The 57,671-nt window shown below is 53.8% G+C and carries 56 protein-coding genes, 2 tRNA genes, 3 pseudogenes and 1 riboswitch (2 of these 62 cut by a window edge); of the genes and pseudogenes, 33 read left to right on the forward strand and 28 right to left on the reverse strand.

From position 1 onward, the window contains the following. The 3 genes from P8T57_RS14830 to P8T57_RS14840 form a co-directional block, all read left to right on the forward strand. Positions 1-374 carry the 3' portion of a glycerophosphodiester phosphodiesterase family protein gene (locus P8T57_RS14830; protein WP_167332788.1) on the forward strand. 370 nt of this gene lie to the left of the window's left edge, so the window shows 374 of its 744 coding nt (coding positions 371-744); the start codon falls outside the window, past its left edge; the stop codon is at positions 372-374. Positions 375-505: 131 nt separating this feature from the next. Beyond that, positions 506-1,654, forward strand: coding sequence for an ABC transporter substrate-binding protein (locus tag P8T57_RS14835; protein ID WP_341363554.1), 1,149 nt, complete (start codon positions 506-508; stop codon positions 1,652-1,654). A 30-nt stretch (positions 1,655-1,684) separates the two neighbouring features. Next, the gene (locus P8T57_RS14840; RefSeq protein WP_341363555.1) at positions 1,685-3,133 is read left to right on the forward strand and encodes a diguanylate cyclase; all 1,449 of its coding nucleotides are present in this window, start codon (positions 1,685-1,687) and stop codon (positions 3,131-3,133) included. 8 nt (positions 3,134-3,141) lie between these two features. Here the strand turns inward: P8T57_RS14840 and rodA are convergent, their stop codons facing one another. The 7 genes from rodA to P8T57_RS14875 all read right to left on the reverse strand — a co-directional run bounded on the left by rodA (position 3,142) and on the right by P8T57_RS14875 (position 11,837). Then, positions 3,142-4,305, reverse strand: a complete 1,164-nt coding sequence (gene rodA, locus P8T57_RS14845; protein WP_007090775.1) for a rod shape-determining protein RodA — start codon at positions 4,303-4,305, stop codon at positions 3,142-3,144. Between the two features lie 4 nt (positions 4,306-4,309). Further along, entirely contained in the window at positions 4,310-6,196 is a 1,887-nt protein-coding gene (mrdA, locus tag P8T57_RS14850; protein WP_065701926.1) for a penicillin-binding protein 2, read from the reverse strand. A gap of 183 nt (positions 6,197-6,379) precedes the next feature. Then, complete coding sequence (mreD, locus tag P8T57_RS14855; RefSeq protein WP_007090777.1) at positions 6,380-6,895, reverse strand: rod shape-determining protein MreD; 516 nt, start codon at positions 6,893-6,895, stop codon at positions 6,380-6,382. Then, a complete protein-coding gene (mreC, locus tag P8T57_RS14860) occupies positions 6,892-7,872 on the reverse strand; it encodes a rod shape-determining protein MreC (RefSeq protein ID WP_071240345.1) in 981 nt (326 codons plus the stop codon). The genes mreD and mreC overlap by 4 nt, the downstream gene beginning before the upstream one ends. Positions 7,873-7,997: 125 nt before the next feature. After that, the gene (locus P8T57_RS14865; RefSeq protein WP_007090779.1) at positions 7,998-9,038 is read right to left on the reverse strand and encodes a rod shape-determining protein; all 1,041 of its coding nucleotides are present in this window, start codon (positions 9,036-9,038) and stop codon (positions 7,998-8,000) included. A 182-nt stretch (positions 9,039-9,220) separates the two neighbouring features. Continuing rightward, the gene (locus tag P8T57_RS14870) at positions 9,221-10,123 is read right to left on the reverse strand and encodes an alpha/beta hydrolase (RefSeq protein ID WP_341363556.1); all 903 of its coding nucleotides are present in this window, start codon (positions 10,121-10,123) and stop codon (positions 9,221-9,223) included. A gap of 163 nt (positions 10,124-10,286) precedes the next feature. After that, positions 10,287-11,837, reverse strand: a complete 1,551-nt coding sequence (locus tag P8T57_RS14875) for a 2-isopropylmalate synthase (protein WP_007090781.1) — start codon at positions 11,835-11,837, stop codon at positions 10,287-10,289. A 628-nt stretch (positions 11,838-12,465) separates the two neighbouring features. On the opposite strand from P8T57_RS14875, the gene P8T57_RS14880 reads away from it, so the two are divergent. Beyond that, entirely contained in the window at positions 12,466-13,089 is a 624-nt protein-coding gene (locus P8T57_RS14880) for a LysE family translocator (RefSeq protein ID WP_007090782.1), read from the forward strand. 84 nt (positions 13,090-13,173) lie between these two features. Continuing rightward, positions 13,174-13,491: a hypothetical protein gene (locus tag P8T57_RS14885; protein WP_007090783.1), complete on the forward strand. Its 318-nt coding sequence runs from the start codon at positions 13,174-13,176 to the stop codon at positions 13,489-13,491. An 85-nt stretch (positions 13,492-13,576) separates the two neighbouring features. On the opposite strand, the gene P8T57_RS14890 is transcribed toward P8T57_RS14885, so the two are convergent. Together P8T57_RS14890 and P8T57_RS14895 are read right to left on the reverse strand one after the other, a co-directional pair. Beyond that, positions 13,577-14,611: a hypothetical protein gene (locus P8T57_RS14890; protein ID WP_341363557.1), complete on the reverse strand. Its 1,035-nt coding sequence runs from the start codon at positions 14,609-14,611 to the stop codon at positions 13,577-13,579. Positions 14,612-14,782: 171 nt separating this feature from the next. After that, entirely contained in the window at positions 14,783-15,811 is a 1,029-nt protein-coding gene (locus P8T57_RS14895) for a GGDEF domain-containing protein (RefSeq protein ID WP_063093496.1), read from the reverse strand. A 1,058-nt stretch (positions 15,812-16,869) separates the two neighbouring features. On the opposite strand from P8T57_RS14895, the gene P8T57_RS14900 reads away from it, so the two are divergent. Together P8T57_RS14900 and P8T57_RS14905 are read left to right on the forward strand one after the other, a co-directional pair. Further along, positions 16,870-17,076, forward strand: coding sequence for a cold-shock protein (locus P8T57_RS14900; protein ID WP_007090786.1), 207 nt, complete (start codon positions 16,870-16,872; stop codon positions 17,074-17,076). 133 nt (positions 17,077-17,209) lie between these two features. Then, the gene (locus P8T57_RS14905; RefSeq protein WP_341363558.1) at positions 17,210-17,884 is read left to right on the forward strand and encodes a 5-formyltetrahydrofolate cyclo-ligase; all 675 of its coding nucleotides are present in this window, start codon (positions 17,210-17,212) and stop codon (positions 17,882-17,884) included. A 5-nt stretch (positions 17,885-17,889) separates the two neighbouring features. Here P8T57_RS14905 and thpD read toward each other — a convergent pair whose 3' ends face one another. From thpD to P8T57_RS14920, 3 genes are all read right to left on the reverse strand, one after another. After that, positions 17,890-18,801, reverse strand: a complete 912-nt coding sequence (gene thpD / locus P8T57_RS14910; RefSeq protein WP_341363559.1) for an ectoine hydroxylase — start codon at positions 18,799-18,801, stop codon at positions 17,890-17,892. Between the two features lie 230 nt (positions 18,802-19,031). Then, positions 19,032-19,105 (reverse strand) — tRNA-Gln (locus P8T57_RS14915). A gap of 82 nt (positions 19,106-19,187) precedes the next feature. Next, positions 19,188-19,261 (reverse strand) — tRNA-Gln (locus P8T57_RS14920). Positions 19,262-19,513: 252 nt separating this feature from the next. On the opposite strand from P8T57_RS14920, the gene P8T57_RS14925 reads away from it, so the two are divergent. The 6 genes from P8T57_RS14925 to P8T57_RS14950 all read left to right on the forward strand — a co-directional run bounded on the left by P8T57_RS14925 (position 19,514) and on the right by P8T57_RS14950 (position 26,911). Continuing rightward, entirely contained in the window at positions 19,514-20,692 is a 1,179-nt protein-coding gene (locus tag P8T57_RS14925; RefSeq protein WP_223305027.1) for a Ppx/GppA phosphatase family protein, read from the forward strand. 59 nt (positions 20,693-20,751) lie between these two features. After that, on the forward strand, positions 20,752-21,558 hold the full coding sequence (locus P8T57_RS14930) for an RlmE family RNA methyltransferase (protein WP_007090790.1): 807 nt from the start codon (positions 20,752-20,754) through the stop codon (positions 21,556-21,558). 278 nt (positions 21,559-21,836) lie between these two features. Continuing rightward, on the forward strand, positions 21,837-22,361 hold the full coding sequence (locus tag P8T57_RS14935) for a PAS domain-containing protein (RefSeq protein ID WP_007090791.1): 525 nt from the start codon (positions 21,837-21,839) through the stop codon (positions 22,359-22,361). Beyond that, entirely contained in the window at positions 22,336-23,664 is a 1,329-nt protein-coding gene (locus P8T57_RS14940) for a methyl-accepting chemotaxis protein (protein ID WP_082822540.1), read from the forward strand. Before P8T57_RS14935 ends, P8T57_RS14940 begins: the two co-directional genes overlap by 26 nt. Positions 23,665-23,906: 242 nt before the next feature. Then, a complete protein-coding gene (guaB, locus tag P8T57_RS14945) occupies positions 23,907-25,373 on the forward strand; it encodes an IMP dehydrogenase (protein ID WP_341363560.1) in 1,467 nt (488 codons plus the stop codon). A gap of 200 nt (positions 25,374-25,573) precedes the next feature. After that, positions 25,574-26,911: an RsmB/NOP family class I SAM-dependent RNA methyltransferase gene (locus P8T57_RS14950; protein ID WP_007090794.1), complete on the forward strand. Its 1,338-nt coding sequence runs from the start codon at positions 25,574-25,576 to the stop codon at positions 26,909-26,911. A gap of 194 nt (positions 26,912-27,105) precedes the next feature. On the opposite strand, the gene P8T57_RS14955 is transcribed toward P8T57_RS14950, so the two are convergent. Then, complete coding sequence (locus P8T57_RS14955; protein ID WP_341363561.1) at positions 27,106-27,456, reverse strand: hypothetical protein; 351 nt, start codon at positions 27,454-27,456, stop codon at positions 27,106-27,108. Between the two features lie 302 nt (positions 27,457-27,758). On the opposite strand from P8T57_RS14955, the gene guaA reads away from it, so the two are divergent. From guaA to P8T57_RS14980, 5 genes and pseudogenes are all read left to right on the forward strand, one after another. After that, positions 27,759-29,312, forward strand: a complete 1,554-nt coding sequence (guaA, locus tag P8T57_RS14960) for a glutamine-hydrolyzing GMP synthase (protein WP_114094949.1) — start codon at positions 27,759-27,761, stop codon at positions 29,310-29,312. Between the two features lie 199 nt (positions 29,313-29,511). Beyond that, entirely contained in the window at positions 29,512-30,138 is a 627-nt protein-coding gene (locus P8T57_RS14965; protein WP_341363562.1) for a formyltransferase family protein, read from the forward strand. Next, on the forward strand, positions 30,128-31,204 hold the full coding sequence (gene pseI, locus P8T57_RS14970; RefSeq protein WP_341363563.1) for a pseudaminic acid synthase: 1,077 nt from the start codon (positions 30,128-30,130) through the stop codon (positions 31,202-31,204). Before P8T57_RS14965 ends, pseI begins: the two co-directional genes overlap by 11 nt. Before the next feature lie 2 nt (positions 31,205-31,206). Further along, positions 31,207-31,791 (forward strand): YdcF family protein, encoded by a 585-nt coding sequence (locus P8T57_RS14975; protein ID WP_341363564.1) that lies wholly within the window; start codon positions 31,207-31,209, stop codon positions 31,789-31,791. A gap of 185 nt (positions 31,792-31,976) precedes the next feature. After that, positions 31,977-32,764, forward strand: a pseudogene (locus P8T57_RS14980) (IS5 family transposase). Here the strand turns inward: P8T57_RS14980 and P8T57_RS14985 are convergent. The 9 genes and pseudogenes from P8T57_RS14985 to P8T57_RS15025 all read right to left on the reverse strand — a co-directional run. Next, a pseudogene (locus tag P8T57_RS14985) lies at positions 32,662-33,194 on the reverse strand (IS3 family transposase); the annotation flags it as partial. The pseudogenes P8T57_RS14980 and P8T57_RS14985 sit on opposite strands and share 103 nt — an antisense overlap. A gap of 92 nt (positions 33,195-33,286) precedes the next feature. Next, positions 33,287-33,876 (reverse strand): annotated as a pseudogene (locus tag P8T57_RS14990) (transposase). Positions 33,877-34,209: 333 nt separating this feature from the next. Continuing rightward, entirely contained in the window at positions 34,210-34,545 is a 336-nt protein-coding gene (locus P8T57_RS14995; protein ID WP_341363565.1) for a zinc ribbon domain-containing protein YjdM, read from the reverse strand. A gap of 106 nt (positions 34,546-34,651) precedes the next feature. Next, positions 34,652-35,062 carry an MAPEG family protein gene (locus tag P8T57_RS15000; RefSeq protein WP_341363566.1) on the reverse strand — a complete coding sequence of 137 codons (411 nt, stop codon included), beginning with the start codon at positions 35,060-35,062 and terminating at the stop codon, positions 34,652-34,654. 114 nt (positions 35,063-35,176) lie between these two features. Further along, a complete protein-coding gene (locus P8T57_RS15005; RefSeq protein WP_341363567.1) occupies positions 35,177-35,941 on the reverse strand; it encodes an SDR family oxidoreductase in 765 nt (254 codons plus the stop codon). A 94-nt stretch (positions 35,942-36,035) separates the two neighbouring features. Next, the gene (locus P8T57_RS15010; protein ID WP_063093489.1) at positions 36,036-36,248 is read right to left on the reverse strand and encodes a helix-turn-helix transcriptional regulator; all 213 of its coding nucleotides are present in this window, start codon (positions 36,246-36,248) and stop codon (positions 36,036-36,038) included. Continuing rightward, entirely contained in the window at positions 36,248-36,787 is a 540-nt protein-coding gene (locus tag P8T57_RS15015; RefSeq protein WP_341363568.1) for a DUF2975 domain-containing protein, read from the reverse strand. The genes P8T57_RS15010 and P8T57_RS15015 overlap by 1 nt, the downstream gene beginning before the upstream one ends. Positions 36,788-37,070: 283 nt before the next feature. After that, positions 37,071-37,343: a hypothetical protein gene (locus P8T57_RS15020; protein WP_007090803.1), complete on the reverse strand. Its 273-nt coding sequence runs from the start codon at positions 37,341-37,343 to the stop codon at positions 37,071-37,073. A gap of 115 nt (positions 37,344-37,458) precedes the next feature. Then, positions 37,459-37,722, reverse strand: a complete 264-nt coding sequence (locus tag P8T57_RS15025) for a hypothetical protein (RefSeq protein ID WP_341363569.1) — start codon at positions 37,720-37,722, stop codon at positions 37,459-37,461. Between the two features lie 133 nt (positions 37,723-37,855). Between P8T57_RS15025 and P8T57_RS15030 the strand changes: the two genes are divergently transcribed. The 4 genes from P8T57_RS15030 to P8T57_RS15045 all read left to right on the forward strand — a co-directional run bounded on the left by P8T57_RS15030 (position 37,856) and on the right by P8T57_RS15045 (position 40,144). Further along, on the forward strand, positions 37,856-38,320 hold the full coding sequence (locus P8T57_RS15030) for a metalloregulator ArsR/SmtB family transcription factor (RefSeq protein ID WP_341363570.1): 465 nt from the start codon (positions 37,856-37,858) through the stop codon (positions 38,318-38,320). A 119-nt stretch (positions 38,321-38,439) separates the two neighbouring features. After that, a riboswitch (cobalamin riboswitch) is annotated at positions 38,440-38,654 on the forward strand. A 31-nt stretch (positions 38,655-38,685) separates the two neighbouring features. After that, on the forward strand, positions 38,686-38,859 hold the full coding sequence (locus P8T57_RS15035; RefSeq protein WP_007090806.1) for a CbtB domain-containing protein: 174 nt from the start codon (positions 38,686-38,688) through the stop codon (positions 38,857-38,859). A 3-nt stretch (positions 38,860-38,862) separates the two neighbouring features. Then, complete coding sequence (locus P8T57_RS15040) at positions 38,863-39,546, forward strand: CbtA family protein (RefSeq protein ID WP_114094945.1); 684 nt, start codon at positions 38,863-38,865, stop codon at positions 39,544-39,546. A 73-nt stretch (positions 39,547-39,619) separates the two neighbouring features. Next, positions 39,620-40,144, forward strand: coding sequence for a hypothetical protein (locus P8T57_RS15045; protein ID WP_341363571.1), 525 nt, complete (start codon positions 39,620-39,622; stop codon positions 40,142-40,144). Here the strand turns inward: P8T57_RS15045 and P8T57_RS15050 are convergent, their stop codons facing one another. After that, a complete protein-coding gene (locus P8T57_RS15050) occupies positions 40,145-40,516 on the reverse strand; it encodes a DUF1636 domain-containing protein (RefSeq protein WP_076519564.1) in 372 nt (123 codons plus the stop codon). It lies immediately after the preceding gene. 199 nt (positions 40,517-40,715) lie between these two features. Between P8T57_RS15050 and P8T57_RS15055 the strand changes: the two genes are divergently transcribed. The 7 genes from P8T57_RS15055 (at position 40,716) to P8T57_RS15085 (ending at position 47,720) form a co-directional block, all read left to right on the forward strand. Continuing rightward, a complete protein-coding gene (locus tag P8T57_RS15055) occupies positions 40,716-43,139 on the forward strand; it encodes a heavy metal translocating P-type ATPase (protein ID WP_341363572.1) in 2,424 nt (807 codons plus the stop codon). A 399-nt stretch (positions 43,140-43,538) separates the two neighbouring features. Continuing rightward, positions 43,539-44,375 carry a transporter substrate-binding domain-containing protein gene (locus P8T57_RS15060; RefSeq protein WP_071240363.1) on the forward strand — a complete coding sequence of 279 codons (837 nt, stop codon included), beginning with the start codon at positions 43,539-43,541 and terminating at the stop codon, positions 44,373-44,375. 26 nt (positions 44,376-44,401) lie between these two features. Then, entirely contained in the window at positions 44,402-45,064 is a 663-nt protein-coding gene (locus P8T57_RS15065) for an amino acid ABC transporter permease (RefSeq protein ID WP_007090812.1), read from the forward strand. Between the two features lie 11 nt (positions 45,065-45,075). Continuing rightward, positions 45,076-45,735 carry an amino acid ABC transporter permease gene (locus tag P8T57_RS15070; RefSeq protein WP_037992383.1) on the forward strand — a complete coding sequence of 220 codons (660 nt, stop codon included), beginning with the start codon at positions 45,076-45,078 and terminating at the stop codon, positions 45,733-45,735. Between the two features lie 10 nt (positions 45,736-45,745). Beyond that, entirely contained in the window at positions 45,746-46,510 is a 765-nt protein-coding gene (locus tag P8T57_RS15075) for an amino acid ABC transporter ATP-binding protein (protein WP_341363573.1), read from the forward strand. 21 nt (positions 46,511-46,531) lie between these two features. Beyond that, positions 46,532-46,918 (forward strand): RidA family protein, encoded by a 387-nt coding sequence (locus tag P8T57_RS15080; protein WP_341363574.1) that lies wholly within the window; start codon positions 46,532-46,534, stop codon positions 46,916-46,918. A gap of 43 nt (positions 46,919-46,961) precedes the next feature. Continuing rightward, positions 46,962-47,720: an IclR family transcriptional regulator gene (locus tag P8T57_RS15085; protein ID WP_341363575.1), complete on the forward strand. Its 759-nt coding sequence runs from the start codon at positions 46,962-46,964 to the stop codon at positions 47,718-47,720. A 407-nt stretch (positions 47,721-48,127) separates the two neighbouring features. Here P8T57_RS15085 and P8T57_RS15090 read toward each other — a convergent pair whose 3' ends face one another. The 4 genes from P8T57_RS15090 to P8T57_RS15105 all read right to left on the reverse strand — a co-directional run bounded on the left by P8T57_RS15090 (position 48,128) and on the right by P8T57_RS15105 (position 53,278). After that, entirely contained in the window at positions 48,128-49,267 is a 1,140-nt protein-coding gene (locus tag P8T57_RS15090; protein WP_341363576.1) for a DUF1513 domain-containing protein, read from the reverse strand. A gap of 19 nt (positions 49,268-49,286) precedes the next feature. After that, positions 49,287-50,417, reverse strand: coding sequence for an imelysin family protein (locus P8T57_RS15095; protein WP_071240367.1), 1,131 nt, complete (start codon positions 50,415-50,417; stop codon positions 49,287-49,289). Between the two features lie 38 nt (positions 50,418-50,455). Next, complete coding sequence (locus tag P8T57_RS15100) at positions 50,456-51,913, reverse strand: di-heme oxidoredictase family protein (protein ID WP_071240368.1); 1,458 nt, start codon at positions 51,911-51,913, stop codon at positions 50,456-50,458. Between the two features lie 96 nt (positions 51,914-52,009). Then, entirely contained in the window at positions 52,010-53,278 is a 1,269-nt protein-coding gene (locus P8T57_RS15105; protein ID WP_341363577.1) for an imelysin family protein, read from the reverse strand. 231 nt (positions 53,279-53,509) lie between these two features. Here P8T57_RS15105 and P8T57_RS15110 point away from each other — a divergent pair, with 231 nt between their 5' ends. After that, positions 53,510-54,211 (forward strand): cytochrome b/b6 domain-containing protein, encoded by a 702-nt coding sequence (locus P8T57_RS15110; RefSeq protein ID WP_341363578.1) that lies wholly within the window; start codon positions 53,510-53,512, stop codon positions 54,209-54,211. A gap of 112 nt (positions 54,212-54,323) precedes the next feature. Here P8T57_RS15110 and P8T57_RS15115 read toward each other — a convergent pair whose 3' ends face one another. Further along, a complete protein-coding gene (locus P8T57_RS15115) occupies positions 54,324-54,788 on the reverse strand; it encodes a cytochrome c (protein WP_037992404.1) in 465 nt (154 codons plus the stop codon). A 218-nt stretch (positions 54,789-55,006) separates the two neighbouring features. Here P8T57_RS15115 and P8T57_RS15120 point away from each other — a divergent pair, with 218 nt between their 5' ends. The 3 genes from P8T57_RS15120 to P8T57_RS15130 all read left to right on the forward strand — a co-directional run. Next, on the forward strand, positions 55,007-56,521 hold the full coding sequence (locus P8T57_RS15120; RefSeq protein ID WP_341363579.1) for an NAD-dependent succinate-semialdehyde dehydrogenase: 1,515 nt from the start codon (positions 55,007-55,009) through the stop codon (positions 56,519-56,521). A 524-nt stretch (positions 56,522-57,045) separates the two neighbouring features. Next, positions 57,046-57,204 (forward strand): hypothetical protein, encoded by a 159-nt coding sequence (locus P8T57_RS15125; protein WP_156484639.1) that lies wholly within the window; start codon positions 57,046-57,048, stop codon positions 57,202-57,204. A 165-nt stretch (positions 57,205-57,369) separates the two neighbouring features. After that, positions 57,370-57,671, forward strand: partial view of an alpha/beta fold hydrolase gene (locus P8T57_RS15130; RefSeq protein ID WP_341363580.1) — the beginning only. Its footprint extends 484 nt past the window's final position; only the first 302 of its 786 coding nucleotides appear in the window; its start codon is at positions 57,370-57,372; its stop codon lies beyond the right edge, outside the window.

The following is a 57,671-nucleotide window of genomic DNA, read 5'->3' on the forward strand; positions in this document are numbered from 1 at the left end:
ATGGTTTTGCCTTCGGAAACGACGTTTTTGTCAGTTCTTTTTCTGCCGACATTCGTGACGACCTGCGCCGGATTGCACCGGATATCCGGCGCAATGTGCAGCTTCATATTGCCGGTTCGCTAGAACAGGCGATCCATCATGAACAGGCACATATTTTCGAATTTCTTGAGGAAAATGTGACACGCGACGCAATACATGAAGCAAAGGCGCGTGGTCTTGAGACGATGATTTTCATCGATACGCCCAATGCGGAACTTTTCGCCAAACTTGTCGAATGGCAGATTGACTATGTCAATCTGGATTATGCGGCGCTTTTCCGTGCGGTTCAGCAGGAAGTCATGTTGCGTTTGGATGGTGCCGCCCAGACGATCTGATCCTTCCGTAGGCCAACTTGATTTGACCTTTCGGATATAATTGGTTAATGCGGCGACACTGAAAATAAACAGGCGATCATCGTCCTTTGCACGGTGGGAAAGGTCTGTGACCGGTGTCGAGGGAATAGTCTTTGAAACTTGTAAGCTGGATCGCTGCGCTGTGCGCGATTTTGGGGGGCGCGATGCATGTTGATGCGCGTGACCTGAACAATGTTTCCGAACCGCGCATCGCTTTTATCAATCCGGGTTATGGTGATCGCGGTTTCTGGAAAGACGTGCGCGACACCATGCAGGCCGCAGCCGATCAGTTCGGTTTTGATCTTGTTGTGTTTGACAGTGACCGTGACTGGAAACAGATGGCCGAAAGCGCCAATCGTGTTTTTGCCATGAATCCCCCGCCCGATTACATCATCGCGGTTAATGAACATCAGCAAGGTACCCGGATCGTTCTTGAGGCGCAGGAACGCAACATTCCGGTTCTGATGCTGCTCAATGATCTGACCGATGAACAAAAGCAGCGATTTGGCCGACCGGGCAGGGAACTCGGCTTCTGGATTGCGACGCTGGTTCCTGATAACGAGCGTGCCGGATTTGAAATTGCCCAGTCGTTGGCTATTGCCGCAAAGGACGCACATAATGGCGGTTTGCGCAAAGACCTTTGCCTTTTGTCTTTGGCCGGGGACAGCATGACACCGGCGTCGCTGCAGCGGCTCCGGGGGCTTGATATGGCATTGGAACAGTATCCCTTGCTTCGTGAACAGCGTCGCCTTGTGGTCAATTGGTCATTTGAGGAGGCCTATCGCAGGACTGCGGAATGGCTTGCCACAGGTGGCTGTCTGGATGCGGTGTGGGCTGCCAATGACAGTATCGCCCTTGGTGCAATCAAGGCGATCGAAGAATTCGGAAAAGTTCCCGGGAAGGATGTCTTTGTTGGCGGCTTGAACTGGTCCACCGAAGGATTGGAAAATGTTGCCAGTGGCAAAATGACGATGACGCATGGCGGACATTTTCTGGCGGGTGCGTGGATTATGGTATTGCTAAAAGATTACCTTGAAGGCATTGAAAAACTGACAACAAATCCCGAAGTATCTTTCGGAATGCAGGCAATAACACGGGATAATTTCGAGACCTACAAGCAGGTTCTTGGCGACCGTGACTGGAATAAGATTGATTTTTCACAGTTCAGCCTTGTCAGCAATCCGGAACAAAGGGACTATCGGTTCAGGATCGAGGAACTGAATTCGGCGCAGGAACGTGATTGGCCAATACCGTCGCGCTGATTGGACTGGCTTTAATGGAAAGGGTGCCGTGTGTCTAAGACAGGAAAGGATACCGTTCAGGACCTGTCTGGACTGAAGCTTGGCAGTTCTGTTGCGACAAGGCAGCTTAAATATTCCCTGTTGGCCGCAATGCTACTTGGTTTTGTTATCACGGCTTTTCAGATTTTCACCGACTATCAATGGCTTGAGGGTGTCTATCAGCAGGCCAACGAGCGTGTTGTTGATAGCAGCCTGCCTGTGGCGGCCGAAGCGGTGACAAAAAAGGATGCAGCATTGGCCGAGGTCATGGCGCGCGGCATGATGCTGCAAAGATCCATTTCCAGTGTCAAAATACAGCTTGGCGATGGCTCCGTTCTTTATCAAAGAAAACGTCCGGTAGGGGAAATTCAAACCTCGCGATGGGCGGAAAAGTTGTTTGGCGGTTTGCAGCAGCTTGAAATCCCGCTTCAAAATGAAAACAACCCGTCTGCCGATGCCTTGGGAACACTGGTCGTTGTCCTGAATCCCCAGGTTTATGTAACTGCGTTCATGTCGCGGTCTGCCTGGTCGTTTTTGGCCAACATGGTTTTTGCGGCCACCATGGCGGTGGTATTTGCCGCGCTCAGTTATTTTGTGTTTTCGCGCCCCTTGGTGAAGCTGGCGCATTACATCGTCAATTCCGATCCGTCGGATGTTAAACGGTCGCTGGATATGCCGCCAACGTACCGTCATGACGATGAAGTGCAATTGCTGAGTTCGGTTACGGTAGGGCTTTTTGGCATGATACGGGGGCAAATCGGGCAATTGCAGCGCGCGCGTGATGATTTGCAGGACGCAAATGTCAATCTGGAAACGCGGGTTGAAAGTCGGACGCGCGCATTGAATGAAGCCATGGGCAAGCTTGAAGCGCTGGCTTCGACAGATCCGTTGACCGGTCTTGCCAACCGTCGCATTTTTATGATGCGTCTTGAAGAAAACCTTTCGATCTGGAAGCGTCGCGATACGCCGATGAGTATCATTTTGCTCGATATTGATAGGTTCAAGCTTTTGAATGACACCTATGGTCATCAGGCCGGAGATGCGGTTTTGGTATCACTGGCAAAGCTTTTGAAATACAGCCTGCGTGATATCGATTTGCCAGCCCGACTGGGCGGGGAGGAGTTTGCGGTTCTTCTTCCGGGGGAGGGGGCGGAAGGTGCCATGATCCTTGCAGAGCGTCTTCGGAGCGCGTTTGAACAGGATGCTGTTGCCTTCGGCGGCAAGCATTTGAACTACACGTCAAGTTTCGGGGTGATATCCCTGCCTGCACAGGGGACGGCTGGAAAATTGGATGCGCAAGTTGCCAAAAACGTTGCATTGCTGAAATCCCGCGAAAACACAGATGTTGCCGATATTCTTTATTCGCTGGTCGATGCCGCACTTTATCAAGCCAAGGAAACAGGGCGAAATCGTTGTGTGCCTGTCGATCTTGCCAATCTGGCTGATCAGATCAGCGCTTGAGTTGGGGGCTATTGACGGCCGTCGTCATTTCCCTGTCTTGAAATCCGTATATCGCGGTGGATTGATACACTCATCAGAAGGCCAAAGCTGACAAGAATTGTCATCATCACCGTGCCGCCATACGAGACCAGCGGCAACGGAACACCGACCACAGGGATAAGTCCCATCACCATGGCGATGTTGATGAAGACATACAGGAAAAAGGTCGAGGTGATCCCGATTGCGACAAGGCGACCGAACTGGTTGCGGCACCGAAGCGCAATCACATAACCATACATGATTACCATGGTATAAAGCAGCAGCAACGCCAATCCGCCAACCAGCCCGAACTCTTCACCCAGCATGGTAAAGATAAAGTCGGTCTGTTTTTCCGGCAGGAAGTTCAGATGGCTTTGCGATCCCAGCATATAACCCTTGCCAAACAGGCCGCCCGACCCAAGGGCAATCTTTGACTGGGTAATGTGATAGCCCGCGCCAAGCGGATCATTTTCAGGGTTCAGGAACGTCAGAACGCGGTTTTTCTGATAATCGCGCAGAAACTGCCAGCCGATGGGAATGATTGCCAGAACCGCGCCAAGTATCAGGGCGAATTTCCACATCCGAACCCCGGCAAGCCAGAAGATGACGCCGCCACCGGCAATCAGCAATAGGGCAGTACCCAGATCAGGCTGGCGCAACACCAGTGCCGCAGGAGCCAGAACCATTAAAAGTGGCGGTATCAAAAGCGGAATGCGCCCCACTTCTTCGACAGTCAGGCCGTGGAAATAACGCGCAAGTGCCAGCACAAGCGAGATTTTCATCAGTTCGGATGGTTGCAACTGGAAGAAACCAAGATTGATCCAGCGTTGCGCCCCCATGCCAATATCCCCCTTGATTTCAACCCCAATCAGAAGGATCAGCGCGACGAAATAGGAAAAATAGGCAAGTTTCAACCAGACACGGACATCGGTAACCGCGATGCCAATCATCACGATGGCACCAACAGCAAAACGCATCATCTGACGTTCTGCCCATGGTTCAACCGAACCGTTGGCCGCCGAATACAGCATGGCAAAACCGATCCCCGCCAGTGTGGAAATCAGCAATACCAACGTCCAGTTAAGCATTAAAAGACGGCGACCGATTGGCACGTAATCCGGATCTTCGCCGATACGATATCTGCGGCTTGCCATCGTTCTAGCCTTCTTCTTCGCGGTCTGTCTGTGACGGGTGCGATAATTGCGCGGTGGATTGAATGTTGGCCGCCGATATGCCCGGGCGTGCAGATTTCAGTTCCTGCGCCTTGATCAGAATGTCACGTGCAATCGGTGCAGCGATGCCCGAACCGGATCCACCGTGATCCACAACAACCGCGCAGGCATAGCGGGGATTGTCGACCGGTGCAAAGGCAACAAACAGCGCATGGTCGCGGTATTTCCACGGCAGATCATTGTTATCAAGAACCCCGGTGGTTTGGCGTTCGCGCATGGTAATGCGGCGGACCTGACTGGTGCCTGTCTTACCGGCCATCTCCATGCCCTTGATATCAATCCGCGACCGATGTGCCGTGCCGCGCAATTCGTTGGTGACACCATTCATGCCGTCGCGAATACGCGCCAGATGGGCACGGTTGACCTGAAGTTCGGGGAATTCCTCATTCGCCCGGCTGGTGATGCCTTCTGCGGTGACATGATCGCGTGTCAGATGCGGCTTAACAGCCTTGCCCGATGCAATGCGTGCAACCATGGTCGCCAGTTGCAACGGCGTTGCCAGGACGTATCCCTGACCGATTGACGAAATCAGGGTTTCACCACCCTGCCAGCGTTTGCCGAGCTGGATTTCCTTCCAGTCCTTGGTCGGGATCAGGCCGGAACGTTCATTGGGAAGGTCGATACCGGTCAATTCGCCAAGGCCCAGTTTATTGGCCATGGCGGCGATACGGTCGATGCCGATCTTTTGCGATATTTCATAGTAATAAACATCGCAGGAATGTTTCATCGAGTCATGCATATCGACCCAGCCATGCCCGCCACGTTTCCAGCAATGGAACCGTGCATTGCCAAGATCAAGATGACCCGGGCAGAAGAAACGCTGATTGGCTGTAACCACACCGGCTTCAAGTCCGGCAAGGGCGACACACATCTTGAATGTCGAACCCGGTGCATAGGTCCCGGTGACGGCCTTGTTAGACAGTGGTGCGTATTCGTTATTGACCAGACTGTTCCATAGCTTGTGCGAAATGCCGTTGGTAAAGGCGTTCGGGTCGTATGTCGGATGCGATGCCATCGCAAGCACTTCGCCGTTATGAATATCAAGCACAACGGCAGATGCGCTTTCCTTGTTTGACAGGCGCTGGTTGGCGTAACGCTGCAATTCAAGATCAAGGGTCATGACAACCGTGTTGCCACTGTCGCCTTCTTCGCGGTCAAGTTCGCGGATGACACGGCCAAGTGCATTGACTTCGACCTGGCTGGTGCCAGCACTGCCGCGAAGTGCCAGATCGTAAACTTTCTCGATCCCGCTTTTGCCAATCCGGAACCCAGGCAGTTCAAGCAATGGATCGCCGGTCAGTTCTTTTTCCGACACGGCCGCCACATAGCCCAAAGTATGCGCCAGATGCGGACCTTCGGGATAATCGCGCGAACGACCGGCATCAATGATCAGACCGGGCAGGTCCGGGGCGTTAACGCCGACGCGTGCAACTTCTTCCCAAGTTAAATTGTCGCGCACCGTAACCGGGACAAAGGACCGTCTGCGCGCGACGTCACGTTCAACCCGTTCGATGGTGTCGGGGCCAAGTTCGATGATCTGACCCAGAATTTCCAGGGTCCTCCGAACATCCTGCGCCTGTTCGCGAACGATCATGATGTGATAGTTCTGCCGGTTTACCGCGACCGGAGCACCAAAACGGTCGGTAATCAGGCCGCGCGGTGGCGGCAAAAGGCGATGGGATATCCGGTTTTCATCGGCAAGGACCCTGTAACGGTCGCTTTCCATTACCTGCAGATAGTACATGCGTGCGGCAAGACCGGTCAGCAATATACCCTGCCCCGCGCCGAGCATCAGGGCGCGGCGGGTAAACATGCGATATCTGTCTGAGTCACGGTGCCACATCGGCGTCGTCAAACCTGCTGGTCGGAGTGCCCCGACGGAATTCCGGAAACTTGCGTGCCCGTTTTATCCTGTGCGGTGCATGTTGAAAACTGTCTTTCAAACATAGCCGGTAGCTATTGCCAAAACATCAATATTGATCCAGCTGGTGCTGTTCTAGATATGGCGCAGAAGCGTATTTTGCGCCCGTGCCAGAACCCATGCAACAAGCGGGAAAAGTGCCGCAGTCAGTACATAGCTAATCAATGTCGACTTGATCGGCAAGAAGGCCCCGATTAATGCCGAACTCAAAAGCCACTGAACCAGCAGTGCCGGGATCGCGACCAACGCAAAACCCCACCACATTACGCTGAACGGCTTGTTATGGAAAAAACGGCCCTGGCTTGCAGATCCGGTCTGCACGAGCAGCAAGACCAGCGAACTGACGCCAAGGGGCAGGCCTGTCAGCAAATCCTGCAACAGTCCAAGAAAGAATGCCGTCAGCGCGGTTAGCAAATCCGGGCGGTTCACCGACCAGTAAAATACAGCCATCAAAGGCAATGCAGGTGATGCGGTGCTGAGCAATGGCACGCTGATCGGCAGCAGATTAAACAGCAACAGAATGAAAACGCTGAATGCCGGAAACAAGCCTCGCGCAATGATATCCAGCCTGTGCCAGACACCGGGCTTCACGGAAGTCGATCCGTTGGCTGTGCGGGGCCAAGCGTTGGCATATTTGCTGCCGCATCGTTCCCGTCATTGGGTACGATGCCAACACCGTTGGGGATAACGCCATCATTCTGCTGATCACGGCGCATGGCCTGATCGCTCAGGATGCCTTGCAGGCCATAATCCGCGACGCGCAGATATTCAAGTTGGTGGCGGCGGAACAGTGGCGCGACACGCACGGCATTTTCCGAAACGGATGAAACGACACCAACCGGAATGCCAGGCGGGAAGGCACCACCATGACCGGATGTCAGAATGCGATCACCCGGCGCAACCGCCGCATCCGCAGTCAGGAAGGTCAAAAGCGGGCGGTCTGTGTTGTCGCCCGACAGAAACGCACGGTCACGCGAATTTTCAACAATCACCGGGACGCGTGAATTGATGTCTGTAATCAACAGAACGCGCGAAGCCTGATAGCCTGCTTCGGCAACACGTCCGACAAGCCCTTCGTCGGACATAACTGCCTGTCCTTTGATCACGCCATCGCGCGAACCGGCCGATACCATCAGGCTGTGCGCATAGGCACCGCCCATATCGGCAATCACGCGGGTGGTGACAAGGCGCAATGGCGGCGGGCTTGTATAATCGGCAAGGTCGCGCAGGCGGGCATTTTCATGCGCTAGATTACGGGCAACCTGCTGCCACGCCAGCAATTCGCGGTTTTCGCGACGCAGGCGTTCGTTCTGTTCATAGAGATTGAAGATATTGGTCGCCTGTTCCGTCAGCTCGTTGATGCTGGCGGCGGGACGGGAAACAACATTCATGATCGGGGATACAAGATCGGCCGAAGCGGCTCGTATCCTTTCGATCAGAACGGTATCAGCCTTGCCCAGAAGCATAAGGCCAAACGCCGATACGATTAGAAGGATGAAGGCGAAGCGGTGAAGCGCCGTACGTAACGGCGAAAAGATACGCTGCTGCGGACCGCCATGCTGAGCCACTATATTCCCCGCATTAGATCAGAAAAGTTGCCCCGAAATCCCCGTGGGATATTCAACCTTAACGAAATCACCGAGTCGCGTCCAGTCAGGACATGACCCGGTGAGATGTTTTTTGCCATTTCGCCTTAGTAAGCGGTGTGCAACACGTTGCGAAGCATCTTCTTTTCTTCGAGCGCACGACCCGTACCAAGCGCAACGCAGGACAGGGGATCATCGGCAATCGAAACCGGAAGACCGGTTGCATGGCGCAGGACATAGTCCAGATTGCCAAGCATTGCGCCACCACCGGTCAGAACGATACCCTTGTCGACGATATCGGCTGCCAGTTCCGGCGGGGTCTGTTCAAGGGCGACTTTCACCGCCTCGATGATTGCCGAAACAGGTTCTGCAAGGCTTTCTGCGATCTGGCGTTCGGAAATGATCAGTTCCTTCGGAACGCCATTCATCAGATCACGGCCACGGATTTCAACCGTTGCACCATCACCATCGTCTGGTGCGCAGGCTGAACCGATTTCTTTCTTGATGCGTTCTGCGGTGCTTTCACCTACCAGCAGGTTATGGGTGCGACGGATATAGGCGATGATCGCCTCGTCCATCTTGTCGCCACCAACACGCACCGAACGGGCATAAACGATACCGCCAAGCGACAGAACCGCGACCTCGGTGGTGCCACCGCCGATGTCGACAACCATGGAGCCGGTCGGCTCGGTGACCGGAAGACCCGCGCCAATGGCGGCTGCCATCGGTTCGTCAATCAGCCAGACCTTGCGGGCGCCGGCACTTTCAGCACTTTCCTGAATGGCGCGGCGTTCAACGGCGGTCGAGCCAGACGGAACGCAAATGATGACTTCCGGGCTTGCGAAGTTGCGACGGCCATGCACTTTACGGATAAAGTGTTTGATCATCTCTTCGGCGATGTGGAATTCGGCAATCACGCCATCGCGCAGCGGGCGAATGGCCTGAATGTAACCGGGCGTACGCCCGAGCATCTGCTTAGCTTCTTCCCCGACGGCAAGTACCTGTTTCTTGCCTTTTTCGTCGGTGATGGCTACCACGGATGGTTCGTTAAGGACGATGCCACGCCCTTTGACGTAAACCAGTGTGTTGGCGGTGCCCAAATCCACCGCCATGTCGGAGGATAAAACCCCAAGAAGCTTGGAAAACATTCCTGCCCTATGCCCCGGTTAATAGTAAAATCTTGAATACGAATGTACCGGCTTTGATAGCGTAACGCGCCAGTCGATGCACGAATAATCTGCTCAGGGAATTGAGGAATAATTAAGACGGGTCACAAGACTTGAAATAAGATGCAAAAAGATGATCCGCCATATGGTGTTGGCGTTTTCATTCAAGGTTTATCTTCCTTGAGAATTATTCCAGTTTTAAGCAGGAAATCCATGATCAGGGCAGTTGTCTCGGGTCCGGTTTCCACTTTCAGAAATTTGCGAGTCGCTTGTTTTTCAGGTGTTTCATCACTCTGAAGCATCTCGAACATTACTGGTTCGCGATCCGCATGCAGGTCCCGGTCCATGCGCCACTGGCACCATGCCGGCGGGTTTAGCCGATCCCCCGTTACCGTCACCAGCAATGCGGGAACGAAATTATCCATTTCCGACATGCATTGGGCACGCAGTCCCACCATCGAGACGAACCGCTGATCAAATCGTTTGGCGTGACCGTGGCGATAGATCGCGAATTGGGCGGCAGCCGCACCGTATCCGTAACCGAAAATCGCAATCCGATCAGGATCGATACCATCCTGTCCTGCCAGATACTCAAGCGCGCTTAGTGCATCAAAGGCCCAATAGGTCACGCCGTGTTTCGGATTATCAAGTGTTCCGGCCGTGCAATAGCTTTGCGAAGGGTGGGCTTTTCCGGGCGATATGCGAAGAACCGCAAGGCCTGCATCATGCAGCGCGGTAATCCAGTCTTCCGGAAAACGGTCGTCACAATCAGGAACAGCAATTACCGCTGCGGTTTTAGCGTTTTCATCCACAGGCGGGTAATAGAGGCCGGGAATATCGAATTGCAGGCTGCTATCGACTTCGGGAATGGCTTTTCCCGCGTCAATCAAACGCTGCCGCAGTCCGCTTATCGGATAAGGTTGAGATGGTATGTCGATTTTCTGCACATCATTAATCGCAGCGGCTTTTGCGTGTGGCGTCATAGCGACAATTACGACTGCACAAAACGCCAATACCGTAATGGCAACAGATCGGTGATGAAACTGAAGAACAGGCTGCATGGTCATGGCTTTGGCCCCTTCGTTCAAGAGGCATAGTGTATCACAGAATGCGCGGGGTCACAGCAATCATACCTGCTAAAAAGCGGGGGTACCTGACGGAAACCGGCCCTGAAACGGAAAAAGGGGCGGCAAATACCACCCCTTTATTCTCAAAATGCAGAATGCCTGATCAGGAAGCCATGGCGTCCGGTGCCGTTTTCTGGCTTTTCTCGATCAGCTTGTTGACCGCGGTGACATAGGCCACGCAGGATGCGACAACGGTGTCGGTATCCGATGCATTGCCAACCACGGTGCGGTCTTCACCATCCAGTTTGACGGTAACCGTACCCTGTGCGTCCGTGCCTTCGGTGACAGCATGAACCTGATAGAGTTTAAGTTTCCAGTCATGGGGATAGATTGCCTTGATGGCGTTGAAGGTTGCATCAATCGGGCCATCGCCGGTGGTTTTGGCAGTGCGGGTTTCCCCATTCACATTCAGTTCCAGTTCGGCGGTCTGCGGACCTTTGGAGCCACAGGTGACAGCCAGCGACACGAACTTGATATGTTCGTTATCACGCATGCCATCATCGACCAGTGCGACGATGTCGTCGTCATAGACTTCTTTCTTCTTGTCGGCCAGTTCCTTGAAGCGGGCGAACGCGTCTTCGATGGCATTGTCGCCCAGTTCGGCAAAGCCCAGTTCCTTGAGCTTTTCCTTGAAGGCATGACGGCCGGAATGCTTGCCCATCACCAGACTTGATTTGTTCAGGCCGATGCTTTCCGGTTTCATGATTTCATAGGTTTCAGAATTCTTCAGGAAGCCGTCCTGATGAATGCCGCTTTCATGAGCGAAGGCGTTTGCGCCGACAATCGCCTTGTTCGGTTGTACGACGAAGCCCGACACAGCCGACACCAGACGTGATGCGTTCATGATTTTGGTTGAATCAATCCCGGTTTCATACGGGAAGGCATCGTTGCGCGTTTTCAGCGCCATGACGATTTCTTCCAGTGCCGCGTTGCCTGCGCGTTCGCCCAGACCGTTGATCGTGCATTCGATCTGGCGAGCACCAGCATGGACAGCCGCCAGCGAGTTTGCAACCGCCATGCCCAAATCGTTGTGGCAGTGAACCGACAGGATCGCCTTGTCGATATTTGGCACACGGTTAAACAGCATGGTCATCAGGTCGGCGTACTCGGTAGGGGTGGTGTAGCCAACCGTATCGGGGATGTTGATGGTGGTCGCGCCGGCATCAATCGCGGCTTCAACGCAACGGCACAGGAAGTCATGCTCGGTGCGCGATCCGTCCTCGGCCGACCATTCAACGTCGTCGGTAAATTTGCGTGCCAGTGTAACACTTTCAATCACCTTTTCCAGAACGCGTTCCGGTTCCATCTGCAATTTGAATTTCATATGCAGGGGGCTTGTGGAAATGAAGGTGTGGATGCGTTTGTTTTCTGCCGGTTCCAGTGCTTCGGCGGCCCGTTCGATGTCACCTTTGGCCGCGCGGGCCAGCGAACAGATGGTCGGGCCCTTGATTTGTTTGGCGATTTCATTGACTGACCGGAAGTCGCCATTCGATGCGATGGCAAAGCCTGCCTCAATGATGTCGACTTTCATTTCTGCCAATGCGTGTGCCACACGCAGTTTTTCATCGAGCGTCATTGATGCACCCGGGGACTGTTCGCCGTCACGCAGGGTGGTGTCAAAAATGATGACGCGATTGTCGTTAGCACTAGCCATTACCGTAATTCCTGATCAAGCGGGACTTTGCCCGAAATTTGAAACGTCAATTTGGAAAGAGTGCGGGCCTTTTGGCGCGACTTGTTCCCCTGAGCTGCGGTAAATGGATTGACCTATTTGGTAATCCGAACCGTCTTCGTACGCTCAGGGGCGGGTAAGTCGTAGCGACCCGAGCGCTGCGAGACCAAGGAGACCGAGAATTAGGTTTAGAGCAGACAGCACAAAGGCACCCGAAGCATCGGCTTCGGTGCGATCGGCAATTGCAGGAATGTTGCAAATGTCTGCGGTCATCGGTCTTCATCAAATGGTATCGAAGTGCCAGGCTGTGCTGGCGACGCACCCAATTTCATCGGACCGCCCGCCAAGGTCAAGTAATTTTTGTATCTTTGATGCGCTTTTAAGGGTGGAAATTAGCGCGACGGTATTGTCGCGGGCCCATATGGCGGCGTGCAGCATAGGATAGAGCTAAATTGATCAAATACGAGAATGGCAAACCACCCAAGCCAAAGATTGCGCTTGAAGTGTTCAAATTCTTGGTTATCTGTTGCAGTATCGATGCGAAATGCCCCAGAAAATTTTCCGATAACGTTTCGTATCAAGTGCCGCCACCAACTTACGGATATACACGATGGTAAGCCTGTCTTTGATCGGGGCCTTTATCCCGACGGCCTTCTTTGTCTCGATCACGCCGGGCATGTGCATGACCCTTGCGCTGACAATGGGAATGACGATTGGCGTGCGCCGTACCGTCTGGATGATGATGGGCGAACTTGTCGGCGTGGGGATTGTCGTGGTGGCCTCGGCCCTTGGTGTTGCAACGGTGATGCTGGAATATCCGGCGGTCTTTGCTGTTTTCAAATATGTGGGTGGTGCCTATCTGGCGTGGCTGGGTATCCAGATGTGGCGTTCGCGCGGACGCATGGCATTTAACGCTGAAATTGATGCCTCCCGCCCGGCAACACCGTTTGCGCTTGCTTCTCAGGGGTTTGTGACTGCGATTGCCAATCCGAAGGGCTGGGCGTTTATGGTGGCTCTATTGCCACCCTTTATCAGTCTGGATCATGCTATCGCGCCGCAGCTTTCCGTGCTGGTGGCAATCATTCTGGTGACAGAACTGATTTGCATGACGCTTTATGCGACCGGCGGCCGGTCGTTGCGACACTTTCTGGAAAAAAGCGGCAATGTCCGTATCCTTAACCGGATCGCCGGGACGCTGATGATCGCGGTCGGGATCTGGCTGGCGTCAAGCTAGGGGCCTATTTGTTTGTAAAACCTCTTTAAATCGGATTATCCTGCCTTATATCGTTGTATAAGTTTATTTGCAGGAAGAGCCATTATGCGCGAATTGCGCTGCATCATTTTCGAGGAAAGCGAGCTGATCAAGGCGCTGGTCGGATATCGCCGCCGCACCGGAAAGCCGTTGCCGCCCGGTCAGATCGGGAGGCTTGAAATTGAAAAATCTCCTGAAATTGCCGCACGGCTCAATATCATTGCCGATCATGGTGACCCGATAATTGTCCCGGCGGCAGGTGCAGAACTGGCGGCAGCCCTGATTGCCTATTGCATTGATGTGCGCGTGCCGGTACCGGCATCTTCGAAAAAGTCGATTACCATGATTGATGGGCATGTCGCGCTAAAGATCATGAAGCAATAGGGACGACTTTAACGCCCAAAAGAAAAAGCGCGGCATTGGCTGCGCTTTTGCAATTGAGGGCAGGGAGATCAAGGTCGGATCAGTGTTACCACTGCATCATCTTGCCTTTGAGAGCGCCCATGCGTTCGTCTTCGTTCTTGAAGCTTTGGCCTGCGACAATCCCGTCCTGCACCTTTGTCATCATCAGCCATTCCTTGACCTTCATGAAACGTGGGGCAAGGAACTGATATGTATCGCGGACCAGACGCACCGCCGGTGCGCCCCGTTCCAGTGCCATCGTATCCCAGCGTTCAAAAAGCGGTTCCCATGCCCGCAGACGGCGATACAGATCATCGCGCTTGTTGCGGATATACTGGCGCTGGGTCGTGAAGTTACGCAGGACTGACATGATTTCGCCGGTATTGGCGTCAATCTCGTCAAAGCTGGTTTCAAACTTTTTCATCGCATCATCAATAAGGCGAATGACCTGTGTGACCGTTTCCAGAACGCCCTTTTCATGTGCATAGATACGGCGCAGTTCCTGCAGCTTCGTGTCGATCTTTTTCACATTGCGGTACTTGTCGCGCAGCGTTTCGACATAAGAAAGTTCCTCGGCGACCTGATGAACCAGATTGACGACTTCCTCGCGGTTTTCGCGGCCGATATTGAGTTTATCGGCGACTTCGTCGAATGCCTGATTGATCTTTTTCTTGGTGCCTGGGTCTTCGGCGATCTGCATCAGCTGTTCGGGATCAGTGATCAGTTCTTCATTCCCGGACATCCAGGTGACAAGCTGCATGGTCAGGCGGTTATAGGCGATTGCACGGTGATCTTCATCGACATCCCACGACGCCTCGCCCGTCAGAACTTCGAGCGGCAAATCATCGCCGGGGCGCAGCACATTGACGAAATCCAGTGACTTGTCGACAAGGCCGATCAGTTCACCATCATTTGAATCCGGGTCGATCCCGAATTCCTTGCAAACCGCCTTAAGGGGCAGGGATACAACCGATCCTTCGGCCATTTTCAGCACAAAAAGAGCCTCTTCCGAAAGGTCGGACTTTTGGAAATGGCATTCCTCGAACGATTTGAAGACCTTGTGTTCAAGATCAAGTTTCCGTTCGCGCATCGGTTTGTTCATTTATTTGCTCCGCCCGGATTGGTACTGCTGGTCTGATTTATCGTCAGCTCCTGCGATAGGGCTGACGGTCAGTTTATTGCAGCAGCCCCCGGGACTGGTAGTGTCCATATTCTCATACCGATAAGGTTGGGAGAACGTATCGATGTTTCCAGTCTCAACCTGACAGATATGTCACATTATCATAATGCAGGTATTTCTGCCTTCCTGTTTGGCTTGATAAAGGGCGCCGTCAGCACGGTCAACAAACTCCAGTATATTCTCGCCAAGCTTATAAGACGTCAAGCCGATTGAAACGGTTAACTTACCGAAATCCTTGCCTGTTTTCTTGTTGATAATTCTTTGACCTGAAACATTGTCGCGCAATTTGTTGGCAAGCTTCGTGGCGTTTTCCAATGTCGTGTCGGGCAGGATGACGGCAAATTCTTCGCCACCGTAACGCGCAACGGTATCCGCCCCTTTGGTCGAATTGACCAGAACCCGTGCAACAGCCTTCAAAACCCCGTCCCCGGCACGATGGCCGTGATTGTCATTGAAGTTTTTGAAATGATCAATATCGATCATCAAAAGGCTTAACGGGGCGCCGGTTTCCATCGTTGTCGTGACCGCATCACGAAGCGATGCATCAAAATTCTTACGGTTGGCTATCCCGGTCAGGGTATCGGTCAATGCATCACGGCGGACCAGTTCCAGTTCGCTGCGAACCCGGCGAACTTCATTGTGGTACTCGTCAAGGCAACCGTTGAATTCACTATAACGGCCATGCGCATCGCGGGTGGCACTTGAAAGTCCGCGTGTGACATCGCGCGCGATTTCAAGCGTTATATCGTCCGAGCTTAACCGATCTGACGCATTGTCGAGATGCTCGCAGAAGCCTTCGGTTTCACGAAGGACGCTGTGAACAGCTTCTTCGACCCGTTCTACCGCAGCCTGTAATCCTTCGACCCCCATATTCAGTCGCTGTTGCAGGGCATGTGTGCCAAGGAATTTGTGGTAAATCCGGAAAACGGTTTCTTCATCCAGTTCCTGAGTATTGCGGATCAAGACCTTGATCAGTTGGCTCAGTTCGGGAATCTCATCGGTCAGATAGCTGTAAAATACGTGATAAACCTGCGGCGTGGGCTGCAGATTCAACTCGGAGATCAGCGTCATGACATTGTGCGCAATGTCGCGTGGATTGGCGATCTTTGTCGTGGCAGTCAATTTATGTTTTCCGATCCGGTCTTCGGCTTAACCTTTTTACCAACTGCTTATGTCCCAATCCGTCCGGAATTATCCGGTTTGCTCGTTTTTTTAATATGTTGTGACTGCGTGCTGCTTTTCACACATTTATTTCTATCTTCAACCGAATTGCCTCTGCTTGTCACGAGAAACCGCGTCAACAATTATGACAAAATCGAACATTCTAAATACGAACGGACAGGGACGCCAGAAATCCTAACGGCTACAGGTGGTTGGTTCTTTTGATTGAATATTGATTTTTTATATTCCCGTTTTGTTGTTCGGGGAAAGCATCGTGTATTTGCGGGTGGTATTTCGTGTGGAGCCGGGGCAAGCGCCATGTGATTCGCTTTTGGCCTCTCGTATGGTTTTGGAAAACTATCGAGGGACTCGGTGCAATAAAGTGATTTCTGATATATGTCGGGGTATTGAAAAACAATCTTTCCATGTTCAATTTTGTGAAAATTTTCACATTTGGCCGTCGCGCCCGGTGCGACGGATGGTCCGCTCTGTTGCTTGTTAAATCCGGTATGGACAGATTGATCTGGCCTGCTTTCTTGCGTGTGGATGTCTGAATGGGAATGGTGACGGATCTGAGGTCGGAAAAATGTGGTTCGAATAATGCCGCTTCCGTCTGAAGCCAAGGGAAATCCAAGCGTTTTGGCCGGGTTCACTGATCTTGATCAGGTTGCCAGGCGGTAGCTTGTCACGACAAGGCAGGTCAAAATTGAAATTTGTTCGAAATCAATGTGCCCCCCGGCGCGATCAGGTTGTGCTGAAAGTTGAACATCGATCAGCAAGCAATATTCGCAAAATACCGGCTAACCATCAGGGTTGAATAAAGAACTTCAAACACGAATTCGTTGCGTGAAGGTCCAAATTCGCGTAAATGTTGAAACGATGCAGTGCATCTTTGGTCTGTGTTGTTGCCTTCTGGTTGAGGTTTCTAACGCTGGTTCAAAAGCGTATTGCAGGGACGTAACTTAAGCATTTTCCGCGCTTGGGAAATGCGATTACCAAAACTAAGGACGACTACGGATATGGCTACCGGAACGGTTAAGTGGTTCAATGCGACCAAGGGTTATGGCTTCATCACCCCGGACGAAGGCGGCAAGGATGCATTCGTGCACATCACCGCTGTTCAGCGCGCTGGTTTGCAGGGACTTGATGAGGGTCAGAAGGTTCAATTCGAGCTGATTGAAGGTCGTAACGGCCGCATGTCGGCAGAAGAACTCTCCATCATGTAATTTGATTTTGGATTGCAGCTTTTGCTGACAACCGTTAACGCGCCGGTCTCCGGCGCGTTATTCGTTTCAGGGCCTTTTTGCGTTAAATTTGTCTATCACGCCCGTTTCCGACATCGCCATCAGGTTACGCCCCATGACCCGGATCATTTTGCCCGCCCCGCCTAATGTTTCAGACGATGCCGTAATATCTGAGTGGCGCAAGAATGTGCGCAAGAAGTTGCTGGCATGGCGCGGCAGTATCGATCCGGCCATCCACAGGCAATGGTCCGTATCCGTTTGCAATGGAATGACGGCCATTCTTGCCGAACGGCCAAAGGCGACGGTCGGCTTTTACTGGCCGATCCAGAATGAAATCGATCTGCGCCCGGTGATTGTCGATCATATCGCGCGCGGCGGAAAGGCTGCCTTGCCAGTCGTACCGGCTAAGGCACAGCCGATGATTTTTCATGATTGGACACCGCAAACCGAAATAGCCCCGGGCTTTGCAAGCATTCCCGAACCGGTCGGGACCAAAGCCGTGCCTATCCATGTCATGATCGCGCCACTGGTCGGATTTGACGGTCGTGGCTATCGGTTGGGATATGGTGGCGGATTTTTTGACCGGACACTTGCCGCGATGGCGGTTCGTCCACTTGTTATCGGTGTCGGCTTTGAAGCCACGCGCATCGCCGATATCTTTCCCCATGAATATGACATTCCGGTCGATATCATCCTGACCGAGGCTGGCATACGCCCGGTAAGCGAAAAGGCAACCGGCGATTTCAACAGGGCGGAGGGAGCGTCGCCGCCCTGCTTCCTGTCATCCTGAGCGGGTTATTCGGCGGCCTGTATTTTTTGACGGCCGCTACGTACCGGAACAATATCTTTGCGCGCGGCAAGAAAGTTCGGTCTTGGCTTCGTACCACCAAATGGCGCAACCAGCCTGTTTGACATCGCATTATAAACGAAAAACAGGTTCGACCGCGGGTAGGGGGTGATGTTGTTGCCCGACCCGTGCAGTGTGTTGCATTCGAAAATCAGAACCGACCCGGCGGGGCCGACTGGTGCGACAATCCCGTTCTCATCGACCATTTCCGAGAGGTTTTTCTGATCAGGAGTGCCGATTTCCTGTATCTTGAGCGAGTTTTTGTAGTTCTGATCGGGAGTTTCTCCGACGCAGGAAATGAACTTTTTATGCGATCCCGGGATCAGCATTAACGGGCCATTATGGGCCGAGTTATCCGTCAAAGTGATCGACATCGAAAGGGCACGCATGCGGGGCATGCCGTCTTCGGTGTGCCAGGTTTCAAAATCCGAATGCCAGAAGAATTCCTTGCCTTTGAAGGCAGGTTTGAAATTGACCCGTGATTGATGAATATAAATATCGTCATCAAGGAAATGTTCGGCAATCGCGACCAGGCGGTCATCTGATATCAGCTTCGAAAACACATCGCTTTTGTCATGAACACGGAAAACGCTACGGACTTCGTCGCTGCCCGGTTCCGAGATGACCTCTTCGTCGGTCGGGTCGGAATTTTCGACCAGCCCTGCCTCGCGGCGGAGCTTGGCGATTTCCCCATCGCTGAAAACATTTTTCAGAAACAGAAATCCGTTCTTTTCATAAAACTTCTCATCCTCGGCCGTGATCATCGGGCAATGGCCATGATCGGACCAGATTACCGGATCAACACGATCGATGATGGTCGGATGGGAAGCGTTTCGGGATCGGTACATATCGGTAAGCATCTCATGCTCCTTTGTTGCCAAATGTGCATTCGTTGCCTGTGATTTGTCACAGATCGTGATAGCCCAACGTGCCGCATAGGCGGCAGGTTCCAAAAAGCGTGAAATATCTTTTCTCTGCGTTCCCGGCTTTCCTGCCTGACAGGAAAAGGACTGTTGCACCACATAAGACAATCACGGCTTTGTGCTGCAAAAAAAAATCGTAAAGGTTCGGGATATGCAGATCAGAAAGATGGCTGGGGAACCTGGACTCGAACCAGGACTAGCGGAGTCAGAGTCCGCGGGTCTACCATTAACCTATTCCCCAGCAGGGGTTTTGGTGCGATTTACTGTTCGGTACATATTTGTACGACACGAACCTCACCATAGCTTGCAAAGCAAGCAAAGGCTGGCTGGGGAACCTGGATTCGAACCAGGACTGACGGAGTCAGAGTCCGTAGGTCTACCGTTAACCTATTCCCCAACAGAGCCTTGAACGCTGTGTGGCGTGGGCCGCTATTTATTAAACCGATGGCACTTTGGCAAGACCTTTTTTGCCCGTTACGTCTTTGGGCACGGGGGTGAAGCCGCTGCTCCATGAGTTAAATGCATACGGGATTTGCCTTGTGCAACATTGTCGGTAAACTCATATGTGTGATTCGCGGGAACGTCATATAATTGTCGTGTTGATGCGATCAAAGAATTTGTAACCGACAAGCAAGGCAGATCAGAGCAGGTGAAACAGGTATCTCCCCATAGCGACACGCACAGGGCTATCCGCCCTGAAGGCGGTGCTGCCATGGCCGGAAATGCCGTGATGGATGCGCCGTGCGTTGTGCCATCATCGAGTTTGCCTGCCGACAGCCTTGTTGTGGATCGCCCGCTGCACCCCACGACCAGTCATCCCCCGCTTTATGCCGCGATTGATCTGGGCAGTTCGAATTGCCGTCTGCTGGTCGCGCGCCCTTGCAAAGACGGGTTCAAGGTGATTGACGCGTTTTCGCGCGTTGTGCGTCTTGGCGAAGGTGTGCGGGAAAAAGGTTATCTTTGTCAGGCGGCAATGGATCGCGCGATTGACGCGTTAAAGGTCTGTTCGAAAAAACTGCGCAAGCATCCCGGTGCAAAACTGCATGCGGTGGCGACAGAAGCCTGTCGGACGGCCAAAAATCGCGATGAATTTGTCCGGAAGGTCTTTGACGAAACTGGTATTGAACTTAAAATCATCAATCCGGACGAAGAAAGCCGTTTGGCACTTCAGGCCTGCTCTGCCTTGCTTGACGAGCGCCCATATGCGGTGGTGTTTGACATTGGCGGTGGCAGCACGGAAATCTGCTGGATCAAGGTCGACAATATGGGCCAGACCCAGTGCATTGAAACGCTTTCGATGCCCTGCGGGGTTCTGTGCCTGACCGAACGTTATGCCGGGATCGAGCAGCGCCGCGAACGGTTCGAAGCAATGCGCACTGAAATTCGCGACCGCCTGCGCGATTTCGCCAGCCGCAATTGCTGCTCGGATATTCTTGACGATGGCAAGGTGCAGATGGTTGGTACATCGGGCACCGTGACCACATTCTGCGGTATTGCGCTTGGCCTTGAACGGTACGAACGTCACAAGGTTGATGGATCGGATTTGCGGTTCGATGATGCGGAACGCGTCACCGAATTGCTGCTGCGCATGGAAGCTGACAAACGCAAAGGCCATCCCTGCATCGGGAATCAGCGGGCCGAGCTGATGGATGCGGGGGCGGCGATCTTTGCCGCGATTCGCGATATCTGGCCCTTGGCGACGCTAAAAGTTGCCGATCGTGGCCTTCGCGAGGGAATCTTGGTCGATTTGATGCGCGCAGACGGTCATGCTATTGACCCGTGCGATGCGCGACGTCATACAGTGTCCCATATCTCGGCCAATCCATGATCGGCATCGCGCCATCGGATCGTACTGGCCTTTAACACGTTTCAGTTCAGGTAAAGAACATGACCGACAATAGCAGCGGAAAAGGCGGGACGCGCCGCCGCAAGGGTTCAGCCATTGCTGCGATCGATACCGGCGCACGGCGCGGGCTGCGGACGCGCGTCAAAAGTGCCAAGGGACGCAAGATTTCCTCGACCCGCTGGCTCGACCGGCAACTGAACGATCCCTATGTGCAGGAAGCCAAGCGCCTTGGCTATCGGTCGCGTGCGGCCTTCAAGCTGATTGAAATCAACAATCAGTTCGATCTGCTGCGTCCGGGCATGCGCATTGTCGACCTTGGCGCGGCACCGGGCGGCTGGACGCAGGTTGCGGTTGACATGGTCGGTTCAAAACAGGGACGCGGTCAGGTCGTCGGGCTTGATATTCTGGAATGGGAAGGTCTTTCCGGTGCAACCTGTTTGCAGGCCGACTTCCTTGACCCGGCAGCACCCGACATGATCAAGCAGGCCCTTGATGGGCCGGTTGATGCTGTGATTTCCGATATGTCGCCCGAAACCACCGGCCATCGCCAGACCGACCATATCCGTATTATCGATCTGGTCGAACATGCATTGCTGTTTGCCGAAGAAGTTCTGGCACCGGGCGGTATTTTCATCGCCAAGGTGTTCAAGGGCGGTACGGAAAATGATCTTTTGAATCGGGTCAAAAAGAACTTCCGCGTATCCAAACATGCCAAACCACCGGCATCACGCCCCGAAAGCCCGGAAGCTTATCTGATTGCAACCGGCTTCCGCGGGCAGAACAATGCCGCCGATGACATTGCCAATGCAGAGTTGCGCGAAGACGACGGCTGGTCGCCGGTCGGCTAAGTTCATGAAAAGGTAAAATGCAAAGCGCGCCACAAGATCGGCGCGCTTTTTTATTTGCAAAAATTCGCTTTCATCCCGCTTGGGTTGTGTCGCGGGTGAAATATTCCGCAATCCGATTGCGCTAAGTCAAGAAGTGGCAATCCGGCATCTTCTATACATTGGTCTAGCAAATAGTCTCCGCACCGGATGAAATTGACGCAGAATTGCGCGACCCGGGCGGGGTTTCGCTATGTCAGGATCGGTTGTGGGACCATTGATCCGTGAACGGGGTGCAATTGATGAAACAGGATCAGCTTTTTCTGACCGGTGTTGAACGTCATTTTGGCGATAATGAAATTATCGTCAGCAAGACCGACACCAAGGGACGTATTACTTACGCAAATGATGTCTTTCTGCGGGTCGCAGGATATCGTGAAAAGGATATTCTGGGCCAGCCGCACAGCATTATCCGCCATCCCGACATGCCGCGCTGCGTGTTCGCCTTACTGTGGGACACGATTTCCAAGGGGCGCGAGATTTTCGCCTATGTGATCAATCGCTCGGCGAACGGGGATCATTACTGGGTGCTGGCCAATGTCACACCGACCTTCGGGCCGAATGGCAATATCGTTGGTTATCATTCCAATCGTCGGGTACCTCGCCGCGAAGCGGTTGAACAGGTTATCCCGCTTTATGCCGATCTTCGTGCAGAAGAAGAACGCGAACGTAATCGCAAGGACGGCATGGCGCGCAGTACACAAAAACTTGGTAATCTTCTGGGGCAGGCAGGCATCGACTATGATCAGTTTGTTTTCACTCTCTAATCTGCGACGGATTTTGATTTCTGGCCTGATGCTGGCCTTTGGTCTGATTGGTGCACTTCTGATGGCGCCAACGCATGCACCGTTTGTTTCTTTGATTGCGACGATTGCGCTTCTGGTCATGGCGTTGATTGGTGCGGTTGCCATCACGCGTCACAAGCGGATCATTGATGAACTGTACGATATCGTCCATGACGCTGCCGATGGAAAAATGGGTGTCAGGGTCAATAATCGTCAAACACAGGGTTATCTTGCGCCCCTGCAAAATGCGGTGAACCAGTTGCTTGACCTGACCGAGGCGTTCGCCAAGGAAGCCGCAGGTGCCATGGGCCATGCATCGCGGGGATCCTATTATCGCAAAATCCTGCCAAGGGGACTGCGCGGTGATCTGATCGGCTATGCCGGGACGGTCAATGCCGCCCTTGATGCCATGCATGAAAAAACCAGAAACTTCAGCGATAGCGCCGGGCGTATCGGTGATGATATCCAGTCGGTGGTTGGTTCGGTCTCGAACAGTGCAAAACAGCTAAGTGACAGTTCCGATTTTCTGTCCCGGCAGGTCAGTCGCATCGCCGAACAGGCCAACGATATGCGCCTTGCTGCCGATGACAGTACCGAGGCCCTGAACGGCATCGCGGTTGCCACCGAACAATTCAGTGCCTCCATTCGTCAGATCGGCGCGCAGATCAATGGTTCCGCCGAACTGGCCGAAGCCGCGGTTAGCCGGGCCCGTGTTGCCGATAATCACATCACGCGTCTTGATGACATGGCGCTTCGCGTGACCAAGGTGGTCGAACTGATCACCGATGTCGCCGATCAGACCAATCTTCTGGCCCTGAACGCCACCATAGAGGCCGCCCGTGCCGGCGAAGCAGGCAAGGGTTTTGCCGTTGTCGCGACCGAGGTCAAAAACCTGGCGTCCCAGACATCGCGTGCCGCCGAACAGGTGATTGGTGAAATCGGCGAAATGCAGTCAATGACCCGCGAAGCCGTTTCATCGGTGCGCGAGATCAATGAAAAGATCAGCGAAATCGATAGCGGTGCGCGTCTGGTTGCCGAAGCCGCCCGCGAACAGACCGAAGTTGTCGGTGCGATCAGTGACCGGATCGATCAGGCGGTGCGACGCATGCAAACCATTGCGGCCATCCTTGCTGACGTTGCCAGCGGCACGACCGAGTCCGGCTCTGTCGTCCTGCAACTCCATAGCGAGGCGACAAATCTTCTGGGGCAGGCCGATTCACTTGATGGTGATGTACGCCGGTTTATCGACAAGGTGCTCAACGTTCCGGATGCTGCGACCGCGTAAAACAGGGGCGGGCGGCTTTCGCGATTGCGGCAAACGCTTGGTCTGCCTTGCAAAATTCGGGGGTGATCCGGGCATAAAAATGGGGCTGCGCCAGATAGCAGCCCCATCTACCAGTTTCTAACGGAACTGCCCGGATAATGCAGCAATAAAATAACAGGGCTGCTATGGGCGCAGAAAACTTGGCATAAAGGCCATAACGTGTATAAGTTCCGCGCCAACTCAGATTAACGAGGTGGCCCCATATGACCCGCATTGCAGAAGCCCTGACGTTTGATGACGTTTTGATCAAACCCGCCGCCAGCGAAGTGCTGCCGGCACAGGTGCAGACCAATACCCGCATTACCAAAAATATCGACCTGCGCATTCCGCTTCTGTCGTCCGCAATGGACACAGTGACCGAAAGCCCGATGGCGATTGTTATGGCGCAGCATGGTGGTATGGGGGTCATTCACAAGAACCTCGATATCGCACAGCAGGCCGAACAAGTTCGCCGCGTAAAGAAATTTGAATCCGGTATGGTCGTCAACCCGATCACCATTCACCCGGATCAGACGCTCGCCGATGCGCTGGACCTGATGGACATCAACCACATTTCCGGTATTCCGGTTGTTGAACGCGCCAGCAACAAGCTGGTCGGCATTCTGACCAACCGCGATGTGCGTTTTGCGTCTAACCGTTCGCAACCGGTTTCCGAACTGATGACACACGAAAATCTGGTTACGGTAACGGAAAATGTCGAAACCGAAGAAGCCAAAAAACTTCTGCACCAGCATCGCATTGAAAAGCTTCTGGTGGTTGACGAAGCCTATCGCTGCACCGGCCTGATTACGGTCAAGGATATCGAAAAAGCCAAATTGCACCCGAATGCATGCAAGGACGAAAGCGGTCGCCTGCGTGTTGCCGCGGCAACCGGCGTTGGCGAAAGCGGCTTTGAACGTGCGATGGCGCTGGTTGAAGCCGGTGTTGACGTTCTGGTTATTGATACCGCACATGGCCATTCGGCCGGTGTGATCAAGGCTGTCGAATATATCAAATCAAAAGTCGGCAATACCCAGATCATCGCCGGTAACGTTGCAACCCCCGAAGCCGTCAAGGCACTGGCCGAAGCCGGTGCGGACGCGGTCAAGGTCGGCATCGGTCCGGGGTCGATCTGTACCACCCGCATTGTTGCCGGTGTGGGTGTGCCGCAGTTGACAGCCATCCTTGAATGTGCGGAAATCGGTCACAAGCTTGACGTTCCGATCATTGCCGATGGCGGTATCAAGTTTTCGGGCGATATTGCCAAGGCAATGGCCGCCGGTGCGAGCACCTGCATGGTTGGCTCACTTCTGGCCGGTACCGACGAAGCACCCGGTGAAGTCATCCTTTATCAGGGCCGTTCGTACAAATCCTATCGCGGGATGGGCTCGGTCGGTGCGATGGCACGCGGGTCTGCGGACCGTTACTTCCAGCAGGATGTTCAGGACAACCTGAAACTCGTCCCCGAAGGCATCGAAGGCCGCGTCCCGTATAAAGGTCCGGCCGGTCAGATCATCCATCAGATGGTTGGCGGTCTTAAGGCATCCATGGGCTATACCGGTTCGGCAACGCTTGCCGATTTCCGTGAACGGGCCCAGTTCGTTCGCATCACCAATGCGGGCCTGCGCGAAAGCCATGCCCATGACGTGACCATCACCCGCGAAGCCCCGAATTACCGTCCGGGTAACTGATCGCGGGCACGCTGATCAATTGGCTGGGCTGCCTTGCACTTGTCGCTGTTGGCGAATGGCCCAACCCGTGATATCAGCGGGCACAAATTTCAGGTGGCGGCAGGCAATCCTGCCGTCATCGCCTTTTTTATCGTATGGTGTTTACTTGAATTCCCATATCGGGACAGGAACATCATACTCAGACAGGTTGGACATTCGTTTTGAAACCCGGTGCACGTATCGCGGCTGTCATTGAACTTTATGACGGCTGGACCCAGACCAGAGACGACGCAGACCGCGTCATTTCCGGCTATTTTGGCAATCGCCGTTATATCGGTGGTGGCGATCGTCGTGAGATCAGCGAACGTTTCTATAACCTGATCCGCCATCAGGCACGTCTGGGCTGGTGGCTTGCCGAATGCGGATATGAGTTTCAGGACGGTCGTGCGCGCATGATCGCCGAACTGGTCTTGCAGGACAAACGCAAGGCCGAAGATATTTCAAGCATGTTCAATGGTGAGGAGTTCTGTCCGAACCCGCTGCATCCGGCAGAAAATCATCTGATCAACAAGCTGACCGGCAAGACGCTTGATCATGACGGCCAGCCAGGTGCGGTCAAAACCGAATTGCCGAAATGGCTTTATGCCGAACTGCTGAAACTCCATCACGAAAACCTTCCGGCTGAAATGGCGGCCTATAATCAGCCCGCCAAACTTGATCTGCGCGTTAACCGCCTTCAGGGCACGGTTGAAGACGCAATCAAATCGCTTGAAGCCGATGGCATCCACAATATCGAAAGAACGCCTTATGCGCCCAACGGCCTGCGTCTGCCGCTTGGTGTGAATATGCTGGTTACGGCGGCCTATAAGGATGGCTTGATCGAAATCCAGGACGAGGCATCGCAGATTTGCGTGCGGCTGGTCGATGCCAAGCCGGGCATGCATATCCTTGATATGTGCGCGGGCGGTGGCGGCAAGACGCTTGGCATGGCGTCCGACATGCGCGGCAAGGGCCGTATCCTTGCCTGCGACACCCATGGCGGTCGTCTGGATAATTCGCGCAAGCGTGCCAAACGTGCCGGTGCCGGTGACTGTATTCAGCAGCGCATCATCGCTGATGAACGCGATAGCTGGCTTCGCAATAAGTCCGGTTTCTTTGATCGTGTGTTGCTTGATGTTCCCTGTTCGGGGCTTGGTACCCTGCGCCGTAACCCGGCACTGCGCTGGCGTATCGGGCAGCGCGATATCCGCACCCTGATGGCAAATCAAAGCAAGATATTGAAGGCCGGTGCGGCAAAGGTGACCAAGGGCGGGCGTCTGATTTACGCGACCTGTTCGATCATGCCCGAAGAAAACGAACGCCTGATCGAGACCTTCATGCGGGATCGCAAGGATTTCAGACCGGTTCCGATCAGTGAAATCTGGCCCGACGCACCCAAATCCGTTCCGGTACCCGGTGGCAAGGACAAGCCGTGGCTTCGCCTGTCGCCTAATGTTCATGGTACGGACGGTTTCTTTGTCGCGGTGTTTGAACGCACAGCCAAAGGCAAGGTGAAATAATGACAATGGCGGCTATGGTCATCGCAAACAACCCGATGTCCGATACCGCCCTTGGTCTGCTCGCAAACTGTAAAATTGAGGCAAGAAAAATGGCCCTGTCCCGAATGGGGACAGGGCCAATTCTTTTCACAAGTGCATTTTGCCGTGAACGCGATGTGAAGATTGGATCTTCCACAGTTTACCCGACCGGTTTTTTATTCCGTCTTGGGCGCAGCTTCGCCACCGGTGGTGCCGCCGTCATCCTGCGGCATCAGTTCCAGCGGGCTGCTATCTTCGCCTGTATTGCTGCCATCAAGACCCTTCATGCCCGGAACTTCCTGATTGTCTTCTGGAAGGACGGTGTTCGGCGCTTCGCCGGTTTCGGCCGCCGGGGCATCCGGTGCCGGAGTCATGGTATTGCTGTTCTCGGTACCGGTTTCAGTGCCAAACAGCGACGCCGGGTTATTGCTTTCGGACTGGGTCATCGCAATGGCCGTTGCCGCACCAGCGACCAGAAGAAGGCCAGCGACGGCAAGCGCGATTTTACTGCCTTTGTTCTGTGTCATTTGTCTGTGTCCCTTTGCATGGTCAAACTTGATTTGCTCATGATTTCTAATTCTGTCGGACGCGGTTATCTCCGTGCTCCGTTGGAAGCCAAGTTACAGACGCATTGCGCAGGAAAAAGGGACCAATTGTGCTCTTTTCGGGGGCGTTCCGGCAGGAAAAGGCCGCAATTGTCCCCAAATGCCGGAATTCGGCATCAGAATTTCATGAATGCATCCCAAGGTAACCGTTTGCGCCGGGTTGCCGAGACGGATGGTTTGGCGTATGTACGGCGCAACCCCATACTCGACGGAGATACGGCCCGATGACAGATCGCGTGCTGATTATTGATTTTGGATCGCAGGTCACCCAGCTGATTGCACGCCGCGTGCGCGAAAGCGGTGTCTATAGCGAAATCCACCCCTTCAACAATGTCTCGGATGCTTTCCTTGACGAATACGCGCCCAAGGCCGTGATCCTTTCGGGTGGTCCCGCATCGGTCCATTGGGACAAGGCACCCTCGGCTCCGGCAAAGGTGTTTGAGCTTGGCGTGCCGGTGCTTGGTATCTGCTATGGTCAGCAGACCATGGTCAACCAGCTTGGCGGCAAGGTCGCAACGTCCGATCACCGTGAATTCGGTCGTGCCTTTGTCGATGTCATCGAAGACTGCGCGCTGTTCACCGGCATCTGGGCCGAAGGTGCCCGCGAACAGGTCTGGATGAGCCACGGCGACCGTGTCGATGCGCTTCCTGACGGGTTCCGCGTTGTTGGCAAATCCGAAGGCGCACCGTTTGCCGCCATCGCCAATGACGACAAGAAATTCTACGCCGTGCAGTTCCACCCCGAAGTGGTCCACACCCCGCATGGTGCGCAGCTGCTTAAAAACTTCACGCATGGTGTTGCCGGTTGCTCTGGCGACTGGACGATGAACGCCTATAAAGACGATGCAATCGCCAAAATCCGCAAACAGGTCGGCGATGGCAAGGTCATTTGCGGTCTTTCGGGTGGTGTTGACAGCTCTGTCACCGCGGTTCTGATCCACGAAGCGATTGGCGATCAACTGACCTGCGTGTTTGTCGATCATGGTTTCATGCGCTCGGGCGAGGCCGATCAGGTCGTCACCCTGTTCCGCGACCATTACAATATTCCGCTAGTGCATGTTGATGCGTCGGAAACCTTCATCGGCGCGATCGAAGGCGAAATTGATCCGGAAACCAAACGCAAAACCATTGGCCGTCTGTTCATCGAAGTGTTCGAAGAAGAAGCCAAGAAAATCGGTGGTGCCGATTTCCTTGCACAGGGGACCCTTTACCCGGACGTCATTGAAAGCGTGTCTTTCACCGGCGGCCCGTCTGTCACCATCAAGTCACACCACAATGTCGGCGGCCTTCCGGAACGCATGAACATGCAACTGGTCGAGCCGCTGCGTGAGCTGTTCAAGGACGAAGTCCGTGACCTTGGTCGTGAACTGGGCCTGCCTGACAGCTTTGTCGGTCGTCACCCGTTCCCTGGCCCGGGCCTTGCCATCCGCATCCCCGGCCAGCCGATCACGCGCGAAAAGCTTGATATCCTGCGCAAGGCTGATGCCATCTATCTCGAAGAAATCCGTAATGCCGGTCTCTATGACGCCATCTGGCAGGCCTTCGCGGTTCTGCTGCCGGTCCGTACCGTTGGCGTGATGGGCGATGGTCGCACCTATGACTATGCCTGTGCGCTGCGCGCGGTCACCTCGACCGACGGCATGACCGCCGACTTTTTCGCCTTCCCGCCGGAACTGCTTGGCCGCATCGCCAACCGGATCATCAACGAGGTCAACGGTATCAACCGTGTCACCTACGACTACACCTCGAAACCACCGGGAACGATTGAGTGGGAATAAGTTTTCCGAAAGCGCGCTACTAAATGAATTGGCTCCTTAAGCAATGCTATCGACCAACATTAGTAAGCGCCAACCTAAGACGATTAGGTTGGCTGCAACTATCAAAGAAAATCTTTGATATATCTTAAGGTAGCCGTGAAAGTTCGTGCTTATTTCGAATGTTCTCAATGGAATTTAATGTAGGGATGTGAAAGTAATCATGGGTGCGCCCGGTGTTGTCTCTCTAATTAGTGTGGATAAACCTAAAAAGCGGGTATTGTTTTTGGGTTATGATCAAAGGCAAACTAGAGTCATCGATGTCTTGGCTAAACACAATTGTTCTATCGATCATGCTCGAGGCTTGATAGATGGAAGTGGGGATTATGATCTTGTGGTAAGTTTTGGCTATACGCATGTCCTAGAGAAGAATGTTATAGAAAAATTAGGTTGCCCAATTTTTAATCTTCATATTTCTTATTTGCCTTATAATCGTGGTGCCCATCCAAATTTCTGGTCATTCTATGATAATACCCCCTCAGGAGTCACTATTCACTTAATTGATGAGGGGATTGATAGCGGACCTATTATATATCAGCGCTATGTCAATTTTGACGCAGAAGAAATAACCTTCGCCCAGACCTATAAAAGGTTGATTGATGAGGTTCAGGAGCTTTTTGAGGATAAAGTTGAACTAATACTCGGAGGGAAATGGGAGGCTAGGCCTCAACGTGGTATCGGCACCATCCATTTTGCAAGAAATCTGCCTAAGCAATTTTCTGGATGGGATGCAGTAATTGATGATGAAATCAGAAGACTCGACATGCTGAGGATTAGCCATGAAGAATAGTACTTTTGCGATTAATGGAAGAGAAATTTCATCGAAATGTCCTCCTTATATCGTAGCGGAAGTTTCAGCAAATCATAATGGGTCTTTAAAAAGGGCCTTAGAAACAATAAAAGCAGCGAATTGTGCTGGGGTCGACGCTGTAAAAATTCAAACTTACACGCCAGACACTATGACAATCGATGTTGCTTTGGATGATTTCGTAATCCACGAAGGGTTGTGGAAAGATAGAACCTTGTACGATCTTTATGGTGAAGCGTATACGCCGTTCGAGTGGCACAAAGATCTTTTTGATTATGCTAAATCAGTCGGCATTACTTTGTTTTCATCTCCTTTCGATGAAAGCGCAGTTGATCTTCTGCAATCCTTGAATGCTCCAGCTTATAAAGTTGCTTCCTTCGAATTGGTTGACTTGCCGCTGATTGCTTATGTGGCTAAAACAAGAAAGCCAATGCTCATGTCGACAGGAATGGCTTCCATAGAAGAGATTGGAGAAGCAATCGAGACAGCTAAGGTTAACGGATGCGAGAATTTAGCAATATTCCATTGCATAAGCAGTTACCCTGCCCTGTTAGAGCAGGCAAATATTAGTGCCGTAGCTCGTCTCAGGAAGGAATTTGGGGTTGAGGTTGGTTTGTCGGATCATACCTTGGGGAATTTGGCGAGTGTTGTTGCGACTTCACTTGGGGCAACTGTCATTGAAAAGCACTTTACCCTTTCGAGATCTGCAGGGGGGGTGGATAGTGCCTTTTCCCTCGAACCTGATGAAATGAAAAAGTTGGTTCAAGATACGCGTGCAGCTTACTACGCAATTGGCTCCAGTGGTGATATGCGATCTGATACGGAAACCCAAAATAAGGTATTTAGAAGATCACTCTATTTTGTTGATAATATCAACGAAGGCGAGGTGATTACTTCAAAGCATGTAAGAAGAATTAGGCCTGGATTTGGTTTGAATCCCAAGTTTTATAATGATGTTATTGGTAGTGTGTGTTTGAGGAGTGCAAGAAAAGGTGATCGCGTAAGTTTAGATCATTTTAAATGTATAAAATTGAGTGAAGAAGAGTGAAGATGAAAGCTGTTGCTATATTGTCTCATGTTATGAGTCAAGAAGGAATTCTTGGAGAAGAAACTGTTTCTCGTGTTGATAAGTCATTGGAGGTATTTTATGAATTTAAGTGTAATTTTTTAATTACAAGTGGATGGGATTATAGAAATGATACAGATCTAAAGATAGGTTCAGTTGTTCGTGAGTACATAGTAAATAAAATAAATATAAATCCCTCGTGTGTTTTGGAAGACACAAGTTCTCGAGATACGGTCGGAGATGCTTTTTTCATAAGAAAAAAAATTCGCGATCTTTCTGTTAAGCGACTTTTTGTGATTACCTCGGACTATCACGTGGATAGAGCGCGTTTGATATTTGAATCTTTTTTTGATGCTATTGCAGACATCAAGGTTTTGGGGGTCGAAACGCGAGTTTCAAATACAGCAGCAGTTAAAAATCATGAAGAATGCTCAGTTCAAGCATTCAGGAAAACATTTGAAGGGGTTGATTTTTCCTCTGATCACGAAGTGACTAATGCGATGAGCACGAAACATCCATTCTATAATGGAGTTATTTACCGCAAGCTTGAAATTGCCGATGTGAATTGAGCAATTTGAACATTAATTTTAAAATATTTTACATCTTTAAGTGGTGGTTTGTCATTTAACATAGTCTGAGAACTCGGGGTAGAAATTGCGTTAACTAAAAGCTCTATCTAGGGTCTGAACCCAATTGGAATGCTTGAAATTGATATTGGAAATGTGATTCACCCTTATGGAAAGGGAGTTATCACATGGCACGATTTGATTTGAGCGATGAAGAATGGGCGATTATCGCCCCGCTGCTTCCGGTTGAGGGTCGAGGTCCAAAGCGGCGCGACGACAGAACCGTTCTCAATGGCATCTTTTACATTTTGCGAACCGGCGCCCCCTGGCGGGACCTTCCGGGAAGATATGGCCCGCCTACCACGGTCTATAATCGGTATATCCGATGGGGAGAGCGTGGCATTTGGCGCGAGATATTCGAGACTTTGGCAACGGAATGCGAGGATGCTCTCGTCTTTATCGACAGTTCGATTGTGAAGGCTCACCGCGCAGCGGCCGGGGCAAAAAAGGGGAACTGGCAGAAGGTATTGGACGCTCACGCGGCGGCAGGACAAGTAAAATTCACGCCGCTGTAGATGCATCGGGTCGTCCGTTGCGCCTTGCCATCAGTGGTGGGCAGCTCCACGACAGCAAGATGATCGACTGTTTCCTGAACTGGTCGAAGCCGCCTCTGACCATCGTTGCAGACAAGGCTTATGGCAGTGCGCGTATTCGGCGGGAAATCGAGGATGAAGGCGCATTACCCGTCATTCCGGCCAAAGCAAACGCCAACAATCCGATCCCGCATGATGTCGGGCTCTATGCAAAACGCAACCTTGTTGAACGCTTCTTTTGTCGCATGAAAGACATGAGGCGACTGACCGTCCGATACGAACCGATCCGGGCGCGTATGCCTGCATTGCGGGCCAGTCGGGCAACACGGTTCGGACTGCAACTCTCTCCCATATCCAGCAGATCATCATGGATTTTGCGGTAGCCATATACCTGACCGCTGTCTTCCCATATCTGGCGAACAAGCGCGGTCTGCCTTTGATCTTCCAGAAACCGGGCGCTGTGTGGTTTCTTCTGCCAGGCATAAAAGCCACTGGGATGAACCTGCAAACACCGGCACATGGTGCGCACCGAGTAGACCCGGCGATGCTGGTCAATAAACGCGTACTTCATTTTGCATCCCTGGCGAAGTACACGGTTGCCTTTTTTAGAATATCGCGCTCCTCGGTGATCCGGGCGAGTTCTTGCTTCAGGCGGCGTATCTCGGATGATTGTTGATCAGCTTCAGCAATCGTATCAGGGGACTTGCTGAACTTCTTCTTCCACACATACAGGGAATGTGTGCTGGCACCGAGACGAGCAGAAACTTCCGCTACTGAGTGGCCGCGTTCTGTAATCTGGCGAACGGTATTGATCTTGAACTCATCGGTAAAATGACTCTTGGGCGTCGTAAACTCCTTGCCATCACTTTATAAGTGATGGGGTGTCTACAATTCCAGGGGGCTATTCACATATTGAGGAAATTTTCAGCACACTTTTCGTATTGAAAAGTTAGTCGCCTCATATCCTTCATGCGACAGAAAAAGCGTTCAACAAGGTTGCGCCTGGCGTATAGGCCAACATCGTGAGGGATCGGGTTTTGGCATTTGCCTTGGCTGGGATAACCGGCAGGGCTCCTTCTTCCTGGATTTCCTGAAGGATACGTGCGCTGCCATATGCCTTGTCGGCGACGATAGCCAATGGCGGTTTCGACCAGTTTAGGAAGCAGTCGATCATCTTGCTGTCATGAAGTTGACCGCCAACCACTGATCGCAAGACGCAATGGGCGACCGAGCACATCTACAGCGGCGTGAACTTTACTTTTCCTGCCGCCGCCTGAGCATCCAATACGTTCTCCCCACTAGACATAACGATTATAGACCGTGGTAGGAGGGCCATATCTTCCCGGCAGGTCCCGCCATGGCGCACCGGTTCGAAGAATGTAAAAGATGCCGTTGAGAACGGTTCTGTCTTCCCGGCGCTTCGGTTCAGACCGTCAACCGGAAGAAGCGGGGCAATAAACGTCCATTCTTCATCGCTCAAATCAAATCGTGCCATGTGATAACTCCCTTTCCCAAAGGGTGAATCACATTTCGAATATCAATTTCAACCCTTACAATTGGGGTCAGACCCTAGTATCTTGGTCCATCCGAGCCGCAATCCCCTGTCGAATTGCATGCATTCGATAAAACCTGCTGAACGCTGCGCTGCCAGTTAAATGTCAGGCAGGAGGATAGCGACAGGGTCGCAAATAGTGCGGCGATAAGGGCAAGGTGGCGCATGGTGGCCCCCGTTTCTTTCGGGTGGTTTAAGCCGGTATCAGACGACGACATGATACCAGAACCCGGTCGCAATGTCGTCGCCATAGTCCTGTGGCTCACAAGCCCGCAATCAGATCTTTTTGACAAATTCGGATTTAAGCTTCATCGGGCCAAATCCGTCGATCTTGCAATCGATATTGTGGTCGCCTTCGACAAGGCGGATATTCTTGACCTTGGTGCCGACCTTAAGCGATTGAGACGCACCCTTGACCTTCAGATCCTTGATGATCGAAACCGTATCGCCGTCAACAAGCACATTGCCATTGGCATCCTTGTATTCGGTTTGATCGCCACTTGACGCGGTTTGCAGCGACCATTCATGGGCGCATTCCGGGCAAATCAGCAATTCACCATCTTCGTAGGTATAGGGCGACTGGCATTTGGGGCAGGGGGGTAACGTGCTCACGGCAGATCCTTGGGTAAAAGCGTTAAGTCATGACCCTACCCGTTCCGGTTTGGCCGCCTATCTCGTAACGCCCGAAACCCGGCTTGTCGAGAGTTTGCGCCGACAATTACGACCCGAATAATTGCGAGACAAAGACAAGCATCGCAAACAGGCTGACAAAATAGGCAATGGATCGCACGCCATTGATCCCCGGAACGCGCGTGATCCCGGCAACATAGAACCCGGCATGTGCGATACGGGCGAGGGTAAAGACAACTGCGCAAGCCACAGTGACAGTGTTAGAAATGCCGATTACATGCGCGACCAGAACGATAATCGCAAACGGCACCAGATTTTCCAGATGGTTCTGATGGGCGCGCAGGCCGCGGGCAGCCAAGCCCTGCCGTTCGGGCAGATTGTCGCGATTGCCCAAAAGGCGTTTGCCGCCGACCTGCTTGCCATAGGACCAATTGTAAACCCACGGGAAAGCAAGGCAGAAAAGGGCGTTGAAAACGAGAAGGGCAAGTTCGATGGTCACGGAAACACCTTTTGGTGATGGTTTATCCAAGCCATACGCAGGAAAAAGGGCAGGCGATCAAACTTTTGCGCCGCGAGGCGTGCGTGTTTTATCAAGCTGATCGCCCGAAAGTGCTTATTCTTCTGCGGCCTTGCGAAGGGCCGGGAGCCCGACACCGGCCGTTTCAAACCCGCCATCGGCCGCGATCACCTGACCGGTAACGTAGCTCGCCTTGTCGGAGCATAAAAACGCAATCACCTCGGCGATTTCGCGTTCGTTACCGTATCGGCCAAGCGGCATGGCATCAAGATAGGCCGATATGATTTCCGGCGAATGGACCGCCATGGCAAGCTTGGTTTTGACTGGGCCGGGGCAGACGCAGTTGGACCGCACCCCGAAATCGCCAAGCTCGATCGCCTGCTGTTTTGTCAGGTGAATGACGGCGGCCTTAGATGTGCCATAAGCGACCCGAAGAGTAGAGGCCCGAAGCCCGGAAATAGAGCCGATATTGACAATCGCGCCCTTGGTCTGCTTCAGGGCAGGTATTGCCGCCTGTGAGACAAGAAAAACACCATCAAGGTTGGTTTCCATGATCCGGCGCCACGCGCTGAAGTCGGTTTCACCAATTGGCAGGAAATCGGCAACCCCGGCATTATTGACGATCGCATCAATCTGTCCGAACTCGGTCAGGACCTCGTCGATCATCAGATCGACCTGTTCGGGGATTGATACGTCATATTCAAATGCCTTGGCATTTGCGATATCACGACATGATTTGCGAAGTTCCGCGCTGTCGCGATCAATCATCGCAACCTGCCAGCCCTGTTCGATAAAAAGATGTGTGGTGGCAAGTCCGATGCCGCGCGCGGCACCTGTTACGAGGGCAACCTTGTTTTCCATTCACGTCTTCCCTGATAACAGCCGTTAAACAGGCTGCTTGGTTTCTTATGAAGGACGGCCCCGTGTTAACCGGGCCCGTCATGATCACAAGAGCTTACAGGTCGTCGGCAACGAATTCCAGAAGATCACCGGGTTGGCAATCAAGTTCCCGACAAATCGCGGCAAGCGTTTCAAACCTGACCCCGCGCACCTTGCCTGATTTCAGAAGCGACAGGTTCTGTTCGCTAACGCCGATCCGCGCAGCGAGGTCCTTGGATTTCATCTTTCGCAGGGCAAGCATCACGTCTAGCCGCACAATGATCGCCATCAGACGAAGCTCCTGTTTTCGTCTTCGATACGGGTGGCTTCACCAAGTACCCATGCAATCACCAGAAGCAGCCCACCCAGAAACAGCGTGCTGACTTCGGCATTGCTCAGCCCGATCGACAGTACCCGTTCGCCCTCTGGCCGGGTTATGGTTGCCAGCACGGATGTCAATGCACCTGAAATAGGCTTGATCAGGGTCTGTGTCATAAGGGCCACGGAAAATGCTTTCAGATGGGCAATCGGGGCAGGCTGGAAAATATGGTTTTCGGCAAAAGACAGGAACATCTTGCGCAACCGCCAAAGCCCATAGGCCATAACAAGTGTCGGCAGCATCATCGATGCCATCACGGCATATTTCTGCCATCCGGAAAGGGCGCGCAATTCTTCAATGCTGATGGTCATCTGGCTGGCGCTGGTATCAATCCAGCCATCCACATGCCATATCAGCGGCACGAGACAGATTTCGAAAACAACGCCGATAAGGCATACCCAGCCAAGTATGCGGCTGACGGTGCGGACATTTTTCAAGGTATCGGACATGACGGGGCTCCATCCGGAAACAATCAGGGGACATTTTAATGACGAATAAAATTTATTAATTAAAATAAAACATTAATTTTTTATCGAAATGAGTCAACCTGGATTTTTGTCCGTAGCAGTGCTTTGATCGTCAGGTGGTCGATGCCTAGCCAAAATGCAGACAAAAAAATGCAGCCGGGGCGGTTGAAACGCCCGGCTGCAGAAGGAATGGCGGGGAGGGGAGGAAAACCCGCCAGGGAAGAGAGGGAGACGAAAAAGTCTGGCTGCTTCCAGCGCGGCGTCGTTAATGCCGTTTGGAAGAGATCATCGCGTCCCACGCACCTTGCAAACGTTGTTTGGCTTCACGAAAACGCTGCAGGGATTCTTGCGGGATATCACCGCTATGATCTTTGATCTCGCTCCAGGCGGCATCCATGTCATCCCACGCCTGAACAACCTCGCTTGGCAATTGTTCAAGCCCGGCTTCGGATTCCTTGCAATGGGCTGTAAGGCCGAATTCCCAATCCTTGAATTCCTGATGGAGCTTGGCATGCTCCGGAAGGGGACGGGCTGTCATGGGAGCCTCCTTTTGCTTTTCCAGACAGTTTCAATCTGGCGCGTAATCATGTCATCGATTTGCAATGAAAAGGCGATTTTGGGGCATTCTCTATAAAGGGCATAAAACCGGCAATTTACCTGCCAATCATATCGTTCCATGCTTTTTCAAGATTTGCGGTCGCCTTGTGGAACTGCTCTGCGGTGGCGTTGCTTGCGGCATCGCCTTCGGCCTTAAGCTTTTCCCACGCCTCATTCATCTCGTTATAGGGGCCGGTTACCTCTTTGGGCAGGTTGCCGACCTGCATCTCGTTTTTCGCGCAGTAACCGGCAACATTCCGTTCCCAGCTGTCGTGGGACTGACGCAGATTAAAAATGTCGAGTGCTGTTTGCTCTTGCATCGGTGTGTCTCCTTGTTCTGGTGGGCACTTTCGACGATGTGTCATACCTGTAACGTTCCCTGCGTGGCGGAGTTCCATGCACGCAAACATCAAGTCCCCTTGCCAAGCGATGCAGGGCGTGGAAAATAGTGGCATGTCACAAAGCAAAGCAAAATCCCGTAAAGTCGAAATCACACCGGCCCGCCCGGTCGTGGTCAGCGCCAATAATGATGGTGACGGTTGTCAGGAATGCGATACTGCCGCACGCCTTGGACTTTCCACCGAACAGGGGGAAGCCGTAACGCGTGATGCGTCGCGCGCCACCGGTCATAACCTGTCGCTGCCCGATATCGAGGCAGCAGCGAAAATCTTTGCGCTTTTGGGGGATGCCGGGCGGTTGCAGCTTGTTCTGCGCTGCATGGAAAAACCGCAAACCGTTGGCGAACTGGCCGAGGCATCGGGCATGTCGCAGTCGCTTACCAGCCATCATCTGCGTCAGTTGCGCGATCAGCGCATTCTGGCCTCCGAGCGCAACGGGCGTCATATCTTCTATCAGATTGATGACGAACATATTTCCCGTGTTGTTCGAGATGTCTTTGCCCACGTCACACACGACTAAGCCACCCCCGCACTGATCTTTGCGGGCATTCCAGTCGCAGATCGACAATCGGGCGAATATGTTCGTCGAATGATCACCCGGCCTGCGTGGTTTTCACATTGCACTTGCGCAAAATTACCGTCATAAACGAATGGCTTGGTTTTTCCCGCTCTGCTCGGGGTTGGGAAACGAAGAGGGAATTTGGAAAGCCGTCTGTTTGACGGTCAAAGCCAAAGCCGCCCCCGCGACTGTATGCGACGAGTGCCCGCCATCATACCACTTGCGAAAGCAGGGAAGGTCGGCGACGCATGAAGACCCGCAAGCCAGGAGACCTGCCAGGCATGGACCCGAACCGACTGTCGGGTGTGACAGCAAAGGAGATTTCTATGACCACGCAGACCGCGGCATTTGCCGTTTCGAAAAAATCCGTTCTTCTGCCGATCCTTGCCTGTGCCGTTTTCGGCATGGCGATTGTCTTTGTGACCGGCCACGTTCAGGCGGACCTGCTTCATGACGCGGCACACGATGTGCGCCACGCGACCGGCTTTCCCTGCCACTAAGTCATGTTCACACGCATAGTAACCAGCGCGTTGTTCGCTGGTGCTGCAGCGGGGCTTATTGCGGCCCTGCTACAGCTGTATTTTGTGCAGCCCGTTTTGCTGCATGCGGAGCTGTATGAAACCGGTGCCCTTGTGCATTTCGGCGGTGACGCGGTTAGCGCGCATCAGGATGTCGGTGGGATTGATCCGCTGCGTGACGGGCTAAGCATCCTGTTCACCATGCTGGTCTATACCGGCTATGCACTGATCCTGATCGCGGCCATGGCCTTTGCCGAAAATCGTGGTCATGTGGTGACTGCGCGCAGTGGCATCATCTGGGGCATTGCAGGGTTTGTCATCGTGCATTTTGCGCCGGGCTTCACCTTGGCGCCAGAGGTGCCCGGTGTTGCTGCGGCCGATGTCTATGAACGGCAAATCTGGTGGTTTGCGACGGTGGCAACCGCGGCACTTGCGGTTTGGCTGATCGCCTTTGGCCGGAACTGGCTGGCGTGGGGGGCGGCGGTTGTTCTGCTTCTGGCGCCGCATGTTATCGGTGCGCCGGAACCCGATCAGTTCAGCGGTCCCGTGCCGACCGAACTCGGGGCGCTGTTTGCTGCGCGTGCCTTTGGTATCGGGGCGGTAGCCTGGGTGTTGACCGGGCTGTTTGCCGGGCATTTCTGGCGGCGTGAAGCCGACCGGGAAGCGTAAAACGCAATCACATTGATCAGGCGCGGTATATTCCGCGCCTGTTTTCTTTCATTGATTTGTCTGGATAAACGAAATGCCACGTTCACTTGCTCTTTTCGGGATCGGGCTTGTTTTTGGCGGCGGGATTGGCTTTCTGGTGGCGGCGGGCAATGGCATCACCCTTGATGGCCATGACCATTCCGATCCGCGCGCGCATGGGGAAAGTGCCCATGGTGATACGCATGACACGATGAATGTCAACGGTGCCCATGCCAGCCATGATGCCGTCATTTCACTGCCCGATGCCGTCGATGCGCCAAGCCTTGATGTTGCCATTGCGCCCGATCCGGTCAGTGGCTGGAACCTGCATCTCTTGGTGCAGAATTTCCGTTTTGCCCCCGAACATGCCAGCAGTCCCCATATCCCGGGCGAGGGGCATGCTCATGTCTATGTTAACGGCACCAAGATCGCCCGCCTGTATGGCCCGTGGCTTCATATCGCAGACCTTCCAGCGGGCGATAATGAGGTTATCGTGACCCTTACGGCCAATGACCATAGCCAGCTTGCCGTTGGCGATAAGCCACTGCGTCAGGTCATGACTGTTTCGGTTGCGCCATAATCACAGGGCCGGGATACGGGCCTTAAGGCAAAATCGAAGACGTCCGCAGCCGCGTGCGTCTTCGATCCATCCATCCGGGGCGTTCAGATATTCCCGGCAGGTGGCAATGATATCGTCAATATCACGATGTGCCGATAATCCGGCAAAAAGATAACTTGCCCGCCCGGTTCCCTGAAGTGCAACCGATGTCGGGTCGCTGCATGATCCCATGCAGTCAACCTGCGTGATTTCAAACGTTTCGGGCAATTCCGCCTGATCAAGTGCCGTGCCTAACTGCCGCACAAAACCATCCGCATCGACAAAATCCATCTTTGGGTCCGGATCAGCATCAGGTGCTGGTTGGCAGGTTTTGCAAATGACAATACGAGGCATGCGGCGGTTGGCCTTGGTTCTTAAATCGGGTGGTCACTATGGTCGCAGTGCCGGCGTAATTCATCAACTTTTTCGGGGCGTCTGGCATTGTGTGTGATAATATTCAAATCATGGTTTGAATGTTCTTGACTCGCTAACATATGAATTGTTATTTGAATATAATACATGAATATAAATTTGAATGTTGGCGAGGTCCAGAATGTCCGTCATCGTAAAATGGGATCAGTTCCCGGCCATTGGAAATTGTGAAAGCTGCAAGTCATCGCTGATTGCGTCGCTCAACGTTGCTGTGCCCGGGCAAAGCTTTGTTGCCGCCGCCGATGGCTTGCACGCGCAATCCGAACTGAGTGTCGAGGACCAGGGCACTGTTGATGATGTGCTGGCCCGTCATCGTGACGGCATTTCGCATCACCAGTGGGCCGTATCGGGCATGGATTGCGGGTCCTGTGTGGCGAAAATCGAAACCGCGCTTTCCAAACGTGATGGCGTGCAATGTGTAGATGTGTCGATGATGCGTGAAACGGTCACGTTGGGCCTTCGCAATGATAGTGCCGAAACGCGTTCCGATATCAGCACCATGCTGACCAAATTGGGTTATCCGGCAAAGGAAAAGGTAATTCCGGGGGCGGGGAAATCATCCGAAGCCGCTTGCTGCGCTGGCGGTTCCTGTGGTTCTGCCAATCCGGCTGCGACGGATAATGCCGCGTCGCAAGATACCGATGCCAATGACAAATCCCTGCTGCGCAAACTGGCCCCCTGGCCGGAAGCCGGGGACGAAATTGCATGGGCAGCGATCTGGCTGGTTCTAGGCGGATTGGTCGGCTGGCTGGTTCCGGCCACCGATGCTTATGCCATGTCCATTGCCTCGATCATCGCGGCATTGCCGGTGATGAGAACAGCGTTCCGTCTGGCGGCAAGCGGCGCATTCTTTTCCATCGAACTATTGATGAGTGTCGCGGTTCTTGGCGCGGTTGCAATCGGCGAAAGTCTTGAAGCCGGTATGGTCGTCCTGCTGTTTGCGATTGGCGAAAGCCTTGAAGGCATTGCCGCGGGGCGGGCGCGCAGCGGGGTTAAATCGCTGATGAAACTGGCCCCGGAGACCGCGCGGCGGGTTTCACCATCTGGTGGCGGCTTTGATACGGTTGCACCCTCGGCGCTTACGCTTGACGACATCGTTGAAGTCCGCCCCGGCGAACGCATCCCGGCGGATGGTATCCTGACTGTCGGCTCGGCTGAAATCGATAACAGCCACCTGACCGGGGAATCCGTTCCGGTTACCTCCGAACCGGGGGGCGAGGTTTTTGCCGGTGCCATTGTTACCGACCGACCGGTGCACCTGCGTGTGGCCCGGGTGGCCGGGCAAACCATGCTGGATCGCGTGATCGAGCTGGTCGAACAAAGCGAAAAGCACAAGGCACCGGTCGAGCGCTTCGTTGCCAAATTCGCTCGTATCTATACGCCAATCATCATGGCGCTTGCGGCCCTTACGGTCGTTGTTCCACCGGTTCTGTTCGGGCAAGGCTGGGAAGAATGGATCTATCGCGGGCTGGCCCTGCTTCTGATCGGCTGCCCCTGTGCCTTGGTGATCTCCACACCGGCGGCGGTGACATCGGCCCTTGCCCGTGCATCCAGGATCGGCCTGCTGGTCAAGGGTGGTGCAGCACTTGAGGCCATCGGGGCCGTACGCACCATGGCGTTTGATAAAACTGGCACGCTGACCGAAGGCAAGCCGAAGCTGACGGCAATGATGTCGGTGGATGATATGGACGAGGATCGGCTGCTTGCCATTGCCGCCGCCCTTGAAACCGTGACCTCCCACCCGCTGGCAAAGGCGGTGGTCAATGCGGCGACGGACAACAAACTTGATCTGCCGGAAATCACCGATGCGCGAACCATCGCCGGTGCCGGGGTCGAAGCCCGGATTGATGGCACGCTTTATCGTGTCGGGGCGGCCAAACGCCTTGATATCAAAACGGCTGCAAAAGTTGCCGACTGGCTAGCCGCACAGGAAGACGCCGGTAGCACGGCCGTTGTCGTCCTGCGTGATGGCGATGTCATTGGCGCGCTTGCGTTGCACGATACCGCACGCGCCGATGCAAAGGATGCACTTGGCAAACTGAACGCCTTGGGTATCAGTCCCGTGATGCTGACCGGCGATGCCGAACGTGTCGCCAAACGTATGGCTGGTGAACTTGGCATTGATTACCGGGCGCAGCTTCTGCCCGAAGACAAGCTGAACGTGCTGGCCGAATTGCGCAATGATCCGGCGCGAAAGGGGCCGATTGCCATGGTGGGTGACGGCATCAATGATGCCCCGGCGCTGAAATCGGCCGATGTTGGCATCGCAATTGGCGGGGGTACGGATATTGCGCTTGAGGCCGCCGATGCGGTGGCGGTCAAGGACCGGCTTTCGGATGTTGTCAATCTGGTGAAGCTGTCCCGCAGTACACGTCGCGTGATCCGCGAAAATATCGCGCTGGCACTGGGGCTCAAGGCTGTCTTTCTGGTCACCAGTATCACCGGTCTGACGGGACTTTGGCTTGCGGTGATGGCCGATACCGGCGCAACCGTTCTGGTGACGCTTAACAGTCTTCGTCTGCTGATCGCGCTGCGCAACCGCTGATCCCTCAGCCGGGCAAGCTACTCCAGAAAATTATCGAAAGTCGGCCGCTATTGCATCTCGTGATAGCGGCCGAATTCTTTTTTGCTACCTCGCGCGCTGCGACTCCCGATCTTCTCCGTGTTCTTGTTCACCGTTTCGCGCAGAAATACTCGGATAACGGCCTGCTCTGACGGGATGCACAGGTCATCACTTCCGTGAAAATCCGCTCATCAGACCGGCCGGGTGCCGAGGTCACTACATTTCGAAAGCCAAGGAAAACTGCGGGTTTCGCAAAAGCGAATTGACATGGCTAGATTTTGGTTTCAAGTTAAATCCGTAATAACGATATTAATTCCGGTATAACGGAATTAACCGGGACTCATCAAAAACGGTTGGCTCTTTTCATCAGCGGAGACAAACATGACCTTCTTAAAAACAATCGCAGTCGCGGCGCTTATGACCGCAACTGCCGGATCGGCCATTGCACAGGAAGCCAGCAAGCTTCAGCAGGTCCTTGATCGCGGTCACCTGATCTTGGGGACCGGCTCGACCAACCCGCCATGGCACTTCATTGACTCGGATAACAAGCTCAAGGGATTTGACGTTGATATGGGCCGCCTTGTCGCCAAGGCCCTGTTTGGCGATCCCGATAAAATCGAATATGTCCAGCAGTCCGGCGATGCCCGCATCCCGAACCTTGTGACCGACAAGGTCGATCTGGCCTGCCAGTTCATGACGGTAACCGCTGAACGCGCCCAGCAGATCGAATTCACGATCCCCTATTACCGTGAAGGCGTTGGTCTGTTGCAGATGGAAGGTGGCGACTACGCCGATTACGAGGCGCTCAAAGCTGCCGGATCGGACGTTACCGTTGCCGTTCTTCAGAACGTCTACGCCGAAGAAATGGTTCACGCTGCCCTGCCAGAGGCAGAAGTTGACCAGTATGACAGTGTGGATCTGATGTATCAGGCGCTTAATTCCGGGCGTGCGGATGCTGCCGCAACTGATCAGTCGGCATTGCGCTGGTTCATGGTCAAAAACCCGGGCCGTTACCATGACGCCGGATATGGCTGGAACCCGCAAAGCTATTCCTGTGGCGTGAAGCCGGGCGATCAGCGTTGGCTGAACTTTGTAAACACGGTTCTGCACGAAGGCATGACCGGTGTTGAATTCCCGTTCTACGCCGACAGCTTCAAAACCTGGTTCGGCACGGAACTGTCGGTGCCGCAGATCGGCTTCCCCGTCGAATACAAATAACCTAGCAGCATCCGGGAAGAACTGCTTTGAACTACGATTTCAATTTCAGCGTCATCTGGCGCAATTGGGAGCTGCTGGCGCAGGGCCTTGGCCTTGGCTTGTTCCTTGCCCTTGTTTCGATTGCGATTGGTTGCGGGATCGGACTTCTGGCGGCTTTCGGGATGCTGTCCCGTCACCGGGTTTTACGCTGGATCGCAGTGGCTTATGTCTCTGCGATCCGCAATACCCCGATCCTTGTCCTGATCCTGTTCTGTTATTTCGCATTACCCCAGCTTGGCATTGCACTCGACAAGATACCGTCCTTCATTTTTACCCTGTCGATCTATGCCGGTGCCTATCTGGCGGAAGTTTTCCGTTCGGGCCTTGTGGCCTTGCCCAAGGGCCTGCGTGAAGCCGGGCTTGCCATCGGTCTGACGGAACTGAAAATCAAAATCCACATCATCATTCCGGTGATGTTGCGCAATGTGTTGCCGTCGCTTTCGAACAATTTCATTTCGCTGTTCAAGGACACGTCGCTCGCAGCCGCCATCGCGGTTCCCGAACTGACGTTTTATGCGCGCAAGATCAATGTCGAAAGCTTCCGTGTGATTGAAACATGGATGGTTGCGTCACTGATTTATGTGGTGGCCTGCTATGTCATCGCGTGGTTCCTGCGCCAGCTTGAACAACGTCTTGCGGTTCCGCGCTGAAAGGCTTTCACATGAATTTTTCTCTTTTCCTGACCGAATTGTGGAATGCCCGCATGAACCTGCTGGCCGGGCTTGGCGATACGGTTCTCATTTCCGTCGCGTCTGTGCTGCTTGGAACGTTCCTTGGCGTTTTCGTCGGTCTGGCGATGACATATGGCAACAAGCCGACCCGGTTCGGGGTGCGCGTCTATATCGACTTCCTGCGCGGAACTCCGGTCTTCGTTCTGATCCTTGCCTGTTTTTATATTCTTTCGGTTGTCGGTCTGGATCTTAGTGCGTTTCAGGCCGGTGTACTTGCACTGACGATGTTCTGTTCGTCCCATGTCGGGGAAATTGTCCGTGGTGCGCTAAAGGCAATCCCGGCCGGGCAGACCGAAGCCGCCAAATCAATCGGGCTGACCTTCGGGCAGACCTTTGCTTATGTTCTGCTGCCCCAGGCCCTGCGCCAGATATTGCCAACCTGGGTCAATACCGCGACCGAAATCGTCAAGGCATCGACGCTGCTGTCGATCATTGGTGTGGTTGAATTGCTGCTGGCAACCCAGCAGGTCATTTCGCGGACCTATCTCAGCCTCGAATTCTATCTGTTCGTGGGTTTCGTCTATTTCATTCTGAACTTCCTGATCGAACAGGCCGGCCGTGCTGTCGAACGCCGCATCTCGATCCCATAATGAGGCAGCCATGTCCCCCATTCTGACAATTACCGATCTTCACAAAAGTTTTGGTGATCTCGAAGTCCTCAAGGGCATCGATATGACCATGCAAAAGGGCGATGTTGTTTCGCTGATCGGATCATCGGGTTCGGGCAAGACGACCCTGTTGCGCTGTGTGAACCTGCTTGAAGATTTTGAACGTGGTGCCATCGAACTGGATGGCGAAGCCATCGGTTACAAAAATGATGGTGGTGAACGCCGCCGTCTTTCCGAACGTCATATCGCGCGTCAACGTGCCATGACCGGTATGGCGTTTCAGCAATTCAACCTGTTCCCGCACATGACCGCCATTCGCAATGTCATGCTGGGTCTGACCAAAACCAAAAAAATGGCAAAGGACGAAGCCTATGCCATTGCCGAAAAATGGCTTGAACGGGTTGGCATGATTGAACGACGGGATCATTTCCCCGGTCAGTTGTCCGGGGGGCAGCAGCAGCGTGTTGCGATTGCGCGCGCGATTGCGATGAACCCGCGCATCATGTTGTTTGACGAGGTGACATCCGCTCTTGATCCGGAACTGGTCAAGGAAGTTCTGGCCGTTGTCCGCGATCTTGCCGATGACGGCATGACCATGCTGCTTGTCACCCATGAAATGCGCTTTGCCCGCGATGTTTCAAGCAAGGTCGTGTTCATGCATCACGGCCGTATCCACGAAGAAGGTCCCCCCGAACAGATTTTCGGCGCACCGGAAACAGACCGGTTGCGGGGCTTTCTTGCAAATTCTGAAATGTGATTGAAGACCAGGAGATATTGAATGACCATCAAAAGACACGGTGTCGGTGAAGCAAAAGGAAACGGTCAGAAGGCACTGCCTTTTGCAAAGGCCACGGAAGCCGATGGATGGCTTTACGTGTCCGGACAAACGCCGATGCGTGATGGCGAAGTTGTTGGAAACGGGATTGTCGAACAGTCCCGCATTGCTATCGAAAACATGCTGAAAATCGTTGAAGATGCCGGATATGCCGCAAGCGATATCATGCGCATCGGCGTCTGGCTTGATGATGCCCGCGATTTCTGGAGCTTCAACGGCGTCTTTCAGGAATATTTCGGTGACCATCCGCCTGCGCGCGCTTGCGTTCAGTCTTCAATGGTGGTGGATTGCAAGGTCGAGGTCGACTGCATTGCCTTTCGCAAGGCATAAGAACCTCTATCCAAAGAACTGATTGCCAGCGAAGAGGGGACTTATGAAAGAAGGGCAAATACGGAAACGGGCGCGCGGCATTGATCGGGCGTTTGATATTCTTGATCATTTGCGCTCTGTCAAAGTCTCGCAGCGGCCTGGCGAGATCGCCCAGGCGCTCGGCGCGCCGACCTCTACGATCTATGATCTGATCAGTGTTCTGCTGGAACACGGTATGCTCGAGGTCACCGATGCCAACGGATCGGTGTTCCTTGGGCGTCGTGTCTATTTCCTTGGGCTGGCCTATCGCGAATATTTCGATCTGACCCGCGAAGCAGGTGTGGTGCTGGATGAAATCACCGCCACGACCAAGGAAACATCGCAGTTCTGCATGCTGGACGGCAATAAATACACCGTCGCCCTTCAACGCGAAGGCAGCCGTCCGTTCCGCATCAGTGCAAATGTTGGCGAACGCACCCCGATCCCGTGGACGGCATCGGGTCGGCTGTTGCTGGGCCATTTTTCCGATGATGAAATCCGCGATCTGATTCCGGCAAACGATTTTGTTCTGCCCGATGGCAGCCATACCGATTTTGATGCCTATATCGCCGAAATCCGGCAGGCGGCAAAAGACGGGTTCTTTTCCTTTGATAGCATCGTTGACACCTTCACCCATTGCTTCGCCGCCCCGATCCGCGATCAGAACGGCGTCTGTGTTGCAACGGTATGTATTGTCGCGCCAAAGGATGATGCCCGCAAAAACTATGCGCAGTATCGCGACGCACTGAAATCCGCTGGCGATAAACTATCTCACAGCGTCTGATTACTTATCCGTCCGCACACAATATCTTTGCGTGGAAGAATGCCGGTTTCTTTGTGCTGAAAAGAGAAAGCGGCGGTTATCGTTTCCCGCATCGATAACCACCGCTGTTCCACCTTGAGAGGCCTGCGGGGAGAGAGACCCGCAGGTGAGAGACAAGCCTTTTGGGGACAAGTGCGAATGGGTTGCATTCGCGGGCTGTGTCGAGAGCCGTTATAGGTCAGGAAAAAATACTGCGCAAGTGAAAATCGTTCGCATTTGCATAAAATTTTTGGTTGAGAGTTTAACGGTGTTTCTATCCCGACTGAAACGGTTGGTTAATATCGCAGTTTCCCGCGGATTTCAGGCCGAAAATGCCAAAAAGGCCGCACGATCTGTGCGGCCTTTCAGGTCGGGTTAAATGACGATATCTAGATGGAAATACGCCGCAGATGATTGTCCCAATGAAGCGATTTAAGCGAATCGTCGGGTAATTCGACGCGTTTTCGGCGAATCGCATCCATGCGCCATCCGGTACCAAGGCCGCTGGTGCCAACGAACTGACCCGCAACATCTGTCGCGGCAAGCCCGCAGCCATCCGGGGCGGCGATATGGGTCAGGAAGCCCGATGTTTTGACATCCCAGAATGTGATCAACCCGCCGCGTGGGCAGGAAATGCCAAATACCTGTCCCGATGCGTCAAAGCGCACCGATCCGCAATATTGCCGCATGCGCAGCTGGACATTGTCCGGGGCCTCGATCGGGCGGATTTCGCTACCCGGCTGCCACAACCCGACCAGCGGCACCTGATCGGTCAGTTCCCCCTGATACTGGAAGCCCGCCGCAATTGTCCCATTGGATGCGACATCAAGATGGCGGATGGATAATTGATGCCAGTCGGCTTTAAGTGCCGCCTGATGGATCAGCTTGCCGGTATGCCGATCAATGATCGACAGGTTCGGTTCCATACTGTCGATATTAAGGGCTGTGCGTCCGTCAAAGTCCGGATGGGTGTGCAAGCCACCATTGGCGATCACAAGGCTTTCACCGTCCGGCATCAGGTGCAATTCGTGCGGGCCGGTGCCAAAACTGTCAAATTCGGCAATGCGGCGATACCCGTCTTCTGCATCCCAGACGGAAACAACCCCGCGGGCATGGTTGAAATCATTCTCGGTGATATAAAGGAACCGGCCATCATTGGAATAAACCGCGTGGCCATAAAACCGGCGGTCTTCCGGGCAATGCAGTTTGGCGCGGACCTCGCCGCTATGGCGATCAAGGATCAGGCCATAAAGACCCGGCCTGCGTTCAACCGCCGCCACATCGACATGGCCGGGACGCAGGCCAAGGTCGTGACCCCGGCCGGGCAGGGCCTGTTCAAAAAGGATTTTGCCGTTGGCGTTGAACGCGCTGACGTAAAAGTCATCATGATCCCCGGCACTGGCGGAAATATAATGTGCCCGGTCTTCCATCGCGGGGGCGCTTGCCGCACACCCAATGCCAACCGGCAACAGGGTAAAGGCCCCGCCAACACCCATGAGTTTCAAAAAATCGCGTCGTTGATGTTTCACTTTTTGAACTCCTGTTCGCCTAGTCGCCATCAAGCGCGTTAAAACCGCCGCCCAATTGCGTCGTACCGCCAACGTCGCCCTCAACCAGCGTATTCACAAAACTGACCTGATCGGCGAAATCTGATAGTTTCTGATAGCCATCGGGCTGATCAAGCAGCTCGACAATCGAGGCAGGCAACTGATCAAGTCCGTCTGACATGGTCTGCCAGTTCAGCCGGAAGGATCGATCCAGAAGGCTGCTATCAATCAGGGCCGAAAGGCCTTTGCCTTCTTCGCCGGTATCGCCCCACTTGCCGTCATAAATCGCAAACAGCCCGGTCAGGTTATGTTCGATATTGCGCAGGGATCGTTCGGAAGTCGGGCTTTCGGCGCGGTTGGCTTTGCCATCCTTCGGTCCGTCGCCAAGCGGTCGGCCAAGTTTCTGACTGACAATGATCAGAAGTCCTTCGTGAAGCGCACGATAAAGGTCGGTCGCGGCAAATTTGGCATCCGGGTAATCCATGCTGTCAGGACCGGCTTCGATCATGCCTTGGGCAAATGCCGGCCATTCATCAACCAGTTCACCGGCCATGCGTGCCAGATTGGCGCCGACGGCCCCGCCATACCCACACAGGAATACGCCATCCTCGTCATCGTCCAGAAGCTTGGGTGACAGCTTATCGTCAAACAGGACCTGCTCAAGCGCAGGAAAACCCTGCAAGGCGGCACTGGTATCAGCGATTTTTTCCCGGTCGGTATAGATCGCGGGCTTGTCAAACATCAGTTTGCGGAACTGCCTTGTCGCCGTACCATGTTTGTCAGGCCAGTATTCGATATGCTGATCACGGCCATTGGCAATCAGCGGTCCCATGCGCCACGGCTGCACTTCCTGCCAGATATCCATGGCTGCGTGGAAATCTTCGCGCACCTCGTCCAAGCCATCCTGATCGGGCTCGGCACAGAAATCATTCATTTCATCGGACAGGTTTGTTGTGGCGTCATGCAGCGCATCAAGCTTGGGCGGCATGACCTCACCCAGAAGATGTTCAAGCACCGGGCGGTAATTTTCATCGGGGATATCGGCGCGCGCGCCGGGCGGTGCCAGTCCCACCATCAGCAAGGCAGATACCCCCAAAAGGGCGGCTTTGCGAGTGCGAAACAGGAAAGGCATGATATCCCCCGAACAGTAAGGCTTTTATAAAATAACGCTTATAAAGAATTCAAAAACGCGATCAACTTGCTGCGATCCGATGATGGCAAGAATGTGACGGCGTCACGCGCGGGTTTTGCCTCTCCCCCGTGCCACAATATTGCTTCCAGAATGTTGCGCGCCCGCCCGTCATGCAGGTATCCGGCACGTGGATCAATTTCCTTCGCGCGGCCCAATCCCCAAAGGGGCGGGGTGCGCCATTCCGTTCCGCTGGCCTCGGCTTCAGGCCGGTTGTCGGCAAGCCCGGCACCCATATCGTGCAATAACAGGTCGCTATACGGCCAGATCACTTGCCCGGATTGTTCCGCCAGATCAGTCCGTTCGGGCAATTGATAGCTTGGCGTGTGGCAGGCTCCGCAACCGATTGAATTGAAAATCTCACGCCCTGCGATCACCTCCGGATCGGATACGTTTTGTCGCATCGGCGGGGCTATGTTACGGGTGTAATAAAGCACAAGGTCGGTGATCTGCCCGTGCGCTTCCAGATTGTCAAATTCCGGATCATTACCATCCGGCGCACCACGGCACAGTGTCTGGGCTTCGGTGCAGTCACCGTATCCGTTGGGATATTGTGGGGTTGAAAGGCCGATATCGAACTGGAATGCATTCTGGTTCTGCTGATCAAGGCTTGGCATTCCGGCCTTCCAGCCAAACCGCCCGATGGCAAGCTCATCCTTTGCAATATCCCAAACCCGGTTGACCCGGCCCGATATGCCATCGTCGTCATGATCTTCCGGATCAGCGCTCGCAAGCAGTACTTCATCGGGAATGGCTTCCAGAAGCCCAAGCCCGATCATTGGCGGGGCAATGCGCGGTGAAATCATCACATCGTCGTGCAATGGCCCATAAGCCAGATCGCGCATGCCATAGGTCGGATGGCGCAATTCGACTTTGGTGCCATCGGCTAGTTCGACGGTTTGCATGTCATAACTGACGGTGACCTTGCCTTCGGCTTGAACGGTCGGGATCGAAAAATCCTGAAACTGGCCGCCATAAACCGGATCGGGCAGGGTGGATGCATGGCCTGACGCCAGTAATTCCCGATCCGCATCATTTTGTGGCGGGATCGACAGGCGCAACAACATCGACGTCGCCCCGGCAGACGGATCATCTTCATCAACCGGATGGCCGCGGCCATTTCTGATATGGCACCCGTTGCAGGCCCGTGAATTAAACAGCGGCCCCAAACCGTCTGCTGCCTTGGTGCGCGTTGGGGCGGTTACCCAAAGCCTTTGAAAAAGGGCCTCGCCAAGCTTGAAATCAAGCCGCTTTTCAAAGGTCATATTGGCCGAATGATGGGTGAATGCCATTCGTCCGGTTTTCTTTTGCCAGGTGGTCGCCCCGCCCGGCAGGGCATCGGCGGGTATGGTTTCATCGGCAAATGCCGGTGTCATTGCCCCAAAAACAAGGGCGGTCGCGATCATGAAACGGGAAAGGCGCATGGCGGGAAACTGCATGGAATTCTTCTAATCGTAAAAGCGAAACGGCGGGAGAAAAATTCCCCCGCCGTCGGACTCATTTGGGGCATGACCCCGAATGCGGATCGTATCTGATCAATTGATCGAGGACGGATTGTCAAGGCTGTCCGACCCTTCGAACTCGATCCCGTCAACGCCAATCGCGGCAACGATCTGTTCGATCGATTTGGTCTGATCAACAAGCGCATCGACAAAGGTCTGAACAACGGCATTGCCGTCTTCATTGTCCATTGCGATCAGCTGGTCGAAATGCTCGCCTGCCTGTGCGCGGCTGACCATGGCCTTACCGGCCAGAACCGATGCTGCCAGTTTGGCACGCAGTTCGGTATCAAGGCCTTCATCCTTGGCGGCAACCATATCCGAAAGCGATGCGCCTTCGACGACCGACCCGTCAACACGGGTATAACGGCCAAGATAAACGTTCTGGATGCCCAACGCGTCATAGTAGTGCGAGTTGTGGGTGTTGTCCGAGAAGCAGTCATGCTCTTCTTCCGGATCATGCAGCAGCAGGCCAAGCTTGGTGCGCTCACCCGCGAGTTCGCCATAAGACAGCGAACCCATGCCTGTCACGATTGCGGTCAGGCCCGGAACGCCGTCACCTTCAAGAACGGTCGCACGTGCTTCGCCACCATCCGCCCACTGTGCGGTCATCCATTCAAGGTCCGAAACCATAAGGTCGGTTGCGGCCTGAAGATACGCACCGCGACGGTCGCAATTGCCATTGGTGCAGGCATCGCCCTTGGCATAGTCGGTCCATGCTCGTGCACCGGCACCGGCTTCGGTTCCGTTCAGATCCTGACCCCACAGAAGGAATTCAATGGCGTGGTAGCCGGTTGCAACGTTGCTTTCAACGTCGTCAATCTCATGCAGGCTTTCGATCAGTGTGGCATCGATTGTTGATGCATCGATGGTTTCACCGGAAATGCTCAGGCTCGGATTGGCAACGACATTGGCGGTATAAGCCGGGTTTTCTTCGTTTTCTTCGCCGTAAAGGTCGGTTTCGACATAGTCGATCAGACCTTCGTCAAGCGGCCATGCGTTAACCTTGCCTTCCCAGTCATCAACGATCGCATTGCCGAAACGGTAAACTTCGGTCTGCTGATACGGCACGCGTGAGGCCAGCCATGCGGATTTCGCAGCATCAAAAGTCGCCTGCGACGGATTGGACACCAGCGCATCAACAGCGGTCTGGAGCTGTTTTGCGGTGATGAGCGAATCTTCGTAACCGGCATGTGCAATATCGGCATAGGTGGTCAGGACGTCTTTTGCGTCCGGCGCGGCATAGGCCTGTGCACCAAGGGTGGTTGCCAGTGCAGCCATCCCGAGAATTTTAAAGAATTTCATAGGAGTTCCCATCTGTCCCTGAAGGTGAGCCAAGGGCATAGCCCGTGATACTTCGGGGTAATTGTTACTGCTTGTGATAATGATTTGCAAACTCAAAATATCTCAACAAGCAGATTTTCCACATTTTTTGCTGTGATAAACGGAATTTGACCTGCACTTTTGCCAAGATCGGGGCATCATCAAACAAATGCATGATGCGACCGCCAACAAGCAGAAAGAGGGGACCTGCGTATGAGCGATGATACAGAACCGCAAAAAACCGTTCGGCTTTGGGATTTTCCCGTCCGTCTGTTCCATTGGGCATTGGTGATCGCGATTGCGACATCCTGGTGGTCCAATCAGGAAGTCATGATTGATATCCATGCCCTTGCCGGATACAGCGTATTAGCACTGGTGCTGTTTCGTATTATCTGGGGATTTGTCGGCAGTTCCAACGTACGGTTTTCCAGTTTCCTTGCCGGTCCAGGCAAGGTGATCGGCTATATGCGCAAATTGCCAAACGGCTCGGTCCGCGACCTGACTTATCCAGGGCACAATCCGGCGGGCGGCTGGATGGTTATTGTGCTGATCCTGCTCGTGGCGATACAGGCGATAAGCGGCCTTTTTGCCAGCGAGGATACCTTTCTGTTCTTTGATGGTCCGCTGGTTGCCTATGTCAGTTCCGATGTCGCCAGCACGATGAATTTCATTCACCACACCAACATCAATCTGATTTATGGCGCAGTGGCGCTGCATGTTCTGGCCGCGATTTTCTATCTGATGATCAAACGCGAAAACCTGATCGGGGCCATGATCACCGGCGTACGCAAAGTCCCCGAAAGCATCGCGGCCGGCTTTCTGCAAATCCGGTTTGCTTCCCCAGTTCTGGGTATCGCGATACTTCTGGTTTGCGGGCTTGCAGTGTGGGGGATGGTCACGCTGGCGCGCGGATAAAGAACTCCCCGAAAGGCTTGTCCTGCCGTGCAGCCGGGGGAGGGCAGCACGGCGAGATGACAGGGCCTTTCGGGGATGTCCGAGCTTGCTCGTGCCCGGCATCTTCGATCTGTTACTTCGAACGGTATTCGTCGTGGCAGCCCTTGCAGGATTTGCCAAGTTCGCCAAGAGCGGCACCCATAGCCCCTTTATCCCCGGCTGCGGCCGCAAGGTTCAGGGCCGCGGTTTTCATTTCCGGGAAACGGCCCGCGAATTCATCCCAATTGGTCCAGACATCCGGCTTTGCGGTGGTTTTTACGGATGCTTCCGCAGTGTTCTGTTCGAACGCGGCCGGGGCGGCAGAGGCGGAAAACGCAATGCCATTGGCAAGGTTGCGGATTACGCCATCAGGCAGTTCGCACTGCCCCTTCATGTAGCAGCCAAGTGTTCCCATCGCACCACCGATGCCATCCATCAGCATCTGACGTGTTTGAACGGCTTCGTTATCCATTGCCTCGTCGGCCTGTGCGGTTCCAAATGCCCCCAGACCAAGGGCGAGGGATGCGGTCATCAAACCTGCGGTCACAAAATGCTTCATGGCTCTCTCGTTGGTTGTTTCTTCGAAACTCTCTGACGGATACGGGGCATTGGCGTGCGGCCCCGGCTGTTTTAATTCTTATATTAAGGTCATAAGCATTGTTGCCTATGACTTGCCGCTGCGCTTAGTCTCCCAATTGCGCCCCGAAATTCGGAATCACAACCGCGTGATCACCGAATAAATTATTGTAAATGACGTGCACAAGGAAACGCCCCCAAATGTCCGCTGTGTCCAACGCCGCCCCTGATGCCAGCCAAACCGCCATTCGTGAGGGCAGATCGCGCGCCCGCAAGCTGATCGCCGACTGGAACCTTGATAAGGCATTCATCAATGGCGAATGGGCGCGTGCTGATTCGCGCGAAGCCATTGATGTGTATGATCCGGCAACCGGCAAGGTTATCGGCGATGTGCCCTTCATGCGCACCTCCGAGGCACGGCGCGCCATTGATGCCGCGGATGCAGCGTTCCCGGCATGGTCGCGCATGCTGGCAAAGGAACGTTCCGGCTACATCAAACGTTGGCGCGACCTTCTGGAACAGTATCAGGATGATCTGGCCGCCCTGATCACGCTTGAACAGGGTAAGCCCTATGATCAGGCCTTGCGCGAAGTTGTCGGCGCCATTGCCTATGCCGAATGGTATGCCGAGGAAGCCAAGCGCGCCTATGGGCAAACCATGCCTGCGACCCAGCGCGACCGGCGCGTGGTGGTGCAAAAGCATCCCGTGGGTGTCGTGGCGGCGATCACGCCATGGAACTTTCCGCTGACCATGGTCGTGCGCAAATGTGCCCCGGCGCTGGCGGCGGGGTGCACAATTGTTGTCAAACCAGCCGAAGATACCCCGATTTCGGCACTGGCCGCCGCAAAACTTGCCGAAATGGCGGGTTTCCCGGCGGGGGTGTTTAACGTCGTGACCGGCCAACCCATGCCGATTGGTGAGGCCCTGACCGGGGATCCGCGGGTACGGATGCTGTCCTTCACCGGCTCTACCGAGGTCGGCAAACGGCTGATGGTGCAATGTGCGCCGACGGTCAAGAAACTGTCGCTGGAACTGGGCGGCAATGCGCCCTTTATCGTGATGGATGATGCCGATATCGATGCCGCCGTGGCCGGGGCGATGATTTCCAAATTCCGCAACAGCGGCCAGACCTGCGTTTGTGCCAACCGCATTTTCGTGCAGGACGGGGTCTATGAAAGCTTTGTCGAAAAATTCATCGCCGCAAGTCATGCGCAGACCATCGGCAACGGCTTCATTCCCGGTACGGATATTGGTCCGCTGATCAATCGCCAGGCGGTGGCAAAAGTTGAACGATTGATCGATGATGCGAAAAAGCGTGGCGCGATACTGCATTACGGTGCTGACCGCCCCGAAGATGGCCATTTCATCCGGCCGCTTGTCATAACGGATGTGCCCCTTGACGCCGATTGCTTTAACGAGGAACTGTTTGCCCCGGTGGCGCCGATCTATCGTTTCAGGACCGAGGCCGAGGTGATCGAACTTTCCAACCGGGTACGGGCCGGTCTGTCATCCTATCTTTTCAGTCGCGATATCGGCCATATCCAACGGATTGCCGATGGGCTTGAAACCGGGGTGGTTGGCATCAATGATGGCACCACGTCCCACGAAGGCGCGCCATTTGGCGGTGTAAAGGAAAGCGGACAGGGCCGCGAAGGCGGTCATTGGGGGCTGGAAGAATATCTTGAACCCAAATATCTGAATTATGCACTGGGTTGAACCCGAGAATATCCGGTGGTTTTCGTGCGATAATTTTCAGATCGGAGAACGGCAATTGTGTGCTCTGCAATTGCCGTTATGAGATTTCTTAATCAGCCATGCAAAATTGAACGGTGCGCGATTCCAGGAATCGAGGCTGCAATTTAAAACCGATTTGTCGGCAAATTGCCATTTAAGACCCCGCTTTAAGCATCGAAATCGCCCTGTTTGATCTGCCTCAATCCCTTTATATGCAATGGATATAGGTCTAATTGATCCGGCCTGTTCGGATTGTGTTTGAACTGTGTAAAACGGGTCGGGGAAAATTTCGTTCAAGTTGAATGGTTTATTTGTCATGAGACAATCATGCGTCTTTCGCATGAAATGATTGTGACGAACTTATGTCTGTCTATGCGTCAAATGCATGGGTGAGGTGAAAAAACTCGTCTCGTCGGATCGAATAAACAGGCGTACACCGGCTTCAGAACAAATCAACGCGAAACCGGAGCGCACATAGCTCCGCCTGTTATGGAAAGGATAAAGCCATGCGTCGTTATGGTGATTACGATCTGACCACGCTGCAGCGCGAAGCCGAAAAACTCCGTGCTCAGGCGATCCGCAAAGCCGTTGTTACTTTGGCCCGCAAAATTGCTTCCCTGTTTGGCGGTAACCGCCTTCCGGGTGGCCGTCCGGCTGGTGCCTAAGCTTAACGCTTGGCGATGAATACCGGGTCGAATGACCCAAAAACACCCCCGCATTCCTCCCATGCGGGGGTGTTTTGATTCCATCCCCACCACAGGGCTTCACGCCATCGTCCGGTCCCGCTATTAAAGGGAATAACCAGATAACCCGATTGCGGAGCGTGCCTGATGAAACTTGCCCATTATGCCTTTGGCGAAGAAAACCGTGACAATGGTACGCTTGTGATCCTGCACGGGCTGTTCGGGCAGGCGCGTAACTGGACCGCCATCGCCCGGCGTCTGGCGGAAAAATATCATGTGATTACGGCCGATCTGCGCAATCATGGCCGGTCTGAGTGGGATGCGAACATGACCTACGCGGCGATGGCATCGGACATCGCCGAGCTGATCCGGGATGTTGCCAATGGTCCGGTTCACCTGATCGGACATTCGATGGGGGGTAAGGCATCAATGGTGCTGACCCTGTCACG

The sequence above is a fragment of the Thalassospira sp. SN3W genome (assembly GCF_038070535.1).
In the GTDB taxonomy this organism is placed as follows: Bacteria; Pseudomonadota; Alphaproteobacteria; order Rhodospirillales; family Thalassospiraceae; genus Thalassospira; species Thalassospira xiamenensis.

Excerpts from the sequence above, each read along its gene's own strand:
- rodA (WP_007090775.1), bottom strand. The coding sequence starts at position 4,305 with ATGGCAAGCCGCAGATATCGTATCGGCGAAGATCCGGATTACGTGCCA.
- mrdA (WP_065701926.1), bottom strand. The coding sequence starts at position 6,196 with ATGTTTACCCGCCGCGCCCTGATGCTCGGCGCGGGGCAGGGTATATTG.
- P8T57_RS14865 (WP_007090779.1), bottom strand. The coding sequence starts at position 9,038 with ATGTTTTCCAAGCTTCTTGGGGTTTTATCCTCCGACATGGCGGTGGAT.
- P8T57_RS14870 (WP_341363556.1), bottom strand. The coding sequence starts at position 10,123 with ATGACCATGCAGCCTGTTCTTCAGTTTCATCACCGATCTGTTGCCATT.
- P8T57_RS14875 (WP_007090781.1), bottom strand. The coding sequence starts at position 11,837 with ATGGCTAGTGCTAACGACAATCGCGTCATCATTTTTGACACCACCCTG.
- P8T57_RS14880 (WP_007090782.1), top strand. The coding sequence starts at position 12,466 with ATGGTAAGCCTGTCTTTGATCGGGGCCTTTATCCCGACGGCCTTCTTT.
- P8T57_RS14885 (WP_007090783.1), top strand. The coding sequence starts at position 13,174 with ATGCGCGAATTGCGCTGCATCATTTTCGAGGAAAGCGAGCTGATCAAG.
- P8T57_RS14890 (WP_341363557.1), bottom strand. The coding sequence starts at position 14,611 with ATGAACAAACCGATGCGCGAACGGAAACTTGATCTTGAACACAAGGTC.
- P8T57_RS14900 (WP_007090786.1), top strand. The coding sequence starts at position 16,870 with ATGGCTACCGGAACGGTTAAGTGGTTCAATGCGACCAAGGGTTATGGC.
- P8T57_RS14905 (WP_341363558.1), top strand. The coding sequence starts at position 17,210 with ATGACCCGGATCATTTTGCCCGCCCCGCCTAATGTTTCAGACGATGCC.
- thpD (WP_341363559.1), bottom strand. The coding sequence starts at position 18,801 with ATGCTTACCGATATGTACCGATCCCGAAACGCTTCCCATCCGACCATC.
- P8T57_RS14930 (WP_007090790.1), top strand. The coding sequence starts at position 20,752 with ATGACCGACAATAGCAGCGGAAAAGGCGGGACGCGCCGCCGCAAGGGT.
- P8T57_RS14935 (WP_007090791.1), top strand. The coding sequence starts at position 21,837 with ATGAAACAGGATCAGCTTTTTCTGACCGGTGTTGAACGTCATTTTGGC.
- P8T57_RS14940 (WP_082822540.1), top strand. The coding sequence starts at position 22,336 with ATGATCAGTTTGTTTTCACTCTCTAATCTGCGACGGATTTTGATTTCT.
- guaB (WP_341363560.1), top strand. The coding sequence starts at position 23,907 with ATGACCCGCATTGCAGAAGCCCTGACGTTTGATGACGTTTTGATCAAA.
- P8T57_RS14955 (WP_341363561.1), bottom strand. The coding sequence starts at position 27,456 with ATGACACAGAACAAAGGCAGTAAAATCGCGCTTGCCGTCGCTGGCCTT.
- guaA (WP_114094949.1), top strand. The coding sequence starts at position 27,759 with ATGACAGATCGCGTGCTGATTATTGATTTTGGATCGCAGGTCACCCAG.
- P8T57_RS14965 (WP_341363562.1), top strand. The coding sequence starts at position 29,512 with ATGGGTGCGCCCGGTGTTGTCTCTCTAATTAGTGTGGATAAACCTAAA.
- pseI (WP_341363563.1), top strand. The coding sequence starts at position 30,128 with ATGAAGAATAGTACTTTTGCGATTAATGGAAGAGAAATTTCATCGAAA.
- P8T57_RS14975 (WP_341363564.1), top strand. The coding sequence starts at position 31,207 with ATGAAAGCTGTTGCTATATTGTCTCATGTTATGAGTCAAGAAGGAATT.
- P8T57_RS15005 (WP_341363567.1), bottom strand. The coding sequence starts at position 35,941 with ATGGAAAACAAGGTTGCCCTCGTAACAGGTGCCGCGCGCGGCATCGGA.
- P8T57_RS15010 (WP_063093489.1), bottom strand. The coding sequence starts at position 36,248 with ATGGCGATCATTGTGCGGCTAGACGTGATGCTTGCCCTGCGAAAGATG.
- P8T57_RS15015 (WP_341363568.1), bottom strand. The coding sequence starts at position 36,787 with ATGTCCGATACCTTGAAAAATGTCCGCACCGTCAGCCGCATACTTGGC.
- P8T57_RS15020 (WP_007090803.1), bottom strand. The coding sequence starts at position 37,343 with ATGACAGCCCGTCCCCTTCCGGAGCATGCCAAGCTCCATCAGGAATTC.
- P8T57_RS15025 (WP_341363569.1), bottom strand. The coding sequence starts at position 37,722 with ATGCAAGAGCAAACAGCACTCGACATTTTTAATCTGCGTCAGTCCCAC.
- P8T57_RS15030 (WP_341363570.1), top strand. The coding sequence starts at position 37,856 with ATGTCACAAAGCAAAGCAAAATCCCGTAAAGTCGAAATCACACCGGCC.
- P8T57_RS15035 (WP_007090806.1), top strand. The coding sequence starts at position 38,686 with ATGACCACGCAGACCGCGGCATTTGCCGTTTCGAAAAAATCCGTTCTT.
- P8T57_RS15040 (WP_114094945.1), top strand. The coding sequence starts at position 38,863 with ATGTTCACACGCATAGTAACCAGCGCGTTGTTCGCTGGTGCTGCAGCG.
- P8T57_RS15045 (WP_341363571.1), top strand. The coding sequence starts at position 39,620 with ATGCCACGTTCACTTGCTCTTTTCGGGATCGGGCTTGTTTTTGGCGGC.
- P8T57_RS15050 (WP_076519564.1), bottom strand. The coding sequence starts at position 40,516 with ATGCCTCGTATTGTCATTTGCAAAACCTGCCAACCAGCACCTGATGCT.
- P8T57_RS15055 (WP_341363572.1), top strand. The coding sequence starts at position 40,716 with ATGTCCGTCATCGTAAAATGGGATCAGTTCCCGGCCATTGGAAATTGT.
- P8T57_RS15060 (WP_071240363.1), top strand. The coding sequence starts at position 43,539 with ATGACCTTCTTAAAAACAATCGCAGTCGCGGCGCTTATGACCGCAACT.
- P8T57_RS15070 (WP_037992383.1), top strand. The coding sequence starts at position 45,076 with ATGAATTTTTCTCTTTTCCTGACCGAATTGTGGAATGCCCGCATGAAC.
- P8T57_RS15075 (WP_341363573.1), top strand. The coding sequence starts at position 45,746 with ATGTCCCCCATTCTGACAATTACCGATCTTCACAAAAGTTTTGGTGAT.
- P8T57_RS15080 (WP_341363574.1), top strand. The coding sequence starts at position 46,532 with ATGACCATCAAAAGACACGGTGTCGGTGAAGCAAAAGGAAACGGTCAG.
- P8T57_RS15085 (WP_341363575.1), top strand. The coding sequence starts at position 46,962 with ATGAAAGAAGGGCAAATACGGAAACGGGCGCGCGGCATTGATCGGGCG.
- P8T57_RS15095 (WP_071240367.1), bottom strand. The coding sequence starts at position 50,417 with ATGCCTTTCCTGTTTCGCACTCGCAAAGCCGCCCTTTTGGGGGTATCT.
- P8T57_RS15100 (WP_071240368.1), bottom strand. The coding sequence starts at position 51,913 with ATGCAGTTTCCCGCCATGCGCCTTTCCCGTTTCATGATCGCGACCGCC.
- P8T57_RS15105 (WP_341363577.1), bottom strand. The coding sequence starts at position 53,278 with ATGAAATTCTTTAAAATTCTCGGGATGGCTGCACTGGCAACCACCCTT.
- P8T57_RS15110 (WP_341363578.1), top strand. The coding sequence starts at position 53,510 with ATGAGCGATGATACAGAACCGCAAAAAACCGTTCGGCTTTGGGATTTT.
- P8T57_RS15115 (WP_037992404.1), bottom strand. The coding sequence starts at position 54,788 with ATGAAGCATTTTGTGACCGCAGGTTTGATGACCGCATCCCTCGCCCTT.
- P8T57_RS15120 (WP_341363579.1), top strand. The coding sequence starts at position 55,007 with ATGTCCGCTGTGTCCAACGCCGCCCCTGATGCCAGCCAAACCGCCATT.
- P8T57_RS15125 (WP_156484639.1), top strand. The coding sequence starts at position 57,046 with ATGCGTCGTTATGGTGATTACGATCTGACCACGCTGCAGCGCGAAGCC.